This window comes from Paracoccus sp. IB05 (assembly GCF_016405985.1).
Classification (GTDB): domain Bacteria; phylum Pseudomonadota; class Alphaproteobacteria; order Rhodobacterales; family Rhodobacteraceae; genus Pseudogemmobacter.
Window position 1 is genome coordinate 1 of record NZ_JAEFCF010000033.1, and the last position, 55024, is coordinate 55024.

The following is a 55024-nucleotide window of genomic DNA, read 5'->3' on the forward strand; positions in this document are numbered from 1 at the left end:
ACTAACAGACTGGATTCGTGAGGTGAATCCTACGCTGCATTTGCGCAACAAAGCCAGCCAGAAGGAATCCTGACATGAAGAATGACAATGTGACCCAGCCCGCCATTCCTGATGGTCGGATCGAAATCGAAGGTAATACCTGCAGGCGCGATCCGCGCGGCGCCTTGGTGCCGATTGATGTGATCAAGGCTGTCGATCAGCTCGAGGATGGCGTGGTCCGCAAGATCATGCATTTCGCTGAGGATCTTTCCGCCCGCGTCTCCCGCTTCAAGGGCCATACCTTCACGGATCCGGGCGAATTCGACGCTCTGCTCGCACAGGAGTACTACGTCACCAGGGGCGGGCCGAAGGGAAATCGCACCTATACCTCCTGTGACGGCTTGATGCGTGTTTCGGTCAGGACCGCCGAACTGCTCGAATTCGGAACGGGCCTTCAGCAGGCGAAGTCCCTGTTCGACGAATGTCTGAACGAATGGACGCAAAACAGCCGTGCTGAGATCCGCGCCATCGTCCCTGATGCATTCAACACGGATCAGGAAGGCAAGATCTGCCGTTCCGCCATTTTCCGGCTGCTGCGGTATGATATCCGCGATCCGCGCTGGATCGAGGCCTGCCGCGCGCTGCGTGAGGCCATGCGCCCGATGGGCTAGAAGATCGATGTCAGGATCGAACAGCGCGAAGCTCCCGATGCGAAATGGGGCGCGGTCACCATCGATCTGGCGGCAGCGTGACATGCTGAGCATCAGCTTCCTGAACCGTGAACACGCCCAGGCTCTGGATCACGTCGTCGACCAGAATGTGGCGCAAAGTGCTGTCCGCTTTCCGGTCGGCAGCCGGGTTCTCTATCGCCCGGTCATGGGCGAGCCAGAGCAAGAGGTGACCAGGGTGCGCTTTGAACCCTGGGCGCTTGGACATGGCGCAGGTGTCGTGAAGGTCGAGGGCCGCGCGGGCGGCGTGTCGGTCGATCACCTCACCTTCATCGGGGAGGACCTGACGTGATAATCTCGTTTCACACGATGCGCGGCACGATCAATCTGCTTTCGCTCCGCCCCGAGGACATGATGGCGGAGATCTTCGCCGACGCCCTGGCGAAACAGAACCGTTATGGCGGCCGGACGCCTGAGCCGTGGTCCGTCGCCTCGCATTCGATGCTTGTCGAGGCCTTGTGCCCGCCCGAATACCGGCCCTGGGCGCTTCTGCCCGATGCCAACTCGGTCTTCATGGGCGAGTTCATGACCCCTTCGGTGGATTTGCTGGTCCATACCGATGGTATCGCGACGCTTCCTGATGCTGTCGCAATGACCAAGGGGCGCGTTGACCGTCAGATCGCAGCGGCCTGGGGCACCGCAGTGCTGTCCAGGGCGGCTACGGTGCGGCAAGCCGATCACATCGCATATCTGGCTGAAATCCGGACTTTTATGGGCATCCGGCCGGATCTGCCCCTGAACCCGGCCGGGGCTGCCCTCGCCGCCCCGCTCCCCCGCTCCGTCCAGCGCGGTGCGGGCCGGCTAAACTCCCACAGGAGAGAACTATGCCGAACAATCTTCCTAAATCCGACCTCGTCACCTTTGTTGCCGCCGATGCCGGCGTGACGAAGGATCAGGCGCAGGCGGTGCTGGACTCGCTCAGGCCGGTGATCCGGACCAATGCCGCCAATGGCTACACCATCGCGCTGCCCGGCCTCGGCCGTTTCACCGAAAAGGTTCGGTCCGCGCGCAGCGGGCGTAATCCCGCAACCGGCCATCTGCATCTGATGATGGGTGGCGCCTCGCTTTCGATGCTGAATATGGGCGCATTGTTCGGCTTTGACAGGGTGCGCGCCGCGCTCCTGGACTTCGCGGCCCGCCGGCCCGGCGATGAGATCCTGTTCGGCTATGCGGTGAATTATGTGATCTTTGGCGAAGAGAGGCCTGATCGCCATATCCTCGACCGGATCCTCGGTGATCGCCCGCTCTGCCTGATTGCCACCGACCTCCATTGCGCCTGGGCCAATACGAAGGCGCTGGAGCTGGCAGGGATCCTCCATGGTGCCGATCTCGGGCCGGGGGCTGAGGTGGTCATGGGCGCAGGCGGGCTGGCCAGTGGTGAATTGCGCGAATTTGCCGCGATGAACCGGGTGAAGATACTCTCTCGCCTGCAAGGCCGCGATGCGATGGATTACCGCGTGACCGGCGCCGAAGGCGAAGGCGCGCGCGAACATGACCGGGCGGTGATCCGCGCGGCAGGCGATTATTGCGCCCGCCATGGCATCACGCGCGCGGTGAAGATGGATGGCAATGCCTGGCAGGCCGGTCTGATGCGCGATCTGGCGCTGGCGGGCGAGATGCCGGTCAGGGTCAGCCTGCCTTTGATGCTTGAGGCCAAAGACGGGGTCGGGGGCATTGACCTGCCGGGTGACTTCGGACCGGACGTGCCGGGCTGGCTGTCCTTTGGCCGCATCAAGCTGTTCATGGATGGGGTGTTTGACACCTGGACCGCACTGACGGTCACCGATTACCCCGACCGCCCCGGCCTCCGGTCCGAGCCGCTGATCCCGCCGGATCTGTTCAATGCGATCTGCATCGAGGCCGACCGGCGCGGGTTGCGGATCACCACCCATGCGGTGGGCGACGGCGCGGTGCGCGCGGTGATTGATGGCGATGAGGCGGCGCGCGACGCCAATGGCGCCCGCGATGCGCGTCACCGGATCGAGCATATCGACACGATCACGCCCTCAGACCTCGACCGGCTTGGCCCCCTTGGCATCACCGCTTCGATGCAGCCGGTGCATCCTCCGGGGTCGGCGGGCCTGCCGCTGGAGCCCACGATCACCATCATGGGCGCGGCGCGCTGGCCCACCGTCTTCCCCTGGGCGATGGTTCTTGTCCGCGATGTGCCTCTGGCTTTCGGCACCGACTGGCCGGTCTCGCCGCTGTCACCACTTTACGCGATCCATTGTGCATTGACGCGTAAACCCGGTCAACCGGGGGCGGATGCTGGGCGGGTCTTCTTCTCTGAATTCGATGCTCTATATCCGGGGCGCGCGCCAGGATTACGATCAATGGGCGGCGCTTGGCTGCCAGGGCTGGGCCTGGTCGGATGTTCTGCCGCTGTTTAAACATCTAGAACGGAACCAGGTCGGCCAGAACCGCGCCTGCATGGCACAAAGGGCGAGCTGATCGTCGCCCGCCCGAAAGATCCGAACCCGGTTTGCGAGGACTATATCCGCACGGGCGAGGCGATCTGCCTGCCGCGCAACCGGGATTTCAACGGCGACAGCCAGCTCGGCCTTGGCATCTATGATGTGACGCAGAAGAATGGCATCCGGTTTTCGGCCTATAATGCCTATCTGGAGCCGGTACGAAGCCGCCCGAACCTGACCATCATGACCGGCACCGATCTGAAGCGCCTGATCCTGCAAGACCGCCGTGTCACCGGGGTCGAGATCACCCGCGGCGGCGTGCCGCAAACCGCAAGGGGATGCTGTCGACGAATTACGTGGTCGCAGGTGGCTTTGGCCGCACGCCTCTGGCCGAAGATGACCTGCCGGATGTGCAGTTCCATTTCGTTCCCGGCTATCGCAGCCATCGCGGCCGGCTGGTCGAATGGGGCCATGGTTTCGCGGTTCACACCTGCGTGCTGCGCCCGCGTTCGGACGGCGAGATCCGGCTGCGCCGCCAGGGCGATGGCGTGACCCATGAGATCGATCACCGCTTCTTCAGCGATTTCCGCGACGCGCGCGTGCTGGTCGAAGGGATCAAACTCTCGTGCCGGATCCTTGGTGCGGCCCCGATGGCAAGCCTTCAGGGGCGCGAAATCCTGCCCGGGCCAGGCGTCGTGACCGATGACGAGATCCTCGCCTGTCTTCGCGCCGGGGCGCTGATCGTCTATCACCCGGTCGGCACTGCGAAGATGGGCGTGGATGCGATGGCGGTGGTCGATCCGGTCTCGATGAAGGTGCATGGGATCGAGGGGCTGCGCGTCGCCGATGCCTCGGTCATGCCGAGGCTGATCGGCGGCAATACCAATGCGCCCAGCCAGATGATCGGTGAAAAGGCGGCAAGGGCGATCCTTGCCGCGTAACGGGGCGGGGCGGGCCAGTGACATAGGTTTCGCTGAAACACAGGGTCAACAAATATTCATCCCCTGGCCGGGGCAAGCGCGCTACATCTTGGCCAAGGCCTTACCCTTCAGGAGCATGACATGCCCGTCCACACGCGGATCCGCCCCTTCAACACCAAAGAAACCTATCCCGAGCAAAAGCTGAACAACGACCTCTGCCAGGCCGTTGTGGCGCGCGGGGCGACCGTGTTCGTGCGCGGCCAGATCGGCCAGGATCTCGACACCCGCGAGAGCGTCTGCATCGGTGACGTGGCCGGCCAGGCGCGCAAGGCGATGGAAAACATCAAAATGCTGCTGGAGGAATCCGGCTCGGATCTGACCCATATCTGCCGCGTGGTGATCTATCTGATCGATATCCGTTACCGCGAGGCGGTCTATAATGTGATGGGCGAATATCTGAAGGGCGTCTTCCCGGTCTCGACCGGTCTCGTGGTCTCGGCCCTGGCCCGCCCGGAATGGCTGGTCGAGATCGAGGCCACTGCCGTTATCCCGGACGAGGCATAATCTTATGACCTTCTCCATCTCGGCCCGCTGCGCCGATACCGGCATGTTCGGGATCGCGGTCAGCTCGTCCTCGCCTTCGGTCGCGGCGCGCTGCGCCCATGTGCGGGCCGGGGTGGGGGCGGTCTCGACCCAGAACATCACTGACCCCTCGCTTGGGCCAAAGGGGCTTGACCTGATGGCTGCCGGTCTTTCGGCGGGAGACGCGCTGGCACGGCTTATCGCAGAGGCGCCGCATATCGACTACCGCCAGCTCGCGCTGGTGGACCGGTCCGGCGGCACCGCCAGCCATTCCGGCGCGCGCACGCTTGGCCGTCACGCTTCGGCGCGGGGCGAGGGCGTGGTGGCTGCGGGCAATATGCTGTCCTCAGACGCCATTCCCGCCACGATGGTTGCGGCTTTCACCGCGGCAAAGGGGCATCTCGGCGACCGGCTGCTCGGCGCTATGCGCGCCGCGCTGGATGCCGGGGGCGAGGAAGGCCCGGTGCATTCGATGGGCCTTGTCATGGTTGATAAAGTGTCCTGGAATGTGGCAGATCTGCGCATCGACTGGACCGAGGGCGACCCGATTGCCGAATGTGCCGCCCTCTGGGCGCGCTGGCAACCCGAGATGGAGGCCTATGTCACCCGCGCGCTGAACCCTGCGGCTGCGCCGGGTTACGGTGTTCCCGGAGACCCGTGATACTTGCTTTCGCGGAGGCGCTCTGCTTCCTCTGAGGGCGGTCGGGGGGCAATGGCTCCTGCTTTCCCGACCGCTGTTTCTGCCCTTGCCGGACCCTGCCAGATGTCTGATGTGATCCCCGAAACCACTGATATTCTCGCCCGGCTGATCGCCGAGCCGACGCTGTCACGCCAGCCGAACCTCGCGCTGCTGGACTATGCCGAGGCGCTGCTGGCGCCCGCCGGCGCGCGGATCGAGCGTTTTGCCGCCCCCGATGGCAGCCGCGCCAATCTCTGGGCGACGATCGGGCCGGAGGGGCCGGGGGGCGTCATTCTTTCGGGCCATACCGATGTGGTCCCGGTTGCGGGCCAGGCCTGGACCATGGACCCGTTCACGCTGACGGCACGTGATGGCCGGCTTTACGGGCGCGGCACAGCCGATATGAAAGGCTTTGTTGCGAGCGCGATCCGCGCGGCCCTGCTGGCGGCGCGCGGCCCCCTCGCGGTGCCGCTGCATCTGGCGCTGTCTTATGACGAGGAAATCGGCTGTATCGGTGTGCGCTCGCTGATCGACGCGCTGGCGGGGCGGGCGGACCGGGCGGCGCTGTGCATCATCGGCGAGCCGACCTCGATGCAGATCGCCACCGGCCATAAGGGCAAACGCGGGCTGAAAGCCTGTTGCCACGGGGTCGAGGGCCATTCGGCGCTGGCGCCAAAGGTGCTGAACGCCCTGCATCTGGGGGCGGAGTTCATCCTGGCGCTGGATGCCGCGCAAGGGCGGCTGCGCGAGACCGGCGCGCGGGACACCGATTACGACATTCCCTATTCGACCATTCATGCCGGCGTGATGCAGGGCGGCACCGCGCTGAACATCGTGCCGAACCTGTGCGAGATCGATTTCGAGATCCGCAATATCGCCGCCGATGACCCCGACCTGATCCTGGCGGGGATCCGCCGCGCGGCGGATGAGATCGCGGCCCGTCATGGCAACCGCTTTCCCACCGCGCGGATCGCGATTGACGAGGTCTCGGGCTATCCCGGCCTTGAGACGCCGCAAGACAGTCCGGCGGTGGCCTGGCTGCGGGGGCTTCTGGGGCCGGATGCCGGGCTGATCAAAGTGGCGTTTGGCACCGAAGGCGGGCTTTTCGACCAGGCGCTGGGTCTGCCGGTGCTGATCTGTGGCCCGGGCTCGATGGATCAGGGCCACAAGCCCGATGAATATGTCAGCCAGGACCAGCTTGCCGCCTGTGACGCTATGCTGGGCTCGCTGGTCGAACGACTGCGGCAGGGCGGTCTCTGACCCGTTTTCAGGCCGTGCTGCCCGAGACGATTCCCACCCGCACCTCACTCAGGATCTCGGTCGCAAGATCGGGGTCGTCACTGGCCTTTGCCAGCAAAAGCGCGCCCACCATCGCGGCCCAGGTCCTGATCGCGGCGCGGCGCTGTTCGCCCGGGGCGCTTTCGGGGAAGGCAGCGCCCAGACGGTCGATCTGCACGCGGATGCTCTCCGTCAGCGCCGCGCGCGCTTCGGGCGAGTGATGCACCATATCGGGCCCAAGCGCCGGGGCGAGCGCCGGGATATGGCAGCCGCGCGTCGGATCGGTGCAGACCCCGGGCGACAGATAGCTGTCGAGAAAGCTCTCGAGACTGGGCCGCGATTCGCGCATCTTCTCGCAACGGTGCTGCAGGATCTGCGCGATCAGATCCTCTTTTGACCGGAAATGGCCATAAAACGCGCCATGGGTCAGGCCGGCGGCTTTCATCACCTCGGCCAGTGTCACGCCGTCAAAACCCTTTTGCTGAAACATACGGCAGGCCGCCTCCAGGATTCTGGACCGGTTTTCAGCCATTTGCGCGCGACTGACCTTCATTGGCCCCCCTTACCGGTTTCCTGGTTGACAAAATACATGACCGTCATCATGAATAAACAAACATGATGGCTGTCATGTTTATATCCCGCTTGCGCGGCCATGACAACCTGCCCAGCCTCTCGCCGATCCCCTCCTCAGGGGCGCGGCGCCCCAGATCCGGAACCCGATGATGACCTCTGAACCGCAATCGACCGAAGCGCTGTTTCGCCCCTTTTCGCTGAAAACCCTGACGCTGAAGAACCGCATCGTGATGGCGCCGATGACGCGCTGCATGGCGCCCGAGGGCATTCCCGGCCCCGCCAATGCCGAATATTACCGCAGGCGCGCGGCGGGGGATGTCGGGCTGATCCTGACCGAGGGCACGGTGATCGACCGCCCGGCCTCGCGCAACCATTATGGCATCCCGTTCTTCCATGGCGAGGCGGCACTGGCCGGCTGGAAGGGCGTGGCGGATGCGGTTCACGGCGCGGGTGGCAGGATCGCCCCGCAGATCTGGCATACCGGATCGACCCGTGCCGGCAAATGGGAGCCGGAGGCGCCGGTTGAAAGCCCCTCGGGTCTTGTCGGGCCAGAGGAGCCGCGCGGTGTGGCGATGACCGAGGAAGACATCGCCGATACGGTCGCGGCCTTTGCCCGCGCGGCGGCGGATGCGAAACGGCTGGGCTTTGACTCGGTCGAGCTGCATGGCGCACATGGCTATCTGATCGACCAGTTCTTCTGGGATGGCACCAATAAGCGCGCGGATGTTTATGGCGGCGCGACCATCGCAGAGCGCTCGCGCTTTGCAGCCGAGGCGGTGCGGGCGGTACGTGCGGCGGTCGGCCCCGACTTCCCGCTGATCCTGCGCGTCAGCCAGTGGAAACAGCAAAATTACGACGCGCGCCTCGCCACGACGCCCGATGAGATGACCGCCTGGCTCGCGCCGCTGGTCGGGGCGGGGGTGGATATCCTCCATTGCTCGCAGCGCCGGGTCTGGGTGCCGGAATTCCCCGAACTTGACGGCGAGAACGGGCTGAACTTTGCCGGCTGGGCGAAAAAGCTGACCGGGGCCGCGACGATTTCGGTTGGCTCCGTGGGCCTCGATACCGAATTCTTCGGCGCGTTCCGGGGGCAGGGCTCGGCTGCGGCGCCGATCAGCAATCTGCTGGAGCGGATGGCGCGGGACGAGTTCGACCTGGTCGCCGTGGGCCGGGTGCTGCTGGCTGATCCGGACTGGGCGGCCAAGGTCGAGGCCGGTCGTTTTGATGATCTGCAAGGTTTCTCGGGCGAGGCGATGAAGGAACTGGTCTGAGGCGGCGTTACTCCGGGGCGCGGGCGACCCAGCCCCGGAAGGACAATCCGGCGTAAAACAAGGCGGGGGCGGTGAAACCGGCCTCGCAAAGCAGCGCTTCCTCTTCGGCCTGGGTCAGAAGCGTCAGCCGTTCCGCCATGACCCGCGCCGAAGCGGCGGCCTGGGCGGGATCGGCGGCATCCCCCTGCGCGAACAGCGCCGAGCGGGTCAGCCAGTCCTCTGCCGCGCCTTCGGGCTGGCTGTGATGCGCGATGATCAGGGCCGCGCCGGGTTTCAGCCGCTGGCGCAGCGCGGTCAGGGTGGCAAGCCGCGTTGCCCGATCGAGGAAATGCAGCACCAGCAGGCAGGTGGCCCCGTCATAGGGACCGGCGGGCGCGTCGCTGATGACCCCCTGTTGCAGATCGACCCTAGCCGCCAATGGGCCAAGAAGCGCCGCGGCTTCGGTCAGCATCGGTTCGGAGGGGTCAAGACCCAGAAAGGACCAGCGCGGGCGGGCACGGGCAAAGGCCAGCAGCTCCAGCCCGCCCCCGGCACCGAGGATCAGCATGCGCGCCTCTGTCGGCGCCGATTGCGACAGAAGGATCAGCGCCATCCGGTGCAGATCGTGAAATCCCGGCACCCGGCCCGGCGTGGTCTCTGCGTAAGAGCGGGTCAGGCCCGGATCCCGGAAGGGAGCATCGCTCGCGGCAGTGGTCAAGGTGGTTTCCCCTTAAGGTCAGGGCAGCGTAGCCCGGTCGCGTTCTGCGTCAAGCGGCCCCCTTGGCCCATGGCGTAAGCCCGGGGACAGGCGGGCAACTGCGGCGGGGTCACAGGCGCGTAGCTGTTGGCGGCATGAAAAATCCCGGCCCGCGCTGGCGGACCGGGATCGGATATCAGGGCAGGCCAGCTTTGGCCCCGATGTGTTTTCAGGCCCCGAGATCGTCGGGCAGCAGCGCCTCGGGGAGGTTCTGCCAGGAGACCGGGCGCAGGAAGCGGCGGATCGACAGGGTGCCGACAGAAGTTGCGCCGAAATTGGTCGAGGCCGGGTAGGGCCCGCCATGAACCATGGCATCGGCGACTTCGACCCCGGTCGGGAAGCCGTTGAACAGCACGCGGCCCGCCTTGCGCTCCAGCACCGGAAGCAGGCTGCGCGCCGCTTCGGTATCGCCCGCATCCATATGGATGGTCGCGGTCAGCTGACCCTCGAAACCACGCGCGAGGCGCTGCATGTCCTCAAGCGAGGCAACCCGCACCACCAGACCCAGCGGGCCGAAGACTTCTTCCGACAGCGCGTGATCGGCGAGGAACTGCTCGCCGCGCGTCTCGTAAAGATTGGGCGAGGCTTCGCGGCCCTCGGACAGGGTTTCATAGACCGGCTTGACGGTGTTGCGGCTCTGGAACCGGGCCTGGCCATCGCGGTAGGCTTGCGCGATGCCGGGGGTCAGCATGGTCTGCGGGCCGGTTTTCGCCAGCGCCTCTTTCATCGCGCCGACAAGGCGGTCGGCATCCGGCCCGTCAATCACCACGGCAATGCCGGGATTGGTGCAGAACTGCCCCGCGCCCATGGTGAGCGATCCCGCCCAGGCGGTGCCGAGCGCTTCGGCGCGGGCTTTCGCGGCCTCGGGCAGCACGAACATCGGGTTCACCGAGCCCAGCTCGCCGAAGAAGGGGATCGGCTCGGGGCGTTGGGCGCAAAGATCAAAGAGCGCGCGCCCGCCTGCGAGGCTGCCGGTGAAACCGACCGCTTTGATCAGCGGATGCTGCACGACCGCCGCGCCAACCTCGCGATTGCCGCCCTGGATCAGGCTGAAGACGCCCGGATGCACGCCACATTTCGCGATGGCGGCGTGGATCGCTTCGGCGATGATCTCGCCGGTGCCGGGATGGGCGGAATGGCCCTTCACCACGACCGGGCAACCGGCGGCAAGGGCTGCGGCGGTGTCGCCACCAGCGGTCGAGAAGGCCAGCGGGAAGTTCGAGGCGCCGAAGACCGCGACCGGCCCGATGGGGCGTTCGATCAGCCGCAGATCGGGGCGCGGCAGCGGCTGGCGCGCGGGCAAAGCCACATCATGGCGGCGGTCGAGATAGTTGCCCTGGCGGATATGGCTTGCGAAAAGCCGCAGCTGGCCGGTGGTGCGGCCACGTTCCCCCTGGAGGCGGGCCGTCGGCAGGCCGGTCTCAGACGCGCCGATTTCGGTAATGGCTTCGGCGCGGGCCTCGATCTCATCGGCGATGGTTTCAAGAAATACCGCCCGGCTTTCGCGCGAGGACCAGCCATAGGACCAGAAGGCCTCTTCGGCGGCCTGGGCCGCGCGGTCCACCAGCGCCACAGTGCCAAGCGCGAAATCGAATGCCGGGCCATGTGCCGGTTCCGAGCGGAAGGTGCCGGAGCCCGCGACCCATTCGCCTGCGATCAGATGTTTGCCATGTGGGGTGAACGTCATTTCAGCCTCTCTCCAGATCGCAGCGGAGCGCCCGGAGTGGCCCCGGCCAGGGCCGGAGCAGGTCGCGCCGCTATTTGCCGACAATATGTATACAGATATGGCGGCCAGGATGACAAGCCTCGCACCCGCCCGGTCGCAGCCGACGGGCAGCCGGCGCGCATCCGGGATGCGGTGCTTGCGGGCCTGCCAGCCCCGGCCCCGATAGAGGTGCGGCGGCGCGGTTTCAAAAGCAGGAATCACAGACCCTGGGGTGCGGCGACATTTGCGGGATGGTCAGGGCGCGGCTCAGAAGCCAGGCGCACCGTCCCAGCTGTCATGCGGTGCCGTTCCGGCATAGGCGGCCAGGAAGACCCGCACCGCATCGGCGGCGAGGGCGTCGATCACGCTTTGCGCCGGCGGTTCGCGCAGGACGCCGAACAGACGCTGGCGCCAGACCCCGGCCATGGCAAGCTCGCTGAACTGCTGCGCGGCGCGGGGCGGGTCGGGGATGGCAAGCACCCCGGCCGCAGTGGCCTCGGCCAGCCAGCGCCCGAGCCGCCCCAGCACATGCCGCCCGCCCGCATCATAGAAGCGCTGTGCCAGATCGGGCATCCGCTCGGCCACGGCAACAACAATCCGCTGGGCGCGCAGCATCTCATCCGAGGTCAGCACCTGCACCAGCGCCACCGCATAGGCGGTCAGGCGGCTCGCGACATCCCCGGGGCCGGAGAGCGCAAAGCCAAGCTGGCCCGTAAGCCGGTCGCGCTGCTGTTCGACAAGGGCAACGAAGAGATCCTCTTTGCCCTGGAAATAGACATAGAGCGTGCCCTTCGAGACCGCAGCCGCGCGGCAGATGCCATTCATCGTGGTGGCGTCAAAGCCATGGGCGCGGAACTCTTCCCAGGCGCCCGCGAGGATCTGGTCGCGTTTGCGCGGATCGGTCCCGGCGGCATGGCGTTTTGCGCGCGGCGGCGGTGAAGCGGGCGAGGGGGGCGTGGGGCTGGTCATGGCGACAATATAATCGAACCGCGCGGTTCGATGGAATATTGAAATTTGCCAAAGACAGGATTATCTGAGCGCATCGAACCGTTGGGTTCAATGAAATTCAGCCGGGTGAGTCGATCATGTCCCGTCACGAACGTCCCGAAATCAATCAGCCGGAAATTGCGCCTGTCGCGCCCTCGCCGGTTCTGCCTGTGACGCCTCCTGCCGCAGCGCCAAAGGGCGGGCGCAAGAAATATGTGCTGGGCGGGCTGGCGCTGATCGCATTGCTCGCCGGCGGTTATGAAGGCTGGTCCTGGTGGACCAACGGGCGCTTTATGGTCACGACAGATGACGCCTATGTCCAGGCCGATCTCTCGCTGATTTCGTCCAAGATCACCGGTTACGTCTCGGAGATCGCGGTCGAATCCAATCAGCATGTGAAGATGGGCGATGTGCTGTTCCGCATTGATGATGGCGATTACCGCATCTCGCTGGAGCAATCCGAGGTCCGGCTGACCGAGCTGACCGCGACGCTCGCCCGGATCGACGCCCAGATCGAGGCGGCCGAAAGCACCGTCACCCAGGCCGATGCGCAGCGCGTGGCCTCAGACGCCGTGCTGACGGCGGCGAAAAGCAATGCCGAACGGGTGCGCGGCCTCGCGGAACGCCGGGTCAGCAGCCAGGCCGATCTTGACAAAGCGAATGAGGCGCTGGCGACCGCCGAGGCCAGCCGTACGTCGGCCACTGCCGCGATTGCCGGTGCGAAAGCCCAGGTCGAGGTGCTGAAAGCGCAGCGGACCGAGACCGCCTCGACCCGGCGTGAGCTGGAGCTTGGGGTGGCCCAGGTGCAGCGCGATCTGGATTTCACCGTGATGCGCGCGCCCTTTGACGGCACCGTGGCCAATATCGCGATCAAACAGGGCGAACTGGTCAGCGCCGGGGCAAAACTGGCGGCGGTGATTCCTGATCACGGGCTTTATGTCGAGGCCAATCTGAAGGAAACCCAGCTGGCCGGAATCCGCATCGGCCAGAGCGTGAAAGTCGGCATCGACGCGCTCGACGGGCATGAGGTGGAAGGCCGCGTGGTCTCGCTCGCGCCCGCGACAGGGGCGGTGTTCTCGCTCCTGCCCGCGAACAATGCGACCGGCAATTTCACCAAGATCGTGCAGCGCGTGCCGGTGCGGATCGAGCTGCCGGAAGGCACCCCGGGTCTGCGCGCCGGGCTTTCGGTCGAGATTGCGATCGACACCCGCACCGGGCCGCAGGAAACCGCAGTCGCCGGAGCCGAGTGATGTCTGCCCCCATCGCAATCCCGGCAGAGCCGGAGATGACGCCGCGCCGGGTCGCGGCGTTTCTGGTCATGGTCTTTGGGATGTTCATGGCCATCCTCGACATCCAGATCGTTTCGGCCTCGCTGCCGGAGATCCAGGCGGGGCTGGGGGCCTCCTCGGATGAAATCTCCTGGGTGCAGACCTCCTATCTGATCGCCGAAGTGATCATGATCCCGCTTTCGGGCTTTCTCGGGCGGATGATGTCGACGCGCTGGCTCTTTGCGCTCTCGGCGGCGGGGTTCACGGCCGCGTCCTTCCTTTGCGCGACGTCGGGGTCGATCAATGAGATGATCCTGTGGCGCGCGGTTCAGGGCTTCCTCGGCGGCGGTATGATCCCTTCGGTCTTTGCGGCGGCCTTCACCATCTTCCCGCCGTCAAAGCGCAATATCGTCTCGCCGATGATCGGTCTGGTGGCGACGCTGGCGCCAACCGTTGGCCCGACCGTGGGCGGCTATCTGAGCCATGCTTTGTCCTGGCACTGGCTGTTCCTCGTCAATGTCCCTGCGGGCATCGCGGTGACGCTTGGGGTGCTGGCACTCGTGGATTTCGACGAGCCCGACTGGTCTTTGTTCCAGAAATTCGACTGGACCGGGCTCGTTGCGCTGGCCGCCTTCCTTGGAGCGATGGAATATGTGCTGGAGGAAGGCCCGAACAATGACTGGTTCCAGGATGAGGCGGTCGCGATCCTTTTCGTGGTCATGGTTGTCGGCGGCATCACCACCTTCTGGCGCGCCTTTACCCGGGAAGAGCCGGTGGTCGATTTCTCGGCCTTTACCAACACGAATTTCGCGGTCGGATCGGTATTTTCCTTTGTGATGGGCATCGGCCTTTACGGCATGACCTATCTCTACCCGCTCTACCTGTCCTCGGTCCGGGGCTATGACAGTCTGATGATCGGCGAGACGGTCTTTGTCTCGGGGCTTGCGATGTTCTTTACCGCGCCGCTGGCCGGGTTTCTGGGGTCGAAGATTGACCTCCGGGTCATGCTGCTTCTGGGCTTTATCGGCTTTGGCACCTCGTCCTGGATGCTGACCCATATGACCGCCGACTGGGATTTCAACGAGCTGTTCTGGCCCCAGGTGCTGCGGGGTGTCTCGCTGATGATCTGCATGGTGCCGATCAACAACCTGGCGCTTGGCACGCTGCCGCCGGCCAAGATGAAATCCGCCTCGGGGCTTTACAATCTGATGCGCAACCTGGGCGGCGCGGTCGGGCTGGCGACGATCAACACCATCCTGACGGATCGTCGCGCGCTGCACACGGCGCGGCTGGACGAGGCGGTGAACTGGGCCAACCCCGAGGCGTTGCGCCAGCTTGAGATGATGCGCCAGAACCTTGTCACCAATGGTCTGAACCCGGATGCTGCGCTGGCGCAGATGGCGGGGAAAGTGGCGGGCCAGGCGGCGATCATGTCCTTCATCGACATTTTCACGCTGCTGACCTTCCTCTTCATGGGGCTTGCCGTCATGGCGCTGGCGATGCGGCCTCCGGCCCGGGCCGGAGGGGGCGGTGGGGGCGGGCATTGACCACCGCCTTCACCTTTGAGCGATCCCCGCAGGCCGCCTTGTGCGAAACCTTGACATTTTGTGGCTTTGGCGCGACGGAAGTCGGGCCGGAACACGTAAGAGACGTCAGCCAGGTGCAGCTTTTCCATGGAAATGCTGCCCAAGCGATCCGGATCGCCGCCCCTTTGCGGCCAAGCTGATGCGAGATCGCCTGATGACTGTCCCCGCCTGTCCTGCCGCCATTCGTGACGCGACCAGCTCTGCTGGTGCGACGCCCGCCGGTGATACGCCTGATTTCCTGATTTCCGGCCCGCGCCATAGCCTGGCGCTTGGCCCCGCGCGGCGCCATCTGCCGCCAGGGCCGCTGGCGAGCCTGCCGGCGCGTTCCGAGGCGTTTTTTGCCGCCGGTCATGACGGGCCGCAGCTGTTGGCCGGTGCGGTGCCCTATGATCGCGAGGCGGCAGATTGCCTGTACCAGCCCGGTTCAGTGCTGGATATGCCGGTGGCGCCGGTCGCGCTGGCCGCGCCGCAGGCCGTGATGCGGATCCGGGCCGAGCCTGCCCCCCGCCAGTACCGCGAGGCGGTCGCGGCGGCGGTCAGGCGCATTGCCGAGGGGGAATTCTCGAAAATCGTGCTCTCGCGCAGCCTGGTGCTGACCTCAGAGCGCCCGCATGATCCGGATCTTCTGTTGCAGATGCTGCGCCAGGACGGGTTGGCGACGCTGTTCTCGGTGCCGCTGCCACCGCGTCAGGCCGGGGTGCCGCATCGGCTGATCGGGGCCACGCCCGAGCTGCTTGTGGAGAAACGCGGGCGGCTTGTGGCCTCGCATCCGCTGGCAGGATCGGCACGGCGCGCGGCGGACCCGCCGCAAGACCGCGCGGCGGGCGAGGCGCTGTTGCGATCTGACAAAGACCTGCGCGAACATGCGATGGCGGCGGAAATGGTGCTGGATACGCTGGCGCCCTTCTGCGCGCAGCTTGCCGCCCCCGAAGGCGTGAGCCTCAGCGCAACGGCGCGGATGTGGCATCTGGGCACCCGGATCGAGGGCGTGCTGCGTGACGCCTCCACCCCTTGCGCAACGCTGCTGGCCGCGCTGCATCCGACGCCCGCGGTTTGCGGCCTGCCACGCGCGGCGGCCGATGCGGCACTGCCCGGACTTGAGGGCTATGCGCGGGGCTTTTATGCCGGGGCGGTCGGCTGGCTCGAGGCGGGGGGCGATGGCTGCTGGTATCTTGCGCTGCGCTGCGCCGGGATCGAAGGGCGTGAGGCGCGGCTTTATGCCGGCGCGGGCATCGTGCGCGGCTCTGACCCCGAGGCCGAAGAGGCCGAAACCCATGCCAAATTCCTGGCAATGCTGGCCGCTTTCGGGCAGGACGGCGAGATCATCATCGGGGACTGAACCATGGCCGGCCTGCCGCAGATCGCATCCTATCCGCTGCCGCATGGCGCCGAGATCCCGCCCTCGCGCGGCCCCTGGCAGCTGGTGCCCGCGCGCGCGGCGCTGCTGATCCATGACATGCAGCGCTATTTCCTGCGCCCCTATGCGCCGGGGGAAAGCCCGATCGCCCCCGCCATCGCCAATATGGCAAAGCTTGCCGCCGCCGCCCGCGCCGCCGGGCTTCCGGTTTTCTACACCGCGCAGGATGGCAATCAGGACCGCCGTGACCGTGGCCTCCAGGCCGATCTCTGGGGCCCGGGCATGTCGGCAGACCCCGACCATCAGGCGATCATCCCGGAGCTTGCGCCCGAAGCCCGGGATTTCGTGCTGGTCAAACACCGCTATTCGGCGTTCCAGCGTTCGAACCTTGATCAGCTGATGCGGGTCCGGGGGCGGGATCAGCTGATCATCTGCGGCGTTTATGCCCATATCGGCTGTATGATGACCGCCGGCGAAGCCTTCCAGCGCGATATAGAGCCCTTCATGGCCGCCGATGCGCTGGCGGATTTCAGCCGCGCGGATCATGACATGGCCCTGAAATGGGTGGCGGGGCGTTGTGGCGTGGTGCAGGACACAAAGGCGCTGATTGCGGCGATCACCGCCGGAAAAGGGGCATAGGATGCGGCTCACGGGGTTTGAGGGCGCACTTGCGCTGGTGACGGGCGCGGGCGGCGGCATTGGCCGCGCGGTGGTGCAGCTTTTGCTTGATGCCGGGGCGCGGGTGGTGGCGACGGATCTAGCGCTGCCGGATCTGCCGGCGCAGCAGGGGCTCAGCTGTCTTGCGCTTGATGTGGCGGATGCTGCGGCGGTGGAGCGGCTGGTCGTTGAAACCGAGGCGCGACACGGCCCGGTGCGGTTCGGGATTTCGGTCGCCGGAGTGCTGGCGACCGGCCTTGTGACCGAGACCTCCGATGCCGACTGGCGGCGGGTGTTTTCCGTGAATACCGACGGCGTATTCCACCTCACGCGCGCGCTGGCGCGGGTGATGGGGCCAAGGGGCGAGGGTGCGCTGGTCGCGGTTTCCTCAAACGCCGCCGGGGTGCCGCGCTACGGCATGGCGGCCTATGCCGCGTCAAAGGCGGCCGCGACGATGTATATGCGCACGCTCGGGATGGAGCTCGCGCCGCGCGGGATCCGCTGCAATATCGTGGCGCCGGGTTCGACCAGGACGCCGATGCAGACCGGTATGTGGGCCGATGCCAGCGGCGAGGCGCGGGTGATTGCGGGCATCCAGGAGCAGTTCAAACCCGGCATCCCGCTTGGCAAGATCGCCGAGCCTGACGATGTCGCCAATGCGGTGATGTTTCTGCTGTCAGACCAGGCCGGCCACGTCACCATGGCCAATCTCTATGTGGATGGCGGCGCCACACAACAGGCCTGACGCCTGCGTCCCGGCCTCTGGCCGTCGCGCAAGGCTCTGTTTCGGAAGGCAAAGCCGGTATGTAGGTGCTTTGACCCCGTGACGCGGCAAAGCCCGGTCGGGCCATGGCAGGTCGCGGATTATTTAGTCGCGCCCGTCCATTCATCACGCAAAAGCCCGTATATCAGCAGATCGCACAGGCCTTTGTGCGTGATTTCGTGCTGACGCAGATACGCTTCGCGGGTAAAGCCGAGACGTTCAATGAGCCGCACCGAAGCCTGGTTTTCCGCGTCAATTTCCACATAGAGACGGCGATAGTCCCCCTCGGAGAAGAGGTGATCCACCAGCGCTGTCATGCATTCTGTCGCGACGCCATGCCCCTGGCGCTCTGCTATGGTGATATAGCCCAGCTCCAGTACCCCTGCATCACGCCCCGGGAATGCGACAAAGCGGCCGGCAAGGGTGCCATCTGTTTTGTCTGTGGCCACCCATGTCCGTCCGGGCCATTCGCTGTCGGTCAGCCAGTCCGCCAGGGCCTCCGGAGAGGTGAAATGCGGCTGCGACATATATCGGCACTGGGCTTCGTCAGAAAGCGTCCCGTAAAGGGCGGCCGTATCGGAGCGCTCAAGCGCCCGCATCGTGAAACGGGTTGTGTCGAATGTCCTGGTGGCAGGGCCGGATGTCATTTGCTCATCGCTTTTTAAGGTCATGCCAGTGGCATAGCCGAATGGCATGTTTGCGGCCACCGGGCAAAATCAGATGGGCTGCGTTCCCGCCCCCCGGGTTCCGGCGATGGTCGGTCTGGTTTGTCGGGACGGATCGTTGCAGAGGGGAGGGGGCAGAGGGCCAGGGCAGTCGGGTTCCCAAAAGCCGGGCCTTATCTGCCACTGTCTGACATCCAGACCCGCCTTGCATTGCCGGCGAGGATCGCGTGGCGTTCGGCCCCGCTCAGCCCCGCAAGCAGGGCCTGACTTGCCGCCACCCATTCCGCCAGCCCCGATTGCAGCGTGCAGACCGGGCTGTCCGACCCCCAGACCATCCGCGCCGGGCCAAAGGTTTCCAGCACATGACCGACCCAGGGGGTGAGGGTTGCGAGGCTCCAGTCCGGCTTGCCATAGGCCGTGATGCCCGAGAGTTTGATCATCACATTCGGCCGCTGCGCCAGATCGGTGATCGCCGCCGCCCAGGGGGCAAAGGCGCCGCCCGCGATATCGGGAACGCCGCAATGGTCGAGTATGAAAGTGGTGTCCGGCGCCGCATCGGCGAGGCTCGCGCCCAGCGGCAATTGCCGCGCCAGAAGGCACAGATCAAAGGGCAGGCCGGCCGGGCCGAGGCGGCGGATATTCTCGCGAAAAAGGCTTTGCTGCGACAGATCATCGGGCATCACATGCAACACGCGGCGGATCCCCCTGACCACGCGCCGGTCCTGGGCGTCGAGCCAGGCGGCGAAGCCCGCAGCCTCGGGCCGCGCTGAAGAGATCGCGCCCCGGATCAGGCTGTCGGGCCGCGCCATCAGTTCCGCAACGAAAGCGGTTTCGGCCCCGATCTGTTCCCCGGCCACATCAACTTCCATATGCAGCACATCGGTGATGCCGCTGCGCCGCGCCACGGCCTCATACTCGGCATAGCTCCAGTCGCGGTCCAGCGCCGGTGCGCCCGCCAGCCAGGGATAGCTGAGCCGGCTGCGATCCATCAGGTGAAGATGGGTGTCGAAGATCATCGTTTCCTCCTCCTCCGCGTCGCGCGGCGGCGCCCGGGCGCTTTATACGACGGAATCCGGCGCGCGGGCGACAGTGTTACTTGACTCACTCTGGCATGTCACGTTTAACTATAAAAAGATGTTCTGAATATGAAATCGCATGGCTGCTGGAGGCGGCCCGGGGACATCATAACGGGAGGAGATACCATGAAGGGATTCGGGGCCGGTTCTGTACTGGCACTGCTTGCAAGTTTCGGTTTCGCGCCGGCCGCCATGGCCGAGGGCGAATTTGCCGGCGTCACGGTCGAGGCCAAGCTGATCGGAGGCCAGCAATATGAGGCGCTTTACAGCCGTATTGCCGACTGGGAAAAAGCGACCGGTGCCACCGTCAAAATCATCAGCCAGAAAAACCATTTCGAGCTGGATAAGGAATATAAGGCCGATATCGCCGCCGGGACGACCGGCTGGTGCGTGGGGTCGAACCATTCGTCTTTTGCGCCGCAATACCCGGCGCTCTTCACCGACCTGACGCCGCTGGTTTCGGCGGAGTCGGTTGCGGGCTTTGTCCCCGGCAATATCAAAGCCGCCACCATTGACGGCAAACTGGTGATGCTGCCGCGCGCGCAATTTGATGTCTCGGCGCTGTATTACCAGAAATCGCTCTATGCCGATCCGGCCAAAGCCGAAGCCTTCAAGGCGAAATATGGCTATGATCTCGCCCCGCCCGAGACCTGGGACCAGTTCCGCGAACAGGCTGAATTCTTTGCCGATCCGCCGAATTTCTACGGCACGCAATATGCCGGCAAGGATGAGGCGATCAACGGTCGCTTCTATGAGCTCGTCGTCGCCAATGGCGGCAAGATGTTCAATGACGACATGTCGCCCGCCTTCAACTCGGATGCAGGCAAAGAATCGCTGCAATGGTTCGTTGACCTCTACAAGGCCGGCGCTGTGCCTCCGGGCACCACCAACTACCTCTGGGACGATCTGGGCAATGGTTTCGCCTCGGGCACCATCGCGCTGAATCTCGACTGGCCGGGATGGTCGGGCTTCTTCAACGATCCGGCCGCCTCGAAAGTGGCGGGCAATGTCGGCGTGGCGCCGGCACCGAAAGGCTCGGCAGGCGTTCGCACCGGCTGGTCGGGTTTCCACGGCTTCTCGGTCACCGAGGCCTGTGCCACGAAAGAGGCCGCCGCCTCGCTGGTTGATTTCCTGACCAATGAAGACAGCCAGAAGCTGGAATCCGCACCCGGCCCGCTGCCGTCGCGGACGGCGGTCTGGGAGTATATCATCGCGCAGGCCAAGGACGATCCCTACAAATCCGAAGTGCTCGCCGCCTTCCAGGAAACCGCGCTGACGGCTTTCCCGGTGCCGCCGACCCCTTACTGGATCGAATCCGGCAACCTGATCTTCCCGGAACTGCAGGCCGCGATCCTTGGCGACAAGACCGTGGACCAGGCACTGGAAGATGCATCGAATGCAGTTGACGAGCTGATGAAGGAAAACGGCGTCTACTGATCCGAACCCTCCTTGCGGGCGGCGCCGGAAGGGTGCCGCCCGCATTTTATAACAGTCCCCGCGATGGGACGCTCAGCCCGGAAAAATCATGACCCGCGCCAAGCTTCCACCCTGGCTTCTCCTGCTCATGCCCGCCTTCCTGATCCTGGCGGCGGTGGTGCTGGTGCCGCTTTTGCTGTCTCTGTATTCCAGTTTCACGCCTTATCACCTGACCCGTCCCGAGACGCTGTGGAAGATCAACTTCCCCTTCAACTATGAGAAGGCGCTGACCGATCCGGGGTTCTGGAAGGCCTTTGGCCGCACGGTCCTTTTGCTGACCATCGCGCTGAACCTTGAGATGCTGCTGGGTCTTGGCCTTGCGCTGATGGTGGCCAAGGTGCGGCGCGGCCAGCGCACTTTGCGCACGATGATGATGTTCCCGATGATGTTCTCGCCCATTCTGGTGGGTTTCATGTTCAAGTTCATCTTCAATGACAATGTGGGCCTCGTGAACAATGCGCTGCAGTCGATGGGCCTCGCCTCCACCGCGATCCCCTGGCTGGTCGATGGCAATCTGGCGCTTTTCGCGATCATCTGCGCCGAAGTCTGGATGAGCACCTCTGTCTTCGCGATCCTGATCCTCGCGGGGCTTTTCGCCCTGCCGCAGGACCCGCTGGAGGCCGCGAAAGTCGATGGCTGCACGCCCTGGCAAAGCTTTCGCTATGTGACTTTGCCCTTCCTGATGCCCTTCATCTATATCGCCATGGCGATCCGCAGCCTGGACGTGGCCCGCGCCTATGACATCGTGCAGGTGATGACCGGCGGCGGCCCCGCCAAACGGACCGAGCTGTTATGGACCATGATCGGGCGCACCGGCTATGTCGATGCCCGCATGGGATATGCGAATGCGATGGGCTATATCGCGATCCTCCTGTCGATTGCCTTCACCGTTTACTTCTTCCTCAAGCTGCAACGCGCGCGGCGTGAGCTGGGCATGGGAGACTGATATGGCATCCGCCTCGCAACACCGTCTGCGCAAACGTCTCCTGAAAACCGGCCATTTCATCGGCCTCTTCCTTGCGATGTGTGTGATCTGCATCCCCGGCCTCTGGGTGGTGCTGAACTCTTTCCGCCCGACCGTCGAGATCATGGCGAAACCGCCGGTCTGGATCCCGAATGAGCTGAACCTTGACCATTACCGCGCCATGTTCGGCGGCGCGGGGCAGGGCGGCATCCCGGTCTGGACCTATTTCACCAATTCGCTGATCATCTCGGTCACCTCGACCGTGATCGCGCTCCTGGTGGGGATGGCCGGGGGCTATGCCTTTGCCCGCTATAAATTCAAAGGCAAGGGCATGACCTTTGTCATGCTGATGGCGACGCGTGCCGTGCCGGGTGTGGCGCTGTCCCTGCCCGTGTTCATCATCTTTGGCAGGACCGGGCTGATCGACACCCATCTCGGTATGATCCTCGTCTATGTCGCGATGAATGTGCCCTTCACCATCTGGCTGATCGACGGATTTTTCCGCCAGGTGCCGAAAGAACTGGCCGAGGCTGCCGAGATCGACGGCTGCACCCGCTGGCAGGCCTTCTGGAAGGTGGAATTCCCGGTCGCCCGCGCCGGTATCGCAAGCGCCGGCATCTTCGCCTTCCTGACCTCGTGGAACGAATATGCCCTGGCCTCGCAGCTGACGCGCTCGGTCTCGTCCAAGACAATGCCGGTCGGCCTTCTCGACTTCACCTCGCAATTCACCCTGAACTGGGGCGGCATGTGCGCCCTTGCGGTCCTTATGATCATCCCCGCGTTGATCCTGACCTTCCTCGTTCAGAAACATCTGATCGCCGGCCTGACCTTCGGCGGCGTGAAAGGATAAGCCATGGCCCAGGTCCATCTGAAAAACGTCAAGAAAAGCTATGGCGCGCTGGATGTCGTGCATTCGATCAACCTCTCGATTGCCGAGGGCGAGTTTGTCGTTCTGGTCGGCCCTTCGGGCTGCGGGAAATCGACGACTTTGCGCATGGTCGCGGGGCTGGAAGACATCTCGGGCGGCGAGATCGTGATCGGCGACCGAGTCGTCAACGACCTGCCGCCGCGCGAGCGCAACCTCGCGATGGTGTTCCAGAATTACGCGCTTTACCCGCATATGACGGTGCGCGAGAATCTGGGCTTTTCTCTGAAGATCGCGAAGAAGTCGCAGGCCGAAATCAATAAGGCGGTGGATGAGGCGGCTGAAATCCTCGCGCTGACGCCTTTGCTGGACCGCAAGCCCGGCGCGCTTTCGGGCGGTCAGCGCCAGCGCGTCGCCATGGGCCGCGCCATCGTGCGCCAGCCGGATGTGTTCCTCTTTGACGAGCCGCTGTCCAATCTGGATGCAAAACTGCGCACCCAGATGCGGGTCGAGATCAAGAAGCTGCACCAGAAGGTCGGCTCGACGGTGATCTATGTCACCCATGACCAGATCGAGGCGATGACCCTTGCCGACCGCATCGTGATCATGCGCGATGGCCATATCGTCCAAGTCGGCACCCCGCTCGATGTGTTCGAAAACCCGGTCAACACCTTCGTCGCGACCTTTATCGGTTCGCCGCCGATGAACCTGCTGTCGGGAGTGGTGAAGGGCGATCAACTGGGCCTCTCGGACGGCACCCGCATCCCGCTGCCGCCGGGGATGAAACTGGCGGATGGCCGCCGCGTGCAGCTTGGCATCCGCGCCGACAATATCATGCCCGAAGGGCACGCGCTGCCCCCCACCGCCCATATGGCACATGTCGATATGAAAGTGACCCTGTCGGAGCCACTTGGCACCGAAACCGTGGTCTATGCCCAGCTCGCCGGCACCGAGGTCCAGGCCAAGATGCTGAACCCGCGCCCGGTTGTCCCCGGCGAAGTGCTGCGCTTTGGCATCGCGCTCGACAAATGCCACCTCTTCGATGCTGACACCGGCCTTAATCTGAAAGCGTGAGCCATGGCGAAACTCATCCGGGCCGAGGCCTTTATCGTTGACCTGATCCCAAAGGTGAAACGCACCGATGCGATCCAGTCCTTCAAGAGCCAGGAGACGATTTTCGTCCGCCTGACCGATGCCGATGGCGCGTCGGGCCTTGGCTACAGCTATACGATCGGCGATGGCGGCCATTCCGTGCTGGAACTGCTGCGGCGCAGCTTCCTGCCCGCGCTGATCGGGCGCGAGGCGGGCATGATCGAGGCGATCTGGCGTGATCTGCTGTTCCTCAGCCATGCGACGGCCGTTGGCCCGATCATGGCGCTGGCCCAGGCGGCGATTGACACCGCGCTCTGGGATCTGCGCGGGGTGAAAACCGGCTTGCCGCTGCATGTGCTGGCGGGGGGCGCGAAACCCTCGGTGCCGATGTATTCGACCGAAGGCGGCTGGCTGCATCTGGAGCCGCAGGCGCTGGTCGATGACGCGCTCGCGATGCGCGAGGCAGGGTTCCGCGGATCGAAAATCAAGATCGGCAAACCCACGGTCGCGGGTGACGCCGCCCGGCTGGAGGCGGTGCGCGCCGCGCTCGGTGATGATTACGAGATCATGACCGATGCCAATCAGTCGATGACCCAGCCCGAAGCCTCGCGCCGCCTTGGCCTTTTGGAACGCCTGAACATCGCCTGGTTTGAAGAGCCGTTGCCCGCCGATGACATCGCGGGTCATGCCCGCCTGACGCGCCAGTCCCGCGTGCCGATTGCAGTGGGCGAGTCGATGTATTCCCCGGGCCAGTTCGCCGATTACATCCAGGCCGGGGCCTGTGGCATCGTCCAGGCCGATGTGGCGCGGATCGGGGGCATCACGCCCTGGCTCAAGGTCGCCCATATGGCCGAAGCGCATAACCTGGCGATCTGCCCGCATTTCCTGATGGAACTGCATGTGTCGCTGGTCTGCGCGGTGCCGAATGCGCCCTGGCTGGAATATATCCCGCAGCTCGACGATATCGCGGCCCCTATGGCACGCGAAGGCGGTCTTGCGCTGGCCCCGGTCGCGCCGGGGCTGGGCATTGACTGGGATCATGAAGCGATTGCGGCCCGCGTCTCGGAAGGCTCGCATCTGATCATCACGGAGGCGCAGTCATGACGCGCCATGCCTCTGTCATCGGCCTCTCGGAAGAGGGCAAGGCCGAGTATAGGCGCCTCCATGCCGCCGTCTGGCCTGCGGTGCTCGCGAAGATCTCGGAATGTCACATTTCGAACTATTCGATCTTCCTGAAAGAGCCGGAGAACCTGTTGTTTTCCTATTTCGAATATTCGGGCACTGATTATGAGGCCGATATGGCGAAGATGGCGGCTGACCCGGAGACGCAGAAATGGTGGGCGGTGAACAAGCCGCTGCAACGCCCGCTGGACACGCGTGCAGATGGTGAATGGTGGGCCGGTATGTCGGAGATCTTCCATCATGACTGAACTGATCCAGAGCATCACCCCGCCGAAAACCGCGCTGCCGATTGTGATTTTCGGGGCCGGGTCTATCGTGTCAGATGCGCATCTGCCCGCCTGTGCGAAGGCCGGTTTCACCGTGGCGGGGCTCTATGATCCCGACCAGGACAAGGCCCGCGCGATCCTGCCGCCAGGGGCTGTGGCCTATGGTTCGCTGGCCGAGGCGACGGCTCTGGGCACCGGCGTGGTCTATGATCTGGCCGTACCGCCCGCCGCGATTCCGGCTGTGCTGAATGCGCTGCCCGAAGGCGCCGTCGCGCTGATCCAGAAGCCGATGGGGTCTGACCTTGCGGCAGCCGATGAGATCATCCGCATTCTCAGGACCCGCAAGATCCGGGCGGCGGTGAATTTCCAGCTGCGGTTCGCGCCGATGAGCCTTGCGCTCAAAGATGCCATCGCGAAGGGCCTGCTGGGCGAAGTGGTCGATTTCGACGCCTGGCTCGCGCTGGATACGCCCTGGCATCTCTGGGCCTTCCTGAAGGATCTGCCGCGGGTCGAGATCCTGCTGCATTCGATCCATTATCTTGATTTCGTCAGGGATATTCTGGGCAACCCGGATGGCGTTCACGCGAAAACCATGGGGCATCCGACCTCTTCCGTGTCGAATACGCGGTCTTCGATGATCCTCGATTACGGGCAACGCGCCCGCGCCAGCCTTTCGGTCAATCACAATCACGCCTTTGGCCGCCGGTTCCAGGCCTGCGAATTCCGCATCTGCGGCACGAAGGGCGCGGCTTACCTGAAGCTCGGCGTCAATCTCGATTATCCGAAGGGCGAGCCGGATGAATTCTGGCTGAACACAGATGGCGAATGGCGGCAGATCCCGCTGATCGGCAACTGGTTTATCGAGGCTTTCGTCGGCCGGATCACGCAGGTGATGCGCTTTGCCACCGGCGAAGATGCTGAGCTGCAAGGCAGCGCCGAAGATGCCTGGCACACTATGGCCCTTGTCGAGGCCGCCTACCAATCCAGCGCCCTTCCGGCGCATCCGATCAGGACTTCTCCCGATGCTTGAACAGGTGAAATATTACGAGGATTACGAGATCGGCGAGGCGCGCGACACGGTCGGCCGCACCATCACCGAGACCGATTTCGTCGTTCATGCCGGCCATTCGGGCGATTTCTTCCCGCATCATCTGGATGCAGAATTTTGTAAGACACTCCCCTTTGGCCAGCGCATCGCGCATGGCACCATGGTCTTCACCATCGGCGTCGGCCTGACGGCGACGATCATCAATCCGGTCGCGTTTTCCTATGGGTACGACCGGATGCGCTTTGTGAAACCCGTGTTCATCGGCGATACGCTCAGATCCCGGGTCGAGATCATCGGCAAGGAGCTGATGGAAAAACGCCCTGGTTTTGGCCGCGTGACAGAACGCGTCATCGTCACCAAACAGACCGGCGAGACCGCGCTGGTTGCCGACCATATCTATATGGTGGAGTGCCAGAAGTGACTGAGAAATCGTCATTCGGGCCGTTTCTGCTTTTGTCCGGCAAAGACAATGTGCTGGTCGCCCGCGCGAATTCGCCCGAGGGGCTGGTGGTTGCGCTGGAAGGCGGCGAGGTCCGCCTTAGCCGCCCGATTCCGATGGCCCATAAGATCGCGCGCCACGACATCGCACCAGGCGATGTTATCCTGAAATACGGCATGCCCATCGGCATCGCGACCGGGGCAATCCGCGCGGGCGAGCATGTCCATGTCCATAATATCCGCTCGGCCTATACGCCCACGCATATGTTGCAGGACGCCGATGGCCGCAGCGCGGGAGTGTCCTTATGAGTGAGATTCAGGCCTTTTTGCGCCATGATGGCCGCAAGGGCATCCGCAATACGCTGGTGGTGGCCTATCTGGTGGAATGCGCGCATTTCGTGGCCTCGGAAATCGTGCATCAGTTCCGCAACACCCCGCATGAGGGCGAGGTGCAGCTGATCGGTTTCCCCGGCTGCTACCCGAATGAATATGCCGCGCAGATGATGGAAAAGCTCTGCACCCATCCGAATGTCGGCGCGGTGCTGTTCGTGTCTCTGGGATGCGAGAGCTTTGACAAGGTGCGGGCGGCCAATGCGGTGGATGCCTCGGGGCGCCCGGTGAAAACGCTGGTGATCCAGCGGGCGGGGGGGACGCGTTCGACGATTCAGGCGGGCGCCGACTGGATCCGCCAGACGCTGGCGCAGATTTCCGAAGTGCCGCGGGTACGGATGGGGGTGGATGAGCTGATCATCGGCACGGTCTGCGGGGGGTCGGACGGGACGAGCGGTATTTCCGGCAATCCGGCGGCAGGCAAGGCCTTTGACCTGCTGGTGGCCGAAGGGGCCGCCTGTATTTTCGAGGAAACCGGCGAGCTGATCGGCTGCGAAGAAATCATGGCCGAACGCGCGATAACGCCCGAGCTTGGGAACCTTTTGCGCGAAAGCGTCCATAAGGCCGAGCGCTATTATGCCACGCTGGGCTATGGGTCTTTCGCGGCCGGTAATGCGGCAGGCGGGCTGTCGACCATCGAAGAAAAATCGCTCGGGGCCTATGTCAAATCCGGTGACAGCCCGATTTCGGGGCTGATCAAACCCGGTGATGTGCCGCCCCATGGCGGGCTTTACCTGATGGATGTGGTGCCCGATGGCGATGTGCGCTTCGGCTTTCCGAATATCTCGGACAATGCCGAAATCGTCGAGATGATCGCCTCGGGTGCGCATATGACGCTGTTCGTGACCGGGCGCGGCTCGGTCGTGGGCTCGGCGATTTCGCCGGTGATCAAGATCTGCGCCAACCCGGACACCTATCGCAATCTCGCCGAAGATATGGACGTCAACGCCGGTGACATCATCGAGGGCGTCCGCTCGATCCCCGAAGTCGGCCAGGAGATCCGTGACCTGGTGGTCGCCGTGGCGGCGGGGAAACAGACGAAATCCGAAGAACTCGGCCATCGCGAGTTCATCCTGACCTATAAGACATTTGAGCCCATCGGCCCGGCCTGCCTGCCGGGCGCGGCCTGAGGAGAGACATGATGCAAAGACTTGCGGGGAAACGCGCGCTGATCACGGCGGCGGGCCAGGGGATCGGCCGCGCCAGCGCCGAACGCATGGCCGCCGAGGGCGCCGAAGTTATCGCGACCGATGTGAATGAGGTCCTGGTGGCGGAACTGGCGGGACTGCCGGGGATCACCGCGAAAGTGCTGAACGTGCTTGACCCGGGCGCGATCACCGCGCTGGTGGCTGAAATCGGGCCGGTCGATATCCTCTTCAACTGCGCGGGCGTCGTTCATAACGGCACAGTGCTTGAGGCGAGCGAGGCTGAATGGGATTTTGCCTTTGACCTGAACGCGAAAGCGCAATTCCGCATGATCCGCGCCGTGCTGCCGGGGATGATCGCGAAGGGGAAAGGCTCGATCATCAATATGTCTTCGGTCGCGGGGCCGAAAAAAGGCCCGGTCAACCGGGCCGTCTATTCCGCATCCAAGGCCGCTGTGGTCGGCCTGACCCGCGCCGTGGCCGCCGATTACGTGGCCCAGGGCATCCGCTGCAATGCGATCTGCCCGGGCACCGTCGACAGCCCCAGCCTGCATGAGCGGCTGAAGGCCACCGGCGATTATGAGGGCGCGCTGAAAGCCTTTATCGGTCGCCAGGCGATGGGGCGGCTGGGCCGGGCCGATGAGATCGCGGCGCTGGTCTGCTATCTGGCCTCGGACGAAGCAGGCTTCACCACGGGGACCGAACATGTCATCGACGGTGGCTGGACCACCTGAGCGAAGGAGCTGCTATGAAACTCGTACGTTATGGCGCGCGTGGCGCCGAGAAACCCGGCCTGATTGATGCGGAAGGGAAGCTGCGCGACCTCTCCGGCCATGTGGCTGATATTGCGGGCGATGTGCTGGCAGATCTGTCGGTGCTGGCAAAGATCGACCCGGCCACGCTGCCGCTGGTTGCGGGCAATCCGCGCCTTGGCGCCTGTGTCGGCCAGACCGGCAAATTCATCTGTATCGGTCTGAACTATTCCGACCACGCGGCTGAAAGCGGCATGGCGGTGCCGCCCGAGCCGGTGATCTTCGCGAAATACACCTCGGCAATCTGCGGGCCGGATGACCCGATCCTGATCCCGCGCGGATCGGATAAAACCGACTGGGAGGTCGAGCTTGCGATTGTGATCGGCAAACGCGCGAAATACGTCTCGGAAGCCGATGCGATGGACCATGTCGCAGGATATTGCGTCTGCAACGATGTCTCGGAGCGCGCTTACCAGATCGAGCGCTCGGGCCAGTGGTCCAAAGGCAAGAGCTCGGACAATTTCGGTCCGATCGGCCCCTGGCTGGTGACGCGGGATGAGGTCAAAGACCATGACAAGCTGCATATGTGGCTGAAGGTGAATGGCGAGACCATGCAGGATGGGACATCGGCCACCATGGTCTATAAGATCCCGTTCCTGGTCTCTTACCTGTCGCAATTCTTCACGCTGCATCCGGGTGATGTGATCTCGACCGGCACCCCCCCCGGTGTTGGCCTTGGTATGAAACCGCCGCGCTATCTGAAGGCCGGCGATGTGGTGGAACTGGGGATCGAAGGCCTCGGCACCCAGCGTCAGATCTGCGAGAACGATGCGTAAGAAAAGGGGGCGCTCGCGCCCCCTCTGAGCCTTTCAGGCTCATTCACCCCCTGAGGATATTTAGAGACAGAAAATAGCAAAGTGGCGCCTGTTTTTCATTTTCTGTCTCTAAATATCCTCAGGGGGAGCGCCGTCAGGCGCCGGGGGGCAGAAAGCCCCCCGCTCCGGCCTCAGCCTGAGGCGGCGAATTTCAGACACATGGGCGTGCCGATCTCAAGATATATGCCGCTGTCTGACAGGGCCCCGCTTTCACCATCGCGCTTCAGCACACTCACCCGGTCGGAATTCTGATTGGCAACGAAGAGATGCCGCCCCGAAGGCGTCAGCGCGATATTTCGGGGTGTGGAGCCGCCGCAGCTTACCAGATGTCGTGACCCGAACCTCCCCGTTGCCGGATCGACCCCGATCTGTACGATACTGTCATGCCCGCGATTGGCGCCATAGAGAAAGCGGCCATCTGAGGAAATCCGGATATCCGAGCAGTGGTTCCCTGACAGGGCATCCTCCGGAACCGTATGGCGGTGGTCTGTTTCAGCGAGCTCACCCGTGGTCCCGTCACGGCGATATGAGGTGATCGAAGAATCGAGTTCATTGATTGCAAAGAGGAAATGACCACACGGGCTCAGCGCCATATGTCTTGGGCCGGAGCCGGGGCGGGTGGGGGTGAGCGACAGTCGCTCCGGTCTGCCAGCCGCGTCGATCCGGTAGCTCACGAGCGCGTCCATTCCCAGATCGGCGACGATCAGCTGTCCATCGGCGGTTTCGGCCACGCTATGGGCATGCGCGCGCTCCTGGCGGTCGGGGTCCGGGCCCTGGCCTTCATGCGCTGCGGCACCCACCGCCGGCGAGAGGCTGCCATCCTCGCGGATGTCGAACACCACCAGCGACTGGTCGGGCCCGCCTTCGCCCACGGTATAATTCACCACGTAAAGCCGCCTGCCATCGCGCGAGATCAGGCTATGGGCGGTGATGCTGCCAAGGCCTGGCTGGGTGTTCAGGTAAGTCAGGCGCTGGTCCCTGTGGTCATAGCGGAACGCGGTGACCAGCCCCTCGCGCCATTCGGCCACTTCGGAACTGGCATAGATATGGCGCCCGTCCGGCGTGACCGAAAGGAAGGTCGGGTTGTCGATCCCGGGGAAATGCGCGCGCGGCGCGAAGGTCAGCAGTGATTCGTCAAAGGCAAAGACATGGAGCCCGTCACCGCGCGCGCCCTGGAAATAGGGGGTCTCGCGGTTCAGGGTGCCGATGACCAGAAGCAGTTCTGCGGCCATTTCTTTCCTCCCTTTGAAATACGGCCTCGCGCTGGTTCCTGCGCGGGCGTATTCCATATTTAAAATTTTATGTTGTCAGTAAACCCCGTTGACCTCTTCGCGTCAATTCGTAGCATCACGGTGCAGGATTTCACAGGTAAAACCATGAGTGACATTGAAGACGAAGGCCGCTACCGGGCGCCGGCGCTGGACAAGGGGCTCGACATGATCGAGCTGCTGGCGGCACGCGAAGAGGGGATGACGCTGAAAGACATCGCCACCGCGCTCGGGCGGTCGCCGACCGAGCTTTACCGGATGCTCGACCGGCTGGCGCGCAGGGGCTATGTCTCGCGCCATGGCGACAGTTATCAGCTGACAATGAAGCTTTTCCTGATCGCCCATCAGCGCCCGCAGATCCGCCGTCTGATCGCTCAGGCCATGCCGGCGATGCGGCGTTTTACCAATGCGGCGGAACAGGCCTGCCATCTGGTGAAATACGACCGTGGCGATCTGGTGATCATCGCTCAGGTCGAGGCGCCGGGCTATTGGGGTGTCACCATCCGGGTCGGGGCGCAGATCGGGCTGGTGAATTCCGGCTCGGGGCATGTGTTCCTCGCCTTCGCCTCGCCCGAGGAAAAGGCGCTGATGTATGAGGAGCACGAGCCGATGCCCTATGAGGTTGCGCCGCCCGGGCTGGAAGAGCGGCTCAGAGATGTGCGCCGTCAGGGCTATGAGTCGATGGAAAGCCAGCAGACCCCGGCCGTGGCCAACCTTTCGGTGCCGATCCTTGGGGCCAATGGTGCGGTGCAGGCGGTGCTGACCTGTCCCTTCGTGCGGCGGCTGGAAAACCCGAATGCGCCTGATCGCGACCGCGTTTTGCGGATCCTGGTGGAAACCTGTCGCGAGATTTCCAGCCCGGGCGAGGCGGCGGACTGACCCTGATCAGAGGCTTTCGGGCAGCTCAGGCTCTGGCCCGGCGCGGTGGTCGGTGAACTGCGGGCCGGTCTGGTCATGGCGAGGCTCGCTGAAGGTGCCGATGTAAAAAAGCCCCGGGTAAAAGCGCGAGACCGGAAAGCCTTCATGGGGTTCCAGATCGGTCGGGGAAGGGGAAGTCTTCTCGCAGGAGATTGCGGCGGATCGGGTGAAAGCGGGTGGTGAGGTTGTAAAGATCACACAGCCCCCCTGGCCCTCATGCAGCACATAGACACCGGAGCGGTGCAGATAAAGGCCGGAGCCACGCCACCAGCCGGTATCCTCCGCCAGGGGGCTGCTGACACGCGTTCCGTTGTGGGCGATCTCGATCCGACGGGACCAGTCGCTCTGCAGGCTTATGAGCGGCTGCAGTGTCATTGCGACCTGCGCGCCATCGGGCAGGGAGACCGAGACAGACTCTTCCGGCCGGCAAGCCGCCAGTGGCAGCGCCAGCCCGATCAGGACCGTCGTCAAACGCATGTCAGCCCTCCCGCCGCTGTTTGCGCAGCAATGTCGCAGTTCGGTCGGCTGCGTCAATCGCCGGCAGTTTCGCCAGGCATGTGCGGTTTTCAGGCTTGCGGCAATCTTCCATAAATGAAATTATCCTTCACATACGAAATGCAGGGCGCCTTTGGGACGGGCGCGGCAGGGGGGGGGAATCCATGACGACCGAAACTGTGACGCTGCCTCTTGAGGGGCTTGTCGTGCTGGATATGAGCCAGTTCCTCTCTGGCCCCTATTGCTCGCTCAGGCTGGCGGATCTTGGCGCGCGGGTGATCAAGATCGAGCGCCCGGATGGCGGCGATCTGTCGCGCCGTCTCTATCTGTCGGATACCGAGATCGGCGGTGATTCGACGATTTTCCACGCGATCAATCGCGGCAAGGAAAGCCTTGCGATCAATATGAAAGACCCCGCCGATCTGGCGGCACTGAGGAAGCTCATCGGCAAGGCTGATGTGCTGATCCAGAATTTCCGCCCCGGCGTGATCGAACGCCTCGGCCTCGATTATGACGCGGTGCGCGCGATCAATCCGGCGCTCGTCTATGCCTCGATCTCGGGCTATGGCGATGAGGGCCCCTGGGTGATGCGGCCGGGGCAGGATCTGCTGGCGCAGGCGCGGTCGGGGCTGATGTGGCTCAATGGCGATGAGGGGCAGGGGCCGGTGCCTTTCGGCCTTGCGGTGGCCGATATGCTGGCCGGTGCGGCCTGCTGTCAGGGCATTCTTGCGGGGCTTGTCAGGAAGGGCATCACCGGCAAGGGGATGCATGTCCAGACCTCGCTGATGGAGGCGCTGATCGACTTTCAGTTCGAGGTGCTGACGACCCATCTGAATGACGGTCGCCGGGTGCCGAAACGGTCGGAATACCGCTCGGCCCATGCCTATCTCTCGGCGCCTTACGGGGTTTATGAGGCAAAGGATGGCTGGCTGGCGATTGCGATGACGCCGATCGCGCGGCTGGCTGACCTGATGGGGATCGAAAGCCTCGCGCCCTATCGGGACGACCCGAAACTGGCCTTCTCGCAGCGCGATACGATCAAGCGGCTGATATCCGACAAGGTCGCGACCGAAAGCGTCGACCACTGGCTTTCGGTGCTGGAGCCGGCGGATATCTGGTGCGCCAAAGTGCTCGACTGGCCGGAACTCCTGGCCTCCGAGGGGATGCGCGTTCTCGACATGCTCCATACCGTGACCCGCGAAGATGGCGTTTCCATCGAGACGACCCGCCTGCCGATGCGGCTGAACGGGCACCGCCCCGCCAAACCCGGTGCAGCCCCGCTGATCGGCGCCCATTCCGCCGCCATCCGTAAGGAGTTCGGCCTGTGATTAAGCTTAAAGGCATGACCTGGAGCCATCCGCGCGGCTATGATCCGATGGTCGCCTGTTCGGCGGTCTGGGCGGCCGAGCAGGGCGTCGAGATCACCTGGGAAAAGCGCTCGCTCCAGGATTTCGAGAGCTTCCCGGTCGAAGACCTTGCCCGCGCCTATGATCTGATCGTGATCGACCATCCAAATGTCGGCCAGATCACCCGCGAGACCTGTCTGACCCCGCTGGACCTGCCGGGCCGCGAGGCCGAGCTTGCCGCGCTGGCGGCCGGCTCCGTTGGCGCGAGCTTTGCAAGCTATACCTGGCAGGGCCGGCAATGGGCCTTTCCGATAGACGCCGCGACCCAGGTGCTGGCCTTTCGCCCGGATCTGATCGACGCGCCGCCCGCCAGCTGGGCCGAAGTGGTGGCGCTGGCGAAAGAGGGTCGGGTGGCACTGCCGCTGCGCCCGCCGCATTCGCTGATGTCGCTTTACACGCTTGCAGGCAATATCGGCAGGCCCTGCCAGGTGACAGGGGAAGAGATCATCGCCCCCGCAACCGGCGCCGCGGTCTGGGAGATGCTGCGCGAAATCGCGGATCTGGTCGAACCGGCCTGTTCGGGCCAGGATCCGATTGCGGTTTTCGAGGAAATGGCGCGGCCTGAAAGCCGGATTGCGGTGGCACCGCTGATCTATGGCTATGTCAATTATGCCATTCCCGGTTTCCGCCCCCGGCTGATCCGCTTTGCCGATATGCCGGTGGCGGGCGCAAATGGCCCGGTCGGATCCGCGCTTGGCGGCACCGGAATCGCGGTCTCGGCCTTTTCCGGGGCGCGGGATGCGGCGGTGGATTTCGCGTACTGGATCGCCTCGGATGCGGTGCAGAAGGGGGTATTTGCGGCCTCTGGCGGCCAGCCCGGTCATGCCGGGGCCTGGCAGGACGAAACGGTCAACGCCGCCACTTCGGATTTCTACCGCGCCACCCGGGCCACGCTGGAAGGCGCCTGGGTCCGGCCGCGCCATGACGGCTATATGGCCTTCCAGCACGCCGCATCGACCCGCATCACCGAAGGGCTGGCCGCGCGCGAGAGCGCCGGCCCGGTGATTGCCGATATCAACCGGTTGTTCCGGGAGAGCTTCTGACGGCGAAAGATCACCGCTGCGCCGGAACACACAATCCGGCCGGCGTAATTCAGGGAGGAGGAACCCGATGACGAAGAGAATGGCGCGGCTCTGCGCGGCGACGGCACTGACGGCATTCGCGATGCCGGTATTCGCGCAATCGGTGGAAGAGGTGATCGCGGCTTTGCCCGAGGGGCTGAAGTCACAATATGAGGGTGCCCCTCAGGCCATCGCCACCGCGCCGCTCGCGGATTTCACCCCGAAAGCAAAGCCTTACAAATGGTGCCATTCCGAAAGCTATCAGGGCAACCCCTGGCGCGTTTCGGTCACCAATGAGCTGAAGCGCCTTGTGGACGGGCTGATCGCCGAGGGCGTGGTCTCGGATTTCGAGATCTCGGATTCCAATGGCGATGTCGGCCAGCAGATCAGCCAGATCCGCGCTTTCATCGACAAGGGCTGCGGCGTGATCACCTCGATCCCGGGCTCGGCCACCGGGCTTGACGAGGCGATTGCGGCGGCGGCAGCGGCGGGCATCCCCTTTGTGACGGCGGCGGGTTCGGTCACCGCGCCTTCGGCGGTGAATGTCGACAGCAACTATTCCCGCTGGGGCTATGAGATGATGGATGCGATCGGCCGCGCGTTGCCCGACGGTGGCAATGTGCTGATCGTTGAAGGCATCGCAGGCCATCCGATTGTGGCCCAGGAACGCGCCGGCGCCGATGCGGCCATGGCCGGACATCCGAACCTGAAAATCGCCCGGGTCGTCAATGGTGACTGGACGGCGAATGTCACCAAAACCGTTGTGCTGCAAACGCTTGCCACCAATCCGGCGCCGATTGACGCCGTCTGGTCGGCGGGGTCCGAAAGCCGCGTCATCGCCGAGGCTTTCGCCGAAGCCGGTCGCCCGGTGCCGGTGATCACGGCATCCATCACCGGGGATGCGCTTGGCTACTGGAAGGCCAGCCCCGAGGGCTTCCGCTTCGAGGGCCATGCCGTTCTGCCGGGCTGGACGGCGCAAACGCTTTACCGTACCGCCGCGCGGATCATGGATGGGCAAAAGCCGGTCCTGAACACGCTGATGATCCCGCTGCCGCCGGTGCATGAGGCGGATCTGGCGACCTGGTACCAGGATTGCATGACGCCCGACGCAGTGTCGGTTTTCCCGGTGCCGCCGACCGATCCGATGCCGGAAGACTGGCTTGATGCCTATTTCACGAATCCCGCCCCGAGCCCGGCCTGGGATTACGCGAAGACCCCCGGCGCCTGCGCCAACTGATCCCGCCATCAAGCCGCGCGTCCGAGGACGGGCGCGCGGTCAAAAGAAAGACAGGACCATGCTGGAGATTTCCGGCCTGACAAAGCGCTATGGCGAGACGCTGGCGCTGAGCGGGGCCACAATCACCTTCCGCCCCGGCACCATCCACACGATTCTCGGTGAAAACGGCTCGGGGAAATCGACGCTTGTGAAACTGCTGTCAGGCATCGTGGCCCCCGACAATGGCACGATCCGGATGGAGGGGCGCGAGATCACGGCCCGCAGCCCCGCCGGTTTTCGCGAGGCCGGTTTCGCCACCGCTTTCCAGGAGGTGCTGATCGCGCCGGACCGGTCGGTCAAAGACAATATTCTGCTGGGGCTTGACGGGTTTTTCCGCCGCCATATCCCGCGGTCGGGCCGTGCCGCCCGGGCCGCAGAGCTGTTGTCGCGCTTTGCCTGTACAAAGATTGACCCCGAGGCGCTGGCGGGCACATTGCCGCTGGCGGCGCAGCAGCTGGTGGTGCTCGCCCGCGCGGTTGCGCGCGCGCCAAAGGTGCTGATCCTTGATGAGATCACCGCCGCGCTTGATTTTGCCGACCGCGATTCCGTCTTCGCCTTCATGAAGCGCAGCGCGGCTTCGGGCGCGACGCTTCTGTTCATCACCCACCGGATGGATGAGGTCATGGCGCTGTCGGATGATATTTCCGTGCTGCGTTCGGGGCAGGTCGTGCGTTCCGGCCCGCGCGCTGATGCAACGCCTTCAGGGCTTTTGAGCCTGATGGCGCCGGAAGGAGGCCGTCATGGCTGATCTGAGTGCAACCGGCCTGATGCTGCGCCCGGGCGCGCGTGCCTTTTCGGCGACCATCGGCGCAGGCGAGATCCTTGGCCTCGCCGGCCTCGACGGCCACGGCCAGGATGCCTTTCTGCGCAGTCTGACAGGGCTTGAAAAAAGCGGCGGCGAGGTCGCGCTGAACGGCCAGCGAATCGGCAGCTTCCGTGACGCGGAACGTGCCCGCATCGTCTATGTGCCGCGTGACCGTCGCGCGACGGGGATTTTTCCTGGCCTCTCGATCCTCGACAATTTCGCGATTGCCACCGCCGGGCGTGACCGGCGCGGCCCGCTGATCTCGCCCGCTGCGCGCCGTGCCCGGTATGAGATCTGGCGCGAGCGGTTGCAGATCAGGGCGCCATCCCCCGAAGCGCCGATCACCGCACTTTCCGGCGGCAATCAGCAAAAGGTGTTGCTGGCGCGGGCTCTGGCGCGCGAGCCGGAGGTCCTGTTGCTGAACGACCCGACGCGCGGTGTCGATGTGGCGACGCGGCATCTGCTTTATGATCTGTTCCGCGATCTGGCGGGCGAGGGGATGGTGCTGGTGATCCTCTCCTCCGAGATCGAGGAGATCCTCGCTTTGTGTCACCGCGTCCTGGTCTTCCGTGACCACGGTCTGGCAGCGGAACTGTCAGGAGAGGCGATGCAGACCGATCAGGTGATTGCCGCCATGTTCGGGAGGGCAGGCTGATGCGGGTTCTTGGGCGCTATACATTCGCCATTGCCATTCTCGTGGTGCTGCTTGTCGCCAACCTGGTGATGAACCCGGCGCGGTTTCATCCGGCGGCCTGGGGCACGCTTCTGGGCATGGCCGCGCCACTGATCGGGGCGGCTCTGGCCTCTACCCCGGTGATCCTTGCGGGGCGCGGCGGCATCGATATCTCTGTCGGCCCGGTGATGGCGCTGGTCTCGGCAGTAGTGATCAAGGTGCTCTATCTTGATCACGGGCTGAGCTCACCCCTGATCCTCTGGCCGGCTGCGCTTCTGATCGGGGCACTGATCGGCGCGTTCAACGGGTTCATGGCGGTGATCGTGCGGGTGCAGCCCATCGTGGCGACTTTGGGCACTTATCTGATCCTTGGCGGGCTGACGCTGACCATTCTGCCTGCGCCCGTCGGCCCGGCGCCGGACTGGCTGAAGGCGATGGCAGGGGGCTGGAGTTTCCTGCCGCTGGGCGTGATCGGGCTTTTGTGGTGGGGCTTAAGCCGTACGCCGTTTCATGATCAGCTGATGGCGGTGGGCTCAGACGACCGTGCGGCCTATACCGCCGGGGTGCCGGTCTCGCTGGTCCGCTTTCTGGCTTATGTGATCACCGGCATGCTGGCGGCGGCGGCGGGGATGATGCTGACCGCGCTGATCGGATCGGCCGACCCGAAAGTGGGCGCGAATTACACGCTGATCGCGATTGCCGCCGTGGCGCTTGGCGGCGTCAGCCTCGCGGGCGGCAAGGGCGGACTGCTGGGCGCGGCCATCGGCGCCTTTGACATCTTCCTGCTGCAAAGCCTGCTGACCGCATTCAACGTCTCGACCTATGTCTTGCAGGTCGCTTATGGCGCGATCCTTGTCACGGCGGTCGTGCTGATCGCGTTCCAGGATCGCGGCACGAAAAGGAGCCATGCATGAGCCGGTATCTCACAGGAATGAAGGCGCGGATCATCGGTGCCTTTCTGGTCGCGGCACTGCTGCATCTGATCGGGACCGTGTTGATTCCGGGCTATTCGGCGCCCTTTGCGATCCGGGCGCTGCTGGTCATCGCCGCGCTGCTCGCAGTGGCCTCGGTCGGGCAGACGCTGGTGGTGATCCTTGGTGGCATCGACCTCTCGATCCCCTTCATCATCGGCTTTGCCAATGTGACGGCGGCGCAGCTTTACGGACAGGGCTGGCATTTCGGGCTGGTTTGCCTTGTGGTCTTTGGCCTCGCGATCCTCATCGGTGCGCTGAATGGCGCTTTGTCGCGCGGGCTGAACATCCATCCGCTCATTGTGACGCTGGGCATCGGCATGATCGTTCAGGGTCTTGTGCTGATCTGGACCAAGGGCTTCCCGACGGGATCGGCCCCAAAGGCGGTGTCGTCTTTCGTGTCGATCGGGGGATCCTTTGGCCCGTTGCCGGTGCCGGCGCTGATCCCGGCCTTGCTGGTGATGACCCTCCTTATCGTTCTGGTGCTGGAGCGGACGCCCTGGGGCCGCCGTCTCTATGCGCTTGGCGCGAACCCCGGCGCGGCGCCATATGCGCTGATCAATCCGCTCTGGGTCTGGACCTCGACTTTTGCCGCATCGGCGTTTTTCGCGGCGCTGGCGGGGATCCTGCTTCTGGGCTTTACCGGGTCCGCTTACGGCGATGTCGGTCAGCCCTATCTGTTCCAGACCATCGCGGCGGTCGTGGTCGGAGGGGCGGCCCTGGTGGGCGGGCGCGGCAGTTACATCGGCACCCTGGCCGGCGTGCTGGTTCTGACCGAAATCAATACGCTTCTGATCGGCTTGAACTTTTCGCCTGCCTCGGTACAGGCTGCGTTCGGCGCGATCATCCTGCTGCTCGTCTCGCTTTATGGGCGGGAGCGCCATTTCCGCACAACCGTCTGAACCGGAACCCGTCTTATGCGTCTGAGCGATTGCCACAATTTTCACGACTTCCGCCGTCTGGCGAAACGTCGCCTGCCGGGGCCGATCTTTAACTATATCGACGGCGCGGCCGATGATGAGGTGACACTGCGCCGCAATACGGCAGCCTTTGAAAGCGTCGATCTGGTGCCGAATGTCCTGCGCGGGGTCGAGGAGATTGACCTTTCGACCACGGTGATGGGGCAAAAGCTGGACCTGCCGGTCTATCTGTCGCCGACCGCGCTGCAGCGGCTCTTTCACCACAGGGGCGAACGCGCGACCGGTGCCGCGGCCGAGGCCTATGGCACCATGTTCGGCTGTTCATCTCTGGGCACCGTTTCCCTGCAGGAACTGCGCGAAAAGCATCGCAGCCCGCAGGTCTACCAGTTCTATTTCCACAAGGACCGGGGCCTGAACCGCGCCATGATGCAATCGGCGAAAGAGGCCGGCATCAATGTCATGATGCTGACGGTGGACAGCATCACCGGCGGCAATCGCGAGCGCGATCTGCGCACCGGTTTTTCGATCCCCTTCCGGCTCACGCTGGGCGGTATGTTCCAGTTTGCGATCAAACCGGCCTGGGGGATCAATTATGTCACCCATGAGAAGTTCAGCCTGCCGCAGCTGGATGCCCATATCGATATGAAGGGCGACAGCCTGACCATCGGGCGCTATTTCACCGAGATGCTCGACCCGTCGATGACCTGGGATGATGTGGAACAGCTCCGCGAAGAATGGGGTGGCGAATTCTGTCTGAAGGGCGTGATGAGCTCTGACGACGCCCGCCGCGCTGCCGATATCGGCTGTTCCGGGATCGTTTTGTCGAACCATGGCGGGCGGCAGCTTGACGGCTCGCGCTCCGGCTTTGATCAGCTGGATGAGGTGGTGCAGACGGTGGGCGACCGGCTCGATGTGATGATCGACGGCGGCATCCAGCGCGGGACGCATGTGCTGAAAGCGCTGAGCCTTGGGGCGAAGGCGGTGGGTCTTGGGCGGTTCTACCTGTTCGCGCTGGCAGCGGCAGGGCAGGCGGGGATCGAACGCGCCCTTGGCCAGATGAAGGCCGAACTGACCCGCGACATGCGCCTGATGGGCGCGAAGAGCATATCTGAGCTGAACCGCGACAATCTGCGATTTCGCTGAGGGCGGATAACAGGGCGGGGGAATCGGGGGGGCTGATGCTCCCCTTTTTCAGGGGCGAGGGTCAGAACGGGCGATGCTGCGATGCAGAAACGGGCGCATTGCGGGGTTTTCGTGATCGGCAGAAAAAGGACTTGATCTGCGAAATCCATGGTCGGAAAGACGCTGAAACACGTATTTCAGGGTTTTTCGGGCCGGAACTGGCTGAATTTGCGTCACTTCCTGCCTGCCGCGTTGCAGCGCCTGGCAAAGATCCGCCAGTCGCAGAAATATCTCGAAACAAAAACTTGATTCAAATCTGTTTCCCCGGCTTTGTCCTGCCACAGCCCGGCACAGACCGGGCCATGAGCAGATCAACAAGACGACGCCGGAACGGGACCACATGATTTTCACCGCTGCAAAACCGCTTCTCCGGAGCCTGGCCGTGCTTTGTGCCGCTCTGACGCTGAGTGCCTGTATGGGCCGCGATATTGCCCCGGATGGTCCGGACAGCTCGATCTTTGGCAGCGTTGATTCGGGGCGTCAGGCGATGGCGCTGCTGGAGGCAAAGCAGAAGCAGTCGAAGGGGCAGCGCGTCTGGTGTGTTCCCTTTGCCCGCACCGCGAGCGGTGTCGACCTGCGCGGCGATGCGAAAACCTGGTGGAATGCGGCCGCCGGCCAATATGCGCGCGGCAACCAGCCCCGCCCGGGCGCTGTGATGGCTTTTTCGGCAACGCGGAAAATGTCGCGCGGCCATATCGCTGTGGTCTCGGAAGTGATTTCCGAACGCGAGATCCGCATCAACCATGCCAACTGGGTCAAAAACAAGGTCCAGATGGATATGAAAGTTGTTGATATCTCTAAGAAAAACGACTGGAGCGACGTCAAAGTCGAGCGGGTCGCGGGCGAGATGGGGCTGTCTTCCTATCCGATCAACGGCTTTATCTATCCGAACTGAGACCGTTCCGGGATCGTCGATCCTGCATCGTTCAACCGGTAAATCAAATTGAAAAGGGGAGGCAGCGTGCCTCCCCTTTGTTGTTTATGCCTGTCGCTTTTGGAAGCTGAGGCGCCTCAGCCCGGCTGTTTCGCAAAACGCAGGTAAGGCAGTTTGATATCGAGCTCGCCATATTTTTCGGCAGCCTGGTCGTTGTTCAGGCTGAGGGCCACGATCACGTCCTCGCCCGGGATCCAGTCGGCGGGGGTCGCGAGCGGCTTGCCATCGGTGAGCAGAACCGCGTCGACCGCGCGCAGGATCTCGGCGAAGTTGCGGCCGACCGACATCGGGTAATAGATCGTGAAGCGGACCTTTTTATCCGGCCCGATGAAATAGACTGCGCGCACGGTGGCGGTATGGGCCGGGGTGCGGCCGTCGGTCGGGATGTAGTAATCCGCCGGCAACAGGTCATAGGCTTTGGACACGGTGAGGCTGGTATCGTCGATGATCGGGAAATCGGCCGGCGCGCCGCCGAAGGCCTCGATATCGCGCTTCCATTTCTCATGATCGGCTTTGCCATCAACTGACAGGCCAATCACCTTGATGCCGCGCTTTTTCCATTCCGGAATCAGGCGCGCAACGGCGGCGAATTCGGTGGTGCAAACCGGGGTGAAATCACGCGGATGGCTGAAGATGATGCCGTAGCTGTCCCCGAGCCAGTCGTGGAAGCTGATGGTGCCGGCGGTGGTGTCGGCGGTGAAATCGGGGGCGATATCGTTGATGCGGACGGACATGGAAGCACTCCTCGGGAATTTCCTGCGCCAGATTTACGCTTTGTGGAAGAATATTTCATCCCCCCACGGTGTTGTCGCGGCAAATTAGAACAGCTTTCCTGACCAGGCCGCAGGCAGCGGAATGATTTTGGTGTCTTGCCAGATTCGCCAGCAGCACTCTTCCCCGGGAATGGCGGCGCGGGGGAGAGCAGGCTTGCGTCCCGGCCCGGGAAAGCGCTATTTTTGATCAAATGCTTTCGGGCCTGTCATCATGGCACGCCCGAAACCTGCCACTCCCAGAACCGAGGCCGGATATGCTCATCAAACGCGACTTCTACATCAATGGCGCCTGGATCGCCCCTGCGAAACCCCGTGATTGCCAGGTGATCAACCCGTCGAATGAAGAGCCCTGCGCGGTGATTTCTTTGGGAGATCAGAGCGATACCGACCGTGCGGTTGCTGCGGCCAAGGCGGCCTTGCCGGCCTGGCGCGCAACACCCCCGGCGGAGCGGGCGCGACTGGTGGCGGCCATTCTCGACCAGTATGAGGCGAGAAAGCAGGAATTCGCCGAAGTGATCGCGATGGAAATGGGTGCGCCGATTGACTTCGCGCTGGAAGAACAGGCGCCCTGCCTGCCCTGGCATACCACGAATTTCCTGCGCGCCTTTGAGCATATCGAATGGATCCGGCCGCTGGGAGATCACGCGCCGGGCGCGGCCATCGCGCTGGAGCCGATCGGCGTCGTCGGGCTGATCACGCCCTGGAACTGGCCGGTCAATCAGATCGCGCTGAAGGCCATTCCGGCGATGCTGGCGGGCTGCACCTGTGTGCTCAAACCCTCGGAAGAGGCGCCGCTGGATGCGATGATGTTTGCCGAATTCTGCCATGCGGCGGGGATCCCTGCGGGCGTGTTCAACCTTGTGAACGGGGACGGAGCCGGCGTGGGCTCGCAGCTCTCCTCGCATCCGGATGTCGAGATGATCTCGTTTACCGGCTCGACCCGCGCCGGGCGGGCGATCTCGAAAACGGCGGCTGAGACGCTGAAACGGGTGACGCTGGAACTGGGGGGGAAGGGGGCGAATCTCTTGTTCGCCGATGCGCGCCCGGATGCGGTGCGCTGGTCGGTGGCGCGGATGATGGAGAACACCGGGCAAAGCTGTAACGCGCCTTCGCGTCTGCTGGTCGAGCGCCCGGTTTATGACAGGGTTGTAGCCGAGGCGGCAGATCTCGCGAATGCGATTGCGGTTGGCCCGGCGGATCAGGCGGGGCCGCATATCGGCCCGGTGGTGAACAAGCGGCAATGGGATCAGATCCAGGCCTATATCCGCAAAGGCATCGAAGAGGGCGCCCGCCTCGTCGCAGGCGGGCCGGATCTGCCAGAGGGCTTCAATCGCGGCTTTTATGTCAAACCAACGGTCTTTGCCGATGTGAAGCCGGGCATGACCATCGAGCGCGAAGAGATCTTCGGGCCGGTCCTGGCGATCATCCCCTTTGACAGCGAGGAAGAGGCGGTGGCCATCGCCAATGACACGCCATATGGGCTGACCAATTACGTCCAGACCGAAGACCAGGCCCGGGCCAACCGGCTCGGTCGCGCGCTTGTGTCCGGCATGGTCGAGATGAACGGCAAATCGCGCGGGGCGGGCGTCTTCTTTGGCGGCGTGAAGCAGTCGGGCCGTGCCCGTGAAGGCGGCATCTGGGGGCTTGAAGAATTCCTCGAGCCGAAAGCGATTTCTGGCTACGGCTTCTCGGCTGGCTGATCGCGACGGAAGACCGGCCCCAGGGCCGGTCTTTGCCTCCGGCGGGGATATTTAAGGACAGAAAATGATCCCACTGCTCCCGCGTCATTTTCTGTCTCCAAATATCCCGGGGGTGAGCCGCGCAGCGGCGAGGGGGCAGAGCCCCCCTATAGCAAGGTTTCCGGCAGAAATGCCGCAGGAATCATGTCGCGCCCTGCGGCAACAAGGTCCGCGAGCAGCTCTGCACAAACCGGCGCCATGCCAAAGCCAGTCTTGAACCCGCCATTCGCGATGAAATGCCCTGGTCGCCCGGGCCAGGCCCCGATCACGGGCGCGCGGCTTTTAGCCCGCGGGCGGATGCCGGCCCAGCGTTCCATAACTTCGGCCCTGTGCAGCACCGGCAGCACGGCGCGCGCGCGCGCGATCAGTGTCTCGGCCTGGGCATCGGGTCCGACTGTCTGCCAGGCGCTCTCGCTGGTTGATCCGACCGCCACGGTCCCGTCGCCATGTGCAACGATATGGAGCCCGGGCGCATAGATCTGCGGCGCCTCCCGCGCTGCGTGGCGCAAGAGCACCGCCTGGCCCTTCACGCCTGCGCCCAGCTTGTGGCCGAAATGAGCCGAGAGGTCCGCGAGCCCCTCATATCCGGTCGCATGAACCACGAGGCCCCGGTCGTCTGCCGCTTCCTGCCCGATCACCACCCCCCTGGCGCGCAGCGCATGTGCGAGCGAAGCGAGCGCCCGGCGGGGAGAAATCCGGGCCGTCAGTGTATCCGAGATCAGCCAGCCGCTGGGGGAGGCAGGCTCCCAGGGGGCGCCCGTGGCCGGGATCACCCGCCATTCAGCAGCGCCTTGCCAGAGGTCGCGCGCCGCTGTCTCCCGCGTCCGTGCAAGCTCCAGCGCGGCCGTATCGGCCACTGCCTGCAACCGGCCCGCCCGCAGATAAAGCGGGTCGGTCCCGCCGGCGCGATGGACCTCGTCCCACCAGGCCCCGGCCATGATGAGGCTGCGAAATTGCAACGCCTTCATCTCATTCCAGGCCTCCGGCGCATGCGGTGCCAATGCGCCGACCAGCCCGCCCGAGGCGCCGGCGCCGATGGCGCGCGTCTCGATCACCTGCACCCTTGCGCCACGCTTTGTCAGCGCCCAGGCTGTGCTCAGCCCGAAGATCCCCGCGCCGCAGACCGTCACATCGACGCTTGCCATCCCGCCTCCGCTGTCGCATGGGGCATCAACCCGTCAGGTGAGCCATGCCCGAGATTCCCGAAACCGAATTTTCCGAAACCGACCTGCCCAAAGCCGTCATGTCCGGAACCGCCAGCCTGAGCTGGCTCGGGGATGCGATACCCGTCGCCACCAGGTTTGACGATCCCTATTTCAGTCTGAAGGGCGGGCTGGAGGAGACGCGCCATGTCTTCCTTGGCGGCAATGATCTGCCGGCGCGGCTGCAAGACGGATTCCGCATCGCCGAACTGGGCTTCGGCACCGGGCTGAACCTCCTGACCCTCGCGCTGGCCTGGCATCAGCAGGACCCCGAGGGCGCGGGCCTTTTGCATTACACCACATTCGAGGCCTTTCCGATGGCGGTGGAAGACATGGCCCGCGCACTGCAGCATTTTCCCGAAGCTGCCGCCATTGCCGCGCCGCTCCTTGCCGCGATGAGCGCGGGCGAAGCCCGTTTTCGACTGCCGGGGATCGCGGTCGAGATCGTGCATGGCGATGTGCGGGATGGGTTGCCGGCCTGGACCGGGCGGGCCGATGCCTGGTTCCTGGATGGGTTTTCGCCGGCGAAAAACCCGGAAATGTGGGGCGAGACGCTGATGGCCGAGGTGGCGCATCACACGGCAAAGGGCGGCACTTTCGCCACCTATACCGCGGCTGGCCATGTGCGCCGCGCGCTGGCCGGTGCCGGGTTCGAGGTCAGCCGCCTGCCCGGTTTCGCGGGCAAGCGGCATATGTCTGCGGGGGTTTTGCGCTGATCAGCGCAGCACCATCCCATCGGGCCAGCTCATCGTATAGCCGAGCGAGATCTCTTGTTTTGCGCCGGCCTCCAGATCGAATTCCCAGGCCATGATGCCGCGCTGCCCCTCGAGATCCGTCACCGTCGGTTGTGGCGAGATCGTGGTCTTCACGCTCAGATCCTGCTGTTCCGAATAGGGCACCTGGTCGATCACCTTCACCGGCCAGCTCTCGGATCCGAGGTTTTCGATCCGGAGGATCGCGGTCTCGCTCAGCTGGTTCGAGGTCGAGAAGACGCCGGTCTGGCCGCTGTCGCGCTGTGGCATGTCGCGGCTTAACGTGATGCTGTCCAGCGCGCCGAAAGCGATTTCGGTTTCCTTGCCGGCGGGGATCAGACCAAGGCTGGTGGTGCCGACCAGCACGCCCTCGCGGTAAAGCAACGCCTCCCCGGGCAGCAGGGGCTCGCCGGAGCTGTTTGTGAATTTCGCCATGACAAAGGCGCTTTGATCGCGGGAGGGAACGGCAAGGGCGAAGATCCCGGGTTCGGCCTGCAACGGATCAAGCGAGAGGCGCAGATCTTCGACCCCATCGGCGATATCGACCTTGCGCGGGTAATGATAGACCACGGTATCGCCTTCCATGGCAGCACTTGCGCTGATGGGCGCAGGCTCGGCGGCAAGTGCGGGGGCGGTGACCATATCCATCTCGGCCGCGCCCATATTGCGCGCGCGTTCAAGGGCGGGGGGCTGTTCCTTTTCGATCCAGCGCTGCCAGGGCCAGAGCGTCGAGGGGGCGGATTGCTCGGAGGGGCGCGACGAGGACAGGATCAGGTCGACCCCGCCCCAGTCTTCACCGGTTTGCTGGCTCACAAGGACCGAGCGGTCGATGGTGAGTCCCGCGCCATCCTTACGCGTCAGGCGCAGATCGTAGAAGGGCCGCCAGCTGGCCGCATCGACATAATGGGTGAGGGTGATGGTTTTGGACCCGGCCTCTGCGCTTTCAAAACTGACCGAAAGCACCGCGTAATCCTGTGCAGCGGACGGCAGGGCGGCGAGGCTGGCCTCGGCGTCGGTCAGTGCCTTTTGCGCCTCTTCCAGCGCCTTTTGTGCCGGCCAGAGATCGGCGCGGGCGGCGCTGGCTTCCTCGGCGGCGGCGAGGGTTTCCTCACCGATCACTTTCGCGAAATCACGCAGCGTTTCGGCGGTGGCGCCTTCAGGCGGCTGGCCGCTGATCGAGGCGAGATAGCCTGCCCTTGCATTGGCGGCCTGGATCCGGGCATTGCCGGCTTCGACCGCCGTGGTTGCCGCGCGCAACCCGGCCTCCGCCGCCTCAACGGTGGCTTTCGCAGCCTGCTGATCGGAGGTCAGCACTTCCTCGCGGGGCGGAAGCCGGTCGCTCCGCAGCGAGAAGGCGCCGGTCGAGATCCCCTCTGCCGCCACCAGCTGCATCAGGCCCGGTGCGGTATCGGCCGGCAGATCGGTGATCAACAGCTCATGCGTCCCGGCAGAGGGGCTGTCGAAGGTCACCGCGCGGGTGATTTTCGCGCCCTGAGGGTAGACGGTGACCGAGGTGATCTGGCTGCCGGCGGTGATCGTGTCGGCAAGTGCGGGGAAGGCTGTGGTGGCCAGAAGGGCCGCAAGAAGGGCACGCATGGAACGGCTCCGGTAAGGGATGACTGCACCAGGCTAGCGCTGTCGGGCCGGCATCGGCAAGAATGGAAAACCCGGCCCAGGGATCGGGGGCCGGGCTGCGTTACAAGATGTCCCGGGGTACGGGCGTGATCCCTGGCGCTCGAGGACCCGACCCGGCTCAGGCCGGAAAGCCCCGGCACAGCGCCAGAACAAGATCCGACATCTCGGCATCAAGCTGCGCGCGCGGCACGGCGATGAACCTGTCCTGCAAGGCAAGTTGCACTGCGCCCTGGACCGCGCCGAAAAAGGTCCGCACCCGGATCATCAGCGCCTCCTCGCCAAGCGCGGGGAAGACCTGCGACAGTGGCAGCGCGATCAGCGCCATCAGCGCCTCCTGCTCCGTTCGCATCCAGTCGGGCAGGGGCTTTTCGGGCGCGAGCTGGAATTCAAACAGGGCCGCCCATTCTTTCGGGCGGTCCGAGGCGAAGGCGATATAGGCCCGCGTCTGCGCCTGGAGCCGTTCCACCGGCGGCGCATCGGCCCCGACAGGGGCCAGCGCGGCGCGCAAATCCGCGAGCGTCCTTGTATTGACCCGCATCACCAGCTCATCAAGATCGCCAAAGGCTGTGTACAGCGCCCCGAGCGCGCAACCGGCCTCGGCGGTGATCTCGCGCGCCTTCAGATGTGCAAGGCCGCGGGTCGCGATCTGCCTCGCGGTCACCGCGATCAGCCGCTCCCGGAGCTCTTCCTTGCGTGCCTCGCGATTGGTTGCCATTTGGCCTCCGATAATTTTTTGAACAACGTTCATTTTTAGTCTTGAACGGCGTTCATAGTTGTGGTTCAAAGCGATTATGAACAATGTTCATAACATGGAGAACAAGATGTTCAAGACCCTGGTTGCCCTGAGCCGGAGCCGGAATCACGATCTGACCCAGGCGGTCAGGGATGCCAATGCATTGCCGATCCTGCGCCAGCAGATCCGTGACAGCGCGGCCGGAGTGCAGGCGGCGCGGCGGTCCCTTGCGATGGTGATGGCGCATTCGGCCCGGGAACGCGGTATTCTGACCCGCATCGATGCGCAGATCTCGGATCTGGAAACCCGCTGCCTCGGCGCTCTTGCCATGGATCGCGACGATCTGGCGGGCGAGGGGGCGGCGGCCATCGCGAGGCTCGAGGCCGAGCGCACCACGGTGCAGGCGGCGCTTGGCGCCTTTAACGCCGAGATCGCCACGCTGCAGCATCAGCTCCAGGAGGCCGAGCGCCGGCTGCGTGATCTGGATCGCGGCAGCCACATCGCCGAGGCCGTTTCCAAAAGCCAGAAGCTGCGCGGCGTGCTGAACCACGGCGCCAACGCCTCGCTCAGCGATGCCGAGGAAACCCTGGCCCGCCTGCAGCAGCGCCAGCAGATCGAGGAAACGGCAGCGAACTCGCTTTCGGTGATCACGGCCTGCCAGAGCGCCGAATCGATCAGCAACCGTCTTGCCGCCGCAGGCTGCGGCCCGGCGCTGGAGACCGATGCCAGCGCAGTGCTGGCCCGCCTGAGAGCCCGGCAAGAGTAATCGCCAGAGCGCCGGCAATGGCGCAAGGATCAAAGCATTAGCTTCCCCTCCCCAACATTTCAGTGAGCCCCCCGATGACCGACCAGCCGATCCGCACCTCGCAGGCCTTCAACATGTTCAGCTATGTCAATTTCGTGGTGGCAGCCGCGATGATGGCCGGCGGCGTCTATTTTATGGAGGCGAGCTTCGCCGCGAAGGGCTTTTATGCCATGGCCGCGCTGATGCTGGTCAGCTCGACCGTCGGTGTGACCAAGGCCCTGCGGGACAAGGAAGAATCCGAGCGGGTCTATAACAAGCTGGAAGAGGCCCGCACCGAACGCCTGCTGGCCGAGGTTTCTGCCGGCAACCGCGCTGCCTGATCTGGCCCGGATGAATGAAAACGGCGCGGCAGAAGGATCTGCCGCGCCGTTTCTCATCCTGTCAGACGGGATCAGCCCTTTTTCAGAACCCGGTTGCCCAGGGTCTCTGCGATCTGAACCGCGTTGAGGGCCGCGCCCTTGCGCAGGTTGTCCGAGACGCACCACAGCGTGATGCCGTTATCAACGGTCGGGTCCTGACGCACACGGCTGATATAGGTCGCATACTCGCCGACCGCCTCGATGGGCGTGATATAGCCGCCCGGTTCGCGCTTATCGATCAGCATGATGCCGGGTGCCTCGCGCAGGATATCCTGGGCCTCCTGCCAGTCGAGCGGCTCTTCAAACTCGATATTGATTGCTTCCGAATGGCCGACAAACACCGGCACCCGCACGCAGGTCGCGTTCAGTTTGATCTTCGGATCGAGGATCTTCTTGGTCTCGGCGACCATCTTCCACTCTTCTTTGGTGGAGCCGTCGTCGAGGAAGACGTCGATATGCGGGATCACGTTGAAGGCGATCTGCTTGGTGAATTTCTTCGGAGGCACTTCATGGACCGGGTTATAGACCGCTTTGGTCTGCTCCCAGAGCTCGTCCATGCCTTCTTTGCCGGCGCCCGACACAGACTGATAGGTCGAGACGATCACACGTTTGATCTTTGCGCGGTCATGCAGCGGCTTCAGCGCCACAACCATCTGCGCGGTCGAGCAGTTCGGGTTCGCGATGATGTTCTTCTTCGCATAGCCCATGATCGCATCGGCATTCACTTCCGGCACGATCAGCGGCACGTCCGGATCATAGCGATAGAGCGATGAGTTATCGATCACCACGCAGCCGGCGGCGGCGGCTTTCGGTGCGTAGAGTTTCGTCGCATCCGAGCCCACGGCAAACAGCGCCATATCCCAGCCGGTGAAATCGAAAGTGTCGAGATCCTTGGTCTTCAGGGTCTTGTCGCCAAAGCTGACCTCAGTGCCCAGCGATTTTCTGGATGCCAGAACGGCAATCTCGTCCACCGGGAACTCGCGTTCAGCGAGGATGTTCAGCATTTCGCGGCCCACGTTGCCCGTGGCTCCCACGACGACGACCTTATAGCCCATCGGGGTTCTCCTGTTACCCTGACCCTGCAAGTCGCGCAGGGTAAGCCCGTCCCGGATCATCCGGGAACGAGGCCCCTTATCTGATCGCGGCAAGGTGGTAAAGCGCGTTTGGTACATCGGGCTTTGCCCGCGTCACCGCTGGTGCAGGTGTTCATGCCGAAGAAGCCTCCGGCGGGGATATTTAGAGACAGAAAATGAAAAGAAGAGATGTCATTTTCTGTCCTTAAATATCCCGGGGGAGGGCGGCGCAGCCGCGAGGGGGCTGGCCCCCTCTGCCCGGTGGCCGCAGGCGCCGCTCAGGCCGGTTGTGCCAGCGGCTGCCGCTCGCGGATGGGCAGATGCACCAGCGCCGAAAAGGCGCCAACGCCGACGCCGATCCACCAGACGAGGGTGTAATTCCCATGCAGGTCATACATCTTGCCCCCGAGCCAGACGCCGAGGAAGCCGCCGATCTGATGCGAGAGGAACACAAATCCATAGAGCGTTCCCATGTAGCGCAGGCCCCACAGATGCGCGACCAGCCCTGAGGTCAGCGGCACCGTGGCCAGCCACAGGGATCCCATCACCGCCGAGAAGATCAGGACTGAGGCCGGGGTGATCGGCAAGAGGAAGAACACCGCCGCAGCTATGGTGCGCAGCACATAGATGCCGCAAAGGAGATATTTCTTTGTATAGCGCTTGCCCAGCCAGCCGGCGAAAATCGTGCCCGCGATATTGAAGAACCCGATCACCGCAATCGACACCGCTCCGAGCGCAGAGGTTGTCGTGATCCCGATCATCGCGAGGAAGCCGCCCGGATCAATCGCGCCGCAGAAATCGGTGACAAAGGCCGGAAAATGCGCGGTGATAAAGGCCAGCTGATAGCCGCAGGAAAAGAAGCCAAGGAAAATCAGCGTGTAGGATGGGTCTTTGAAGGCGCGGCGAAGGACCTCGCCGAGGCTCTCTTCCAGCTCGGCCTTTGAGGCGACATGTTCAGAGCGGATGAAGGGCAGCGCGAAAAGGGTCAGGAGCACCACGCCGGCAAAGATCACGAAGACCCATTGCCAGGAATAATATTGCATGAGGAATTCGGCCGCAGGTGCGCCGAAGACCTGGCCCGCCGACCCCGCCGCCGTGCCGATCCCGAGCGCCATCGAGCGGTTCTCGGGCGCCGCCGCGCGGCCGACGATTGCGAGGATCACGCCAAAGCCGGTGCCTGCGATCCCGAAGCCAATGATCACCGCCAGCATCTGATGTTGCCAGGGCTGGGTGGCCATCGCCGTCAGCACAAGGCCGAGCGCATAGAGTATGGCACCGCCGATGATCGCCCTGCGGTCGCCGAATTTCTCGGCCAGCGCGCCGAAGATCGGCTGGCCGATCCCCCAGGCGAGGTTCTGGATCGCGATGGCCAGGCTGAATTCGCTGCGCGCCCAGTGGAACTCTGTCGCCACCGGGATCTGGAAGACGCCAAACGAGGCGCGGATCGCGAAGCCGATCATCAGGATGACCGAGCCCGCGATCAGAACGGGGGTCATCAGCGGGGCTTTGGTGGCGGCGGTCATCTGGGACATCGGGCATTCCTTTTGGCGTGGCGGCACCCTGCGCCGGGTCCCGGATGGCGTCAAATGCTGAATTGTGATGCATACAAGCGCTCCCACCCGGGCACGCGTCATCCCAACCAGACCTGGCCTCTTGCCCCCGCGACCGGGCGGCGCGAATGTGAGCGCAAACGGAAGGCTGCGATGGAGGCGCGGGAATGCCGGAATGCGCGCAGATGCTGGCTGTTCCTGTCGCAAAGCGGGCGAAGGCTCGCTTGCGGACCAGTAGCGCCGCGAACGGCTGCTCTAGCGACCGGCTTGCCCGCGCGGTGACCCAGGCTATGGCGGCGGTCTTCATCGCGCGGGGTTGAAAACGTTACAGGATACAGTGAGTTCAGTAAGGGGGCGGGTGTGAGCAAAGCGGTGGGTGACTGGTGGAAGGGCGCGGTGACCTATCAGGTCTATCCGCGCAGTTTTCAGGATTCGAATGGCGACGGGGTCGGAGACCTGCCCGGTATCACCGCGCGTCTGCCATATCTGGCGGGGCTCGGGGTGGATGTGGTCTGGCTCTCGCCGGTGTTTCGAAGCCCGATGAAGGATATGGGCTATGACGTGTCAGACTATATCGATATCGACCCGGTTTTTGGGACGCTCGCCGATTTCGACAGGCTGATCGCCACGGCGCATGACCTCGGGCTGAAGGTCATCATCGACCAGGTGATCAGCCATTCGTCAGATCAGCACCCGTTTTTCACGGAAAGCCGCGCCTCGCGCGATAATCCGCGCGCCGACTGGTATGTCTGGGTGGACCCGGACCATGACGGCACGCCGCCGACGAACTGGCTTTCGGTCTTTGGCGGGCCGGGCTGGACCTGGGATGGCCGCCGCCGCCAGTTCTATATGCATAACTTTCTGACATCGCAGCCCGATTTCAACTACCATAATCCGGAGGTGCAGGACTGGGCGCTCTCGGTCCTGCGCTTCTGGCTGGAGCGCGGCGTGGACGGTTTCCGCTTTGATACGGTGAATTACTATTTCCACGACCGGAAGCTGCGCGACAATCCGGCTGACTGGCGCGATCTCGCCGATCCGCCCGACAATCCCTATGACATGCAGGATCACCTGTTCGACAAGAACCGGCCCGAGAACCTGGCCTGGCTGAGCCGGATCCGGGCGCTGCTGGATGACTATGGCGCGGCGAGCGTGGGCGAGGTCGGCGACACCCATCGCGCGATCCAGATGATGGGCGACTATACCGCGCCGGGGCGTCTGCATCAGTGCTATAGTTTCGAGATGTTCGGGCGGAGTTTCACCCCTGGCTATTTCCGCGACCGGATCGAGGCGTTCTTCAGCGGCGCGCCCCAGGGCTGGCCGATGTGGGCCTTTGCCAATCATGACGTGCCGCGCCAGGTGACGCGCTGGCTGCCTTATGCGGTCGACCAGGGCAGCCTTGCGAAACTGGCGGGCGCGCTGTTGCTGTCATTCGAGGGCTCGATCTGCCTGTGGGAGGGCGAGGAGCTCGGCCAGACCGATACCGAACTCAGCTTTGAGGAGCTGACCGATCCGCAGGGCATTGCCTTCTGGCCGGCGCCGGTCGGGCGCGACAATACCCGCACGCCGATGGTCTGGGATGCGAGCGCCAATGGCGGCTTTACCACCGGCACGCCATGGCTGCCGGTAAAGGCGCCGCAGCTGGCGAGGAATGTCGCCGCGCAGGAGGGTGCCCAGGGCTCGGTTTTGGAAAGCTACCGCGCGATGCTGGCCTTCCGCCGCGCCGAAGCCGGGCTGCGTGCGGGCAAGACCACTTTCCTGACCGCGCCCGATCCGGTGCTGGCCTTCCTGCGCGGCGATCTTCTGTGCCTCTTCAATCTTGGCAAGGAGGCAGTCAGCCTGCGCCTTGACGGTGAGGGGAGCCAGGCTGGCCCGTCCCAGGGCCTTGGCCTGACACCCGGCGCTGTGCGGCTGGACGGGAATGGCTTTGGCTTTCTGCGGATCACCGGCGGGATCCCGGGGCTGAGCTGAGGCGCGGGCTGTCCTCTGGGGGGCGGCTGAGCGGCACAATCCCGCCTGATCGACGGGCGTTTTGCCCATGGTTGTGCCCTTTGCAAACCTGCCCTGCAGTCGTGCATAGACTGGACCATGGACAGCCGCCCGCCGTTATCGCAAACAACGCCAAAAGGCTGACCGGCAGATTCCGGTTTCTCATTTCATATCAGGTGCCCCATGTCCCCGCCGCTCAGTGGCTCTTCCGCGCCCGGCCGCTCTTCCGATTATCGCTGGGCGATCCTTGCGCTCGCGCTTGGCGCTTTTGCCATAGGCACGTCTGAATTCGCCTCGATGGGGCTCTTGCCCTGGTATGCGAAAGACCTTGGTGTCCCGGAGGCCGAGGCCAGTAAAGTCGTAGCGGCCTATGCGTTCGGCGTGGTCGTGGGCGCGCCGCTGACCTCGTTTCTGGGCGCAAGACTGCCCCGGCGGCGCTACCTGGCCGGGCTGATCGCAGCTTACGGCGTCCTGAACCTGCTGGCGGCGGTGCTGCCGGGCTTTTCGACGCTGCTGGTGACGCGCTTCCTTGCCGGGCTGCCGCATGGTGGTTTCCTTGGGGTGGCGATGCTTTTTGCCGCCGATGCGCTGCCGCGCGAGCAGCGGGCAAAGGGCGTCACCCAGGTCATGCTGGGTCTGACGGTTGCGAATATCGTCGGCGTGCCTTTCGCGGCGCTTTTGGGCCAGGGCCTTGGCTGGCGGTTCGGCTTTGCGCTGCCAGGCGTGCTTGCGCTGATTTCAGCGGTGCTGATCCTGAAACTGGCGCCACGGGTCGGCGTTGACCCCAA

General features: G+C 64.1%; 57 protein-coding genes and 2 pseudogenes (1 of these 59 cut by a window edge). 45 read left to right on the forward strand and 14 right to left on the reverse strand.

From position 1 onward, the window contains the following. The first annotated feature begins 74 nt into the window (after nt 1–74). The 10 genes and pseudogenes from JC607_RS18525 to argE all read left to right on the forward strand — a co-directional run bounded on the left by JC607_RS18525 (nt 75) and on the right by argE (nt 6562). Nucleotides 75–650, forward strand: coding sequence for a DUF3164 family protein (locus JC607_RS18525; RefSeq protein WP_233093006.1), 576 nt, complete (start codon nt 75–77; stop codon nt 648–650). 82 nt (nt 651–732) lie between these two features. Further along, on the forward strand, nt 733–999 hold the full coding sequence (locus JC607_RS18530) for a hypothetical protein (RefSeq protein WP_198838376.1): 267 nt from the start codon (nt 733–735) through the stop codon (nt 997–999). Beyond that, nucleotides 996–1592: a hypothetical protein gene (locus JC607_RS18535; protein ID WP_198838377.1), complete on the forward strand. Its 597-nt coding sequence runs from the start codon at nt 996–998 to the stop codon at nt 1590–1592. Before JC607_RS18530 ends, JC607_RS18535 begins: the two co-directional genes overlap by 4 nt. Beyond that, nucleotides 1532–2947: pseudogene (locus JC607_RS18540) on the forward strand (amidohydrolase family protein); the annotation flags it as partial. The gene JC607_RS18535 and the pseudogene JC607_RS18540, both read left to right, overlap by 61 nt. Before the next feature lie 55 nt (nt 2948–3002). Continuing rightward, nucleotides 3003–3158, forward strand: a complete 156-nt coding sequence (locus tag JC607_RS26150; protein WP_370584871.1) for a GMC family oxidoreductase N-terminal domain-containing protein — start codon at nt 3003–3005, stop codon at nt 3156–3158. Nucleotides 3159–3202: 44 nt separating this feature from the next. Then, nucleotides 3203–3376, forward strand: a pseudogene (locus JC607_RS26155) (GMC family oxidoreductase N-terminal domain-containing protein); the annotation flags it as partial. Between the two features lie 83 nt (nt 3377–3459). Continuing rightward, nucleotides 3460–4062, forward strand: coding sequence for a GMC family oxidoreductase (locus JC607_RS18545; protein ID WP_198838379.1), 603 nt, complete (start codon nt 3460–3462; stop codon nt 4060–4062). 120 nt (nt 4063–4182) lie between these two features. Beyond that, entirely contained in the window at nt 4183–4605 is a 423-nt protein-coding gene (locus tag JC607_RS18550; RefSeq protein ID WP_092898826.1) for a RidA family protein, read from the forward strand. A gap of 4 nt (nt 4606–4609) precedes the next feature. Continuing rightward, complete coding sequence (locus JC607_RS18555) at nt 4610–5284, forward strand: DUF1028 domain-containing protein (RefSeq protein WP_198838380.1); 675 nt, start codon at nt 4610–4612, stop codon at nt 5282–5284. Between the two features lie 102 nt (nt 5285–5386). Further along, entirely contained in the window at nt 5387–6562 is a 1176-nt protein-coding gene (argE, locus tag JC607_RS18560; protein ID WP_198838381.1) for an acetylornithine deacetylase, read from the forward strand. Nucleotides 6563–6569: 7 nt separating this feature from the next. Here argE and JC607_RS18565 read toward each other — a convergent pair whose 3' ends face one another. Beyond that, the gene (locus JC607_RS18565) at nt 6570–7133 is read right to left on the reverse strand and encodes a TetR/AcrR family transcriptional regulator (protein ID WP_370584873.1); all 564 of its coding nucleotides are present in this window, start codon (nt 7131–7133) and stop codon (nt 6570–6572) included. A gap of 169 nt (nt 7134–7302) precedes the next feature. On the opposite strand from JC607_RS18565, the gene JC607_RS18570 reads away from it, so the two are divergent. After that, the gene (locus JC607_RS18570) at nt 7303–8424 is read left to right on the forward strand and encodes an NADH:flavin oxidoreductase (protein ID WP_198838383.1); all 1122 of its coding nucleotides are present in this window, start codon (nt 7303–7305) and stop codon (nt 8422–8424) included. A gap of 7 nt (nt 8425–8431) precedes the next feature. Here the strand turns inward: JC607_RS18570 and JC607_RS18575 are convergent, their stop codons facing one another. From JC607_RS18575 to JC607_RS18585, 3 genes are all read right to left on the reverse strand, one after another. Continuing rightward, a complete protein-coding gene (locus tag JC607_RS18575; protein WP_233093007.1) occupies nt 8432–9121 on the reverse strand; it encodes a class I SAM-dependent methyltransferase in 690 nt (229 codons plus the stop codon). Between the two features lie 208 nt (nt 9122–9329). Continuing rightward, the gene (locus JC607_RS18580) at nt 9330–10847 is read right to left on the reverse strand and encodes an aldehyde dehydrogenase (NADP(+)) (protein ID WP_198838384.1); all 1518 of its coding nucleotides are present in this window, start codon (nt 10845–10847) and stop codon (nt 9330–9332) included. 285 nt (nt 10848–11132) lie between these two features. After that, nucleotides 11133–11834 (reverse strand): TetR/AcrR family transcriptional regulator, encoded by a 702-nt coding sequence (locus tag JC607_RS18585; protein ID WP_198838385.1) that lies wholly within the window; start codon nt 11832–11834, stop codon nt 11133–11135. A 116-nt stretch (nt 11835–11950) separates the two neighbouring features. Between JC607_RS18585 and JC607_RS18590 the strand changes: the two genes are divergently transcribed. The 5 genes from JC607_RS18590 (at nt 11951) to dhbA (ending at nt 17465) form a co-directional block, all read left to right on the forward strand. Next, the gene (locus tag JC607_RS18590) at nt 11951–13102 is read left to right on the forward strand and encodes an HlyD family secretion protein (RefSeq protein ID WP_198838386.1); all 1152 of its coding nucleotides are present in this window, start codon (nt 11951–11953) and stop codon (nt 13100–13102) included. Next, nucleotides 13102–14667, forward strand: a complete 1566-nt coding sequence (locus tag JC607_RS18595) for a DHA2 family efflux MFS transporter permease subunit (protein ID WP_198838387.1) — start codon at nt 13102–13104, stop codon at nt 14665–14667. Before JC607_RS18590 ends, JC607_RS18595 begins: the two co-directional genes overlap by 1 nt. Nucleotides 14668–14860: 193 nt before the next feature. Next, nucleotides 14861–16045: an isochorismate synthase MenF gene (locus JC607_RS18600; RefSeq protein WP_198838388.1), complete on the forward strand. Its 1185-nt coding sequence runs from the start codon at nt 14861–14863 to the stop codon at nt 16043–16045. Nucleotides 16046–16048: 3 nt separating this feature from the next. Then, the gene (locus JC607_RS18605) at nt 16049–16702 is read left to right on the forward strand and encodes an isochorismatase family protein (protein ID WP_198838389.1); all 654 of its coding nucleotides are present in this window, start codon (nt 16049–16051) and stop codon (nt 16700–16702) included. Nucleotide 16703: 1 nt separating this feature from the next. Beyond that, nucleotides 16704–17465 carry a 2,3-dihydro-2,3-dihydroxybenzoate dehydrogenase gene (gene dhbA / locus JC607_RS18610; protein WP_198838390.1) on the forward strand — a complete coding sequence of 254 codons (762 nt, stop codon included), beginning with the start codon at nt 16704–16706 and terminating at the stop codon, nt 17463–17465. A 119-nt stretch (nt 17466–17584) separates the two neighbouring features. On the opposite strand, the gene JC607_RS18615 is transcribed toward dhbA, so the two are convergent. Further along, on the reverse strand, nt 17585–18130 hold the full coding sequence (locus JC607_RS18615) for a GNAT family N-acetyltransferase (protein WP_198838391.1): 546 nt from the start codon (nt 18128–18130) through the stop codon (nt 17585–17587). 191 nt (nt 18131–18321) lie between these two features. Further along, nucleotides 18322–19164, reverse strand: coding sequence for an amidohydrolase (locus JC607_RS18620; protein ID WP_198838392.1), 843 nt, complete (start codon nt 19162–19164; stop codon nt 18322–18324). A 186-nt stretch (nt 19165–19350) separates the two neighbouring features. On the opposite strand from JC607_RS18620, the gene JC607_RS18625 reads away from it, so the two are divergent. The 12 genes from JC607_RS18625 (at nt 19351) to JC607_RS18680 (ending at nt 29678) form a co-directional block, all read left to right on the forward strand. Next, complete coding sequence (locus tag JC607_RS18625) at nt 19351–20661, forward strand: sugar ABC transporter substrate-binding protein (RefSeq protein WP_198838393.1); 1311 nt, start codon at nt 19351–19353, stop codon at nt 20659–20661. Between the two features lie 88 nt (nt 20662–20749). After that, complete coding sequence (locus JC607_RS18630; RefSeq protein WP_092898800.1) at nt 20750–21646, forward strand: carbohydrate ABC transporter permease; 897 nt, start codon at nt 20750–20752, stop codon at nt 21644–21646. 1 nt (nt 21647) lies between these two features. Next, nucleotides 21648–22514: a carbohydrate ABC transporter permease gene (locus JC607_RS18635; RefSeq protein ID WP_092898798.1), complete on the forward strand. Its 867-nt coding sequence runs from the start codon at nt 21648–21650 to the stop codon at nt 22512–22514. Between the two features lie 3 nt (nt 22515–22517). Then, nucleotides 22518–23603: an ABC transporter ATP-binding protein gene (locus JC607_RS18640; RefSeq protein ID WP_198838394.1), complete on the forward strand. Its 1086-nt coding sequence runs from the start codon at nt 22518–22520 to the stop codon at nt 23601–23603. Nucleotides 23604–23606: 3 nt separating this feature from the next. After that, a complete protein-coding gene (locus JC607_RS18645) occupies nt 23607–24725 on the forward strand; it encodes a mandelate racemase/muconate lactonizing enzyme family protein (protein ID WP_198838395.1) in 1119 nt (372 codons plus the stop codon). Next, nucleotides 24722–25051: an L-rhamnose mutarotase gene (locus JC607_RS18650; protein WP_198838396.1), complete on the forward strand. Its 330-nt coding sequence runs from the start codon at nt 24722–24724 to the stop codon at nt 25049–25051. Before JC607_RS18645 ends, JC607_RS18650 begins: the two co-directional genes overlap by 4 nt. Then, a complete protein-coding gene (locus JC607_RS18655) occupies nt 25044–26099 on the forward strand; it encodes a Gfo/Idh/MocA family protein (RefSeq protein ID WP_198838397.1) in 1056 nt (351 codons plus the stop codon). Before JC607_RS18650 ends, JC607_RS18655 begins: the two co-directional genes overlap by 8 nt. Next, nucleotides 26092–26538, forward strand: a complete 447-nt coding sequence (locus JC607_RS18660) for a MaoC/PaaZ C-terminal domain-containing protein (protein ID WP_198838398.1) — start codon at nt 26092–26094, stop codon at nt 26536–26538. The genes JC607_RS18655 and JC607_RS18660 overlap by 8 nt, the downstream gene beginning before the upstream one ends. Further along, nucleotides 26535–26864 (forward strand): UxaA family hydrolase, encoded by a 330-nt coding sequence (locus JC607_RS18665; protein WP_198838399.1) that lies wholly within the window; start codon nt 26535–26537, stop codon nt 26862–26864. The genes JC607_RS18660 and JC607_RS18665 overlap by 4 nt, the downstream gene beginning before the upstream one ends. Beyond that, on the forward strand, nt 26861–28075 hold the full coding sequence (locus JC607_RS18670; protein WP_198838400.1) for a UxaA family hydrolase: 1215 nt from the start codon (nt 26861–26863) through the stop codon (nt 28073–28075). Before JC607_RS18665 ends, JC607_RS18670 begins: the two co-directional genes overlap by 4 nt. 8 nt (nt 28076–28083) lie before the next feature. Beyond that, nucleotides 28084–28824 (forward strand): SDR family oxidoreductase, encoded by a 741-nt coding sequence (locus JC607_RS18675; protein ID WP_198838401.1) that lies wholly within the window; start codon nt 28084–28086, stop codon nt 28822–28824. A 14-nt stretch (nt 28825–28838) separates the two neighbouring features. Beyond that, nucleotides 28839–29678 carry a fumarylacetoacetate hydrolase family protein gene (locus JC607_RS18680; RefSeq protein ID WP_198838402.1) on the forward strand — a complete coding sequence of 280 codons (840 nt, stop codon included), beginning with the start codon at nt 28839–28841 and terminating at the stop codon, nt 29676–29678. 170 nt (nt 29679–29848) lie between these two features. Here JC607_RS18680 and JC607_RS18685 read toward each other — a convergent pair whose 3' ends face one another. Next, a complete protein-coding gene (locus JC607_RS18685) occupies nt 29849–30949 on the reverse strand; it encodes a lactonase family protein (RefSeq protein WP_198838403.1) in 1101 nt (366 codons plus the stop codon). Between the two features lie 144 nt (nt 30950–31093). Here JC607_RS18685 and JC607_RS18690 point away from each other — a divergent pair, with 144 nt between their 5' ends. Continuing rightward, nucleotides 31094–31864, forward strand: a complete 771-nt coding sequence (locus JC607_RS18690) for an IclR family transcriptional regulator (RefSeq protein WP_198838404.1) — start codon at nt 31094–31096, stop codon at nt 31862–31864. Nucleotides 31865–31870: 6 nt separating this feature from the next. Here the strand turns inward: JC607_RS18690 and JC607_RS18695 are convergent, their stop codons facing one another. Continuing rightward, a complete protein-coding gene (locus JC607_RS18695) occupies nt 31871–32380 on the reverse strand; it encodes a hypothetical protein (protein ID WP_198838405.1) in 510 nt (169 codons plus the stop codon). A 182-nt stretch (nt 32381–32562) separates the two neighbouring features. Between JC607_RS18695 and JC607_RS18700 the strand changes: the two genes are divergently transcribed. The 10 genes from JC607_RS18700 (at nt 32563) to JC607_RS18745 (ending at nt 41587) form a co-directional block, all read left to right on the forward strand. Beyond that, entirely contained in the window at nt 32563–33726 is a 1164-nt protein-coding gene (locus JC607_RS18700; protein WP_198838406.1) for a CaiB/BaiF CoA-transferase family protein, read from the forward strand. Continuing rightward, nucleotides 33723–34847: an extracellular solute-binding protein gene (locus JC607_RS18705; RefSeq protein ID WP_198838407.1), complete on the forward strand. Its 1125-nt coding sequence runs from the start codon at nt 33723–33725 to the stop codon at nt 34845–34847. Before JC607_RS18700 ends, JC607_RS18705 begins: the two co-directional genes overlap by 4 nt. 67 nt (nt 34848–34914) lie before the next feature. Continuing rightward, nucleotides 34915–36102, forward strand: coding sequence for a substrate-binding domain-containing protein (locus JC607_RS18710; RefSeq protein WP_198838408.1), 1188 nt, complete (start codon nt 34915–34917; stop codon nt 36100–36102). Nucleotides 36103–36160: 58 nt separating this feature from the next. Then, nucleotides 36161–36889, forward strand: coding sequence for an ATP-binding cassette domain-containing protein (locus JC607_RS18715; protein ID WP_198838409.1), 729 nt, complete (start codon nt 36161–36163; stop codon nt 36887–36889). Beyond that, nucleotides 36882–37601, forward strand: coding sequence for an ATP-binding cassette domain-containing protein (locus JC607_RS18720; protein ID WP_198838410.1), 720 nt, complete (start codon nt 36882–36884; stop codon nt 37599–37601). Before JC607_RS18715 ends, JC607_RS18720 begins: the two co-directional genes overlap by 8 nt. Then, nucleotides 37601–38533 carry an ABC transporter permease gene (locus JC607_RS18725; protein ID WP_198838411.1) on the forward strand — a complete coding sequence of 311 codons (933 nt, stop codon included), beginning with the start codon at nt 37601–37603 and terminating at the stop codon, nt 38531–38533. The genes JC607_RS18720 and JC607_RS18725 overlap by 1 nt, the downstream gene beginning before the upstream one ends. Next, nucleotides 38530–39492, forward strand: coding sequence for an ABC transporter permease (locus JC607_RS18730; protein WP_198838412.1), 963 nt, complete (start codon nt 38530–38532; stop codon nt 39490–39492). The genes JC607_RS18725 and JC607_RS18730 overlap by 4 nt, the downstream gene beginning before the upstream one ends. A gap of 15 nt (nt 39493–39507) precedes the next feature. Continuing rightward, nucleotides 39508–40653 carry an alpha-hydroxy acid oxidase gene (locus JC607_RS18735; protein ID WP_198838413.1) on the forward strand — a complete coding sequence of 382 codons (1146 nt, stop codon included), beginning with the start codon at nt 39508–39510 and terminating at the stop codon, nt 40651–40653. Between the two features lie 147 nt (nt 40654–40800). Beyond that, nucleotides 40801–40941 (forward strand): hypothetical protein, encoded by a 141-nt coding sequence (locus JC607_RS18740; RefSeq protein WP_198838414.1) that lies wholly within the window; start codon nt 40801–40803, stop codon nt 40939–40941. A 91-nt stretch (nt 40942–41032) separates the two neighbouring features. Next, on the forward strand, nt 41033–41587 hold the full coding sequence (locus JC607_RS18745; protein ID WP_198838415.1) for a CHAP domain-containing protein: 555 nt from the start codon (nt 41033–41035) through the stop codon (nt 41585–41587). A 116-nt stretch (nt 41588–41703) separates the two neighbouring features. On the opposite strand, the gene JC607_RS18750 is transcribed toward JC607_RS18745, so the two are convergent. Continuing rightward, nucleotides 41704–42360 carry a peroxiredoxin gene (locus tag JC607_RS18750; RefSeq protein WP_198838416.1) on the reverse strand — a complete coding sequence of 219 codons (657 nt, stop codon included), beginning with the start codon at nt 42358–42360 and terminating at the stop codon, nt 41704–41706. Between the two features lie 293 nt (nt 42361–42653). Between JC607_RS18750 and JC607_RS18755 the strand changes: the two genes are divergently transcribed. Continuing rightward, a complete protein-coding gene (locus JC607_RS18755; protein WP_198838417.1) occupies nt 42654–44099 on the forward strand; it encodes an aldehyde dehydrogenase family protein in 1446 nt (481 codons plus the stop codon). Between the two features lie 146 nt (nt 44100–44245). Here JC607_RS18755 and JC607_RS18760 read toward each other — a convergent pair whose 3' ends face one another. Then, on the reverse strand, nt 44246–45283 hold the full coding sequence (locus tag JC607_RS18760; protein WP_198838418.1) for an FAD-binding oxidoreductase: 1038 nt from the start codon (nt 45281–45283) through the stop codon (nt 44246–44248). Nucleotides 45284–45327: 44 nt separating this feature from the next. On the opposite strand from JC607_RS18760, the gene mnmD reads away from it, so the two are divergent. Then, a complete protein-coding gene (gene mnmD, locus JC607_RS18765; protein WP_370584875.1) occupies nt 45328–46056 on the forward strand; it encodes a tRNA (5-methylaminomethyl-2-thiouridine)(34)-methyltransferase MnmD in 729 nt (242 codons plus the stop codon). Here the strand turns inward: mnmD and JC607_RS18770 are convergent, their stop codons facing one another. Both JC607_RS18770 and JC607_RS18775 read right to left on the reverse strand, forming a co-directional pair. After that, the gene (locus tag JC607_RS18770) at nt 46057–47688 is read right to left on the reverse strand and encodes a DUF4139 domain-containing protein (protein ID WP_198838419.1); all 1632 of its coding nucleotides are present in this window, start codon (nt 47686–47688) and stop codon (nt 46057–46059) included. It lies immediately after the preceding gene. 157 nt (nt 47689–47845) lie between these two features. Further along, nucleotides 47846–48442: a TetR/AcrR family transcriptional regulator gene (locus JC607_RS18775; RefSeq protein WP_198838420.1), complete on the reverse strand. Its 597-nt coding sequence runs from the start codon at nt 48440–48442 to the stop codon at nt 47846–47848. Nucleotides 48443–48548: 106 nt separating this feature from the next. Here JC607_RS18775 and JC607_RS18780 point away from each other — a divergent pair, with 106 nt between their 5' ends. Both JC607_RS18780 and JC607_RS18785 read left to right on the forward strand, forming a co-directional pair. Next, nucleotides 48549–49226 (forward strand): PspA/IM30 family protein, encoded by a 678-nt coding sequence (locus tag JC607_RS18780; protein WP_198838421.1) that lies wholly within the window; start codon nt 48549–48551, stop codon nt 49224–49226. 74 nt (nt 49227–49300) lie between these two features. Beyond that, nucleotides 49301–49585, forward strand: coding sequence for a YiaA/YiaB family inner membrane protein (locus JC607_RS18785; RefSeq protein WP_198838422.1), 285 nt, complete (start codon nt 49301–49303; stop codon nt 49583–49585). A 71-nt stretch (nt 49586–49656) separates the two neighbouring features. Here the strand turns inward: JC607_RS18785 and JC607_RS18790 are convergent, their stop codons facing one another. After that, complete coding sequence (locus tag JC607_RS18790; RefSeq protein ID WP_198838423.1) at nt 49657–50679, reverse strand: aspartate-semialdehyde dehydrogenase; 1023 nt, start codon at nt 50677–50679, stop codon at nt 49657–49659. A gap of 296 nt (nt 50680–50975) precedes the next feature. Continuing rightward, a complete protein-coding gene (locus JC607_RS18795; RefSeq protein ID WP_198838430.1) occupies nt 50976–52220 on the reverse strand; it encodes an MFS transporter in 1245 nt (414 codons plus the stop codon). 399 nt (nt 52221–52619) lie between these two features. On the opposite strand from JC607_RS18795, the gene JC607_RS18800 reads away from it, so the two are divergent. Both JC607_RS18800 and JC607_RS18805 read left to right on the forward strand, forming a co-directional pair. After that, entirely contained in the window at nt 52620–54218 is a 1599-nt protein-coding gene (locus JC607_RS18800; protein WP_198838431.1) for an alpha-amylase family glycosyl hydrolase, read from the forward strand. Between the two features lie 201 nt (nt 54219–54419). Beyond that, nucleotides 54420–55024, forward strand: partial view of an MFS transporter gene (locus JC607_RS18805; RefSeq protein WP_198838424.1) — the 5' portion only. Its footprint extends 601 nt past the window's final position; 605 of the gene's 1206 nt are visible here — the first part of the coding sequence; its start codon is at nt 54420–54422; its stop codon lies off the right edge, out of view.

Coding starts and splice junctions, on each gene's coding strand:
- JC607_RS18525 (WP_233093006.1), top strand. CDS start 75: ATGAAGAATGACAATGTGACCCAGCCCGCCATTCCTGATGGTCGGATC.
- JC607_RS18530 (WP_198838376.1), top strand. CDS start 733: ATGCTGAGCATCAGCTTCCTGAACCGTGAACACGCCCAGGCTCTGGAT.
- JC607_RS26150 (WP_370584871.1), top strand. CDS start 3,003: ATGCTCTATATCCGGGGCGCGCGCCAGGATTACGATCAATGGGCGGCG.
- JC607_RS18545 (WP_198838379.1), top strand. CDS start 3,460: ATGCTGTCGACGAATTACGTGGTCGCAGGTGGCTTTGGCCGCACGCCT.
- JC607_RS18550 (WP_092898826.1), top strand. CDS start 4,183: ATGCCCGTCCACACGCGGATCCGCCCCTTCAACACCAAAGAAACCTAT.
- JC607_RS18555 (WP_198838380.1), top strand. CDS start 4,610: ATGACCTTCTCCATCTCGGCCCGCTGCGCCGATACCGGCATGTTCGGG.
- argE (WP_198838381.1), top strand. CDS start 5,387: ATGTCTGATGTGATCCCCGAAACCACTGATATTCTCGCCCGGCTGATC.
- JC607_RS18565 (WP_370584873.1), bottom strand. CDS start 7,133: ATGAAGGTCAGTCGCGCGCAAATGGCTGAAAACCGGTCCAGAATCCTG.
- JC607_RS18570 (WP_198838383.1), top strand. CDS start 7,303: ATGACCTCTGAACCGCAATCGACCGAAGCGCTGTTTCGCCCCTTTTCG.
- JC607_RS18580 (WP_198838384.1), bottom strand. CDS start 10,847: ATGACGTTCACCCCACATGGCAAACATCTGATCGCAGGCGAATGGGTC.
- JC607_RS18585 (WP_198838385.1), bottom strand. CDS start 11,834: ATGACCAGCCCCACGCCCCCCTCGCCCGCTTCACCGCCGCCGCGCGCA.
- JC607_RS18590 (WP_198838386.1), top strand. CDS start 11,951: ATGTCCCGTCACGAACGTCCCGAAATCAATCAGCCGGAAATTGCGCCT.
- JC607_RS18595 (WP_198838387.1), top strand. CDS start 13,102: ATGTCTGCCCCCATCGCAATCCCGGCAGAGCCGGAGATGACGCCGCGC.
- JC607_RS18600 (WP_198838388.1), top strand. CDS start 14,861: ATGACTGTCCCCGCCTGTCCTGCCGCCATTCGTGACGCGACCAGCTCT.
- JC607_RS18605 (WP_198838389.1), top strand. CDS start 16,049: ATGGCCGGCCTGCCGCAGATCGCATCCTATCCGCTGCCGCATGGCGCC.
- dhbA (WP_198838390.1), top strand. CDS start 16,704: ATGCGGCTCACGGGGTTTGAGGGCGCACTTGCGCTGGTGACGGGCGCG.
- JC607_RS18615 (WP_198838391.1), bottom strand. CDS start 18,130: ATGACATCCGGCCCTGCCACCAGGACATTCGACACAACCCGTTTCACG.
- JC607_RS18620 (WP_198838392.1), bottom strand. CDS start 19,164: ATGATCTTCGACACCCATCTTCACCTGATGGATCGCAGCCGGCTCAGC.
- JC607_RS18625 (WP_198838393.1), top strand. CDS start 19,351: ATGAAGGGATTCGGGGCCGGTTCTGTACTGGCACTGCTTGCAAGTTTC.
- JC607_RS18630 (WP_092898800.1), top strand. CDS start 20,750: ATGACCCGCGCCAAGCTTCCACCCTGGCTTCTCCTGCTCATGCCCGCC.
- JC607_RS18635 (WP_092898798.1), top strand. CDS start 21,648: ATGGCATCCGCCTCGCAACACCGTCTGCGCAAACGTCTCCTGAAAACC.
- JC607_RS18640 (WP_198838394.1), top strand. CDS start 22,518: ATGGCCCAGGTCCATCTGAAAAACGTCAAGAAAAGCTATGGCGCGCTG.
- JC607_RS18645 (WP_198838395.1), top strand. CDS start 23,607: ATGGCGAAACTCATCCGGGCCGAGGCCTTTATCGTTGACCTGATCCCA.
- JC607_RS18650 (WP_198838396.1), top strand. CDS start 24,722: ATGACGCGCCATGCCTCTGTCATCGGCCTCTCGGAAGAGGGCAAGGCC.
- JC607_RS18655 (WP_198838397.1), top strand. CDS start 25,044: ATGACTGAACTGATCCAGAGCATCACCCCGCCGAAAACCGCGCTGCCG.
- JC607_RS18660 (WP_198838398.1), top strand. CDS start 26,092: ATGCTTGAACAGGTGAAATATTACGAGGATTACGAGATCGGCGAGGCG.
- JC607_RS18670 (WP_198838400.1), top strand. CDS start 26,861: ATGAGTGAGATTCAGGCCTTTTTGCGCCATGATGGCCGCAAGGGCATC.
- JC607_RS18675 (WP_198838401.1), top strand. CDS start 28,084: ATGATGCAAAGACTTGCGGGGAAACGCGCGCTGATCACGGCGGCGGGC.
- JC607_RS18680 (WP_198838402.1), top strand. CDS start 28,839: ATGAAACTCGTACGTTATGGCGCGCGTGGCGCCGAGAAACCCGGCCTG.
- JC607_RS18685 (WP_198838403.1), bottom strand. CDS start 30,949: ATGGCCGCAGAACTGCTTCTGGTCATCGGCACCCTGAACCGCGAGACC.
- JC607_RS18690 (WP_198838404.1), top strand. CDS start 31,094: ATGAGTGACATTGAAGACGAAGGCCGCTACCGGGCGCCGGCGCTGGAC.
- JC607_RS18695 (WP_198838405.1), bottom strand. CDS start 32,380: ATGCGTTTGACGACGGTCCTGATCGGGCTGGCGCTGCCACTGGCGGCT.
- JC607_RS18700 (WP_198838406.1), top strand. CDS start 32,563: ATGACGACCGAAACTGTGACGCTGCCTCTTGAGGGGCTTGTCGTGCTG.
- JC607_RS18710 (WP_198838408.1), top strand. CDS start 34,915: ATGACGAAGAGAATGGCGCGGCTCTGCGCGGCGACGGCACTGACGGCA.
- JC607_RS18715 (WP_198838409.1), top strand. CDS start 36,161: ATGCTGGAGATTTCCGGCCTGACAAAGCGCTATGGCGAGACGCTGGCG.
- JC607_RS18720 (WP_198838410.1), top strand. CDS start 36,882: ATGGCTGATCTGAGTGCAACCGGCCTGATGCTGCGCCCGGGCGCGCGT.
- JC607_RS18725 (WP_198838411.1), top strand. CDS start 37,601: ATGCGGGTTCTTGGGCGCTATACATTCGCCATTGCCATTCTCGTGGTG.
- JC607_RS18730 (WP_198838412.1), top strand. CDS start 38,530: ATGAGCCGGTATCTCACAGGAATGAAGGCGCGGATCATCGGTGCCTTT.
- JC607_RS18735 (WP_198838413.1), top strand. CDS start 39,508: ATGCGTCTGAGCGATTGCCACAATTTTCACGACTTCCGCCGTCTGGCG.
- JC607_RS18740 (WP_198838414.1), top strand. CDS start 40,801: ATGGTCGGAAAGACGCTGAAACACGTATTTCAGGGTTTTTCGGGCCGG.
- JC607_RS18745 (WP_198838415.1), top strand. CDS start 41,033: ATGATTTTCACCGCTGCAAAACCGCTTCTCCGGAGCCTGGCCGTGCTT.
- JC607_RS18750 (WP_198838416.1), bottom strand. CDS start 42,360: ATGTCCGTCCGCATCAACGATATCGCCCCCGATTTCACCGCCGACACC.
- JC607_RS18755 (WP_198838417.1), top strand. CDS start 42,654: ATGCTCATCAAACGCGACTTCTACATCAATGGCGCCTGGATCGCCCCT.
- JC607_RS18760 (WP_198838418.1), bottom strand. CDS start 45,283: ATGGCAAGCGTCGATGTGACGGTCTGCGGCGCGGGGATCTTCGGGCTG.
- mnmD (WP_370584875.1), top strand. CDS start 45,328: ATGCCCGAGATTCCCGAAACCGAATTTTCCGAAACCGACCTGCCCAAA.
- JC607_RS18770 (WP_198838419.1), bottom strand. CDS start 47,688: ATGCGTGCCCTTCTTGCGGCCCTTCTGGCCACCACAGCCTTCCCCGCA.
- JC607_RS18775 (WP_198838420.1), bottom strand. CDS start 48,442: ATGGCAACCAATCGCGAGGCACGCAAGGAAGAGCTCCGGGAGCGGCTG.
- JC607_RS18780 (WP_198838421.1), top strand. CDS start 48,549: ATGTTCAAGACCCTGGTTGCCCTGAGCCGGAGCCGGAATCACGATCTG.
- JC607_RS18785 (WP_198838422.1), top strand. CDS start 49,301: ATGACCGACCAGCCGATCCGCACCTCGCAGGCCTTCAACATGTTCAGC.
- JC607_RS18790 (WP_198838423.1), bottom strand. CDS start 50,679: ATGGGCTATAAGGTCGTCGTCGTGGGAGCCACGGGCAACGTGGGCCGC.
- JC607_RS18795 (WP_198838430.1), bottom strand. CDS start 52,220: ATGACCGCCGCCACCAAAGCCCCGCTGATGACCCCCGTTCTGATCGCG.